The organism is Youngiibacter multivorans (genome assembly GCF_017873395.1).
In the GTDB taxonomy this organism is placed as follows: Bacteria; Bacillota; Clostridia; order Clostridiales; family Clostridiaceae; genus Youngiibacter; species Youngiibacter multivorans.
Genome location: NZ_JAGGKC010000008.1, coordinates 57,672 through 115,062, shown reverse-complemented (window position 1 = coordinate 115,062; position 57,391 = coordinate 57,672). Strand labels below are relative to the sequence as shown.

Below are 57,391 nucleotides of genomic sequence, written 5' to 3'. Positions count from 1 at the left end.
GGAGCTACCTGGACTACTACTGTCTTCTTCTTGTTTTCAAGAAGGTCCCATACCTTAGGCACATTGTCGACTTCGACAAGGGCTCCTGTAGGGCAGACTGCGACGCACTGTCCGCAGAATGTGCATACGGTCTTGTGCATAGGTGCGTTGAACGCAGGTCCTACCACAGTATCAAATCCTCTGCCTACTCCTGAAAGGGCATAGACAGTCTGGACATCATTGCACATGGTTTCGCATCTTCTGCAAAGAACGCATTTCGACAGGTCCCTGTATATAGCCTTTGAAGCTGCGTCTACAGGATATGTAGACATCTCTCCGCTGTACCTGATGTTCCTTACGCCGAGGTCTGCTGCCAACTTCTGAAGCTCGCAATCCTGGTTCTTGAGGCAGACGAGACAATCCTTCGGATGGTCAGATATGAGGAGCTCGACCATTGTCCTTCTGGACTTTATTGCTCTCATGCTGTCCGTCTTGATCACCATACCCTCGAATACAGGGGTTGAGCAGGCGGGTGCAAGGTTTCTTCTTCCTTCCACCTCGACTACGCAGACTCTGCAGGATGCACCCTTGTTTACCATCTTAATGTTGTGAAGGTCAAGGTGGCAGAGGGTCGGTATGTTGATATTCAGTTCCTTTGCGGCCTGGAGTATCGTTGCACCCTTGGGTACCATGACCTCCTTGTTATTGATTTTTACATGAACCATATCCATCTCATTACCCTCCTATACCTTCATAACGGCTTTGACAGGTTTGACCGGGCACGCTGTGTAGCAGGATCCGCACTTGATGCACTTCTCCTGATCTATTACATGCTTTTCCCTGACCTTGCCGGAGATGCAGCTAACCGGACAAGCCCTTGCGCACTTTGTGCAGCCTATGCATAGCTCTGAAATCTCGTATCTTACGAGATCCTTGCATACGCCTGCCGGACATCTCTTGTCGTAGACATGAGCATTGTACTCAGCCTCGAAATACTTGAGAGTGGAAAGTATGGGGTTAGGGGCAGTCTGGCCCAATGCGCAGAGCGATGTGTCCTTTATTGTCTCGGACAGCTCCCTCAGCTTAACCAGGTCGCTTGGCTCACCCTTACCCTGGGTTATCTTCTCAAGGATCTCTAGAAGTCTCTTGTTTCCTATTCTGCATGCCGTGCATTTTCCGCAGGATTCGTCGACTGTGAAATCAAGGTAGAACTTGGCAATGTCTACCATGCAGTTGTGCTCATCCATGACTATCATTCCGCCGGATCCCATCATGGACCCTATTGCGCTGAGTGACTCGTAGTCGATAGGTGTGTCAAGGTCATGTTCGGTGATGCAGCCTCCGGATGGTCCGCCAGTCTGCACAGCCTTGAACTTATAGCCTCCCTTGATGCCTCCGCCTATCTCGTAGATTATCTCCCTCAGGGTTGTTCCCATCGGAACCTCGACGAGACCGACATTGTTGACCTTTCCTGCGAGTGCGAAAACCTTGGTTCCCTTGCTCAGCTTGGTTCCAAAGTCAGCAAACCACTTCGCTCCATTGTTCATGATAGCAGGGACATTCGCCAGGGTTTCAACGTTGTTCACGCAAGTAGGCTTGCCCCAAAGTCCTGATTCAGCAGGGAAGGGGGGTTTAGTAGTAGGTTCGCCACGCTTGCCCTCTATGCTGTGTATGAGCGCAGTTTCCTCGCCGCATACGAATGCTCCGGCTCCCAGCTTGATTTCGATGTCGAAATTGAAGCCTGTCCCGAATATGTCCTTTCCGAGAAGTCCATAGTCTTCAGCCTGCTTAATGGCGATCCTGAGTCTTGAAATCGCAAGGGGATACTCAGCCCTGATATATATATATCCTTTGTTGGCACCAATTGCATATCCGCCGATCATAAGGGCTTCAAGCACACTGTGCGGGTCTCCTTCGAGTATCGACCTGTCCATGAATGCTCCCGGGTCTCCCTCGTCGGCATTGCAGACCATATATTTTTCAGCGCCTGGGCTTCTTAGGGTTATTCCCCATTTCGAGCCTGTCGGGAATCCTGCACCGCCTCTTCCACGAAGTCCTGAATCCTTGATTACATCGACTACCTGCTGAGGTGTCATCTCTGTCAGAGCCTTCCCGAGTGCCACATATCCGTCATATGCTATATATTCATCTATCTTTTCAGGATTGATAAGTCCGCAGTTCCTTAGTGCAACTCTTTCCTGCTTCTTATAGAAGTTCATTCCATGCTGTGTCCTGATGATTTCCTTTGTGTCAGGGTCCTTGTAAAGGAGTCTTTCGACTACTTTTCCGCCTAAGATGTGTTCCTTGATGATTTCTTCAACATCAGATGGCTTAACCTCTACATAGAATACGTCATCAGGGAAAACCTTGACTATAGGTCCCTTTTCGCAGAATCCAAAGCATCCTGTAATGTGTGCGCTTACCTTGTCGCTTATCTTCTGCTTGTTGAATTCAGAATTGAACAGGCTTACTATTTCCTTGGATTTGGCTGACTGGCATCCGGTTCCTCCGCATACCAGGATCTCTTTCTTCGTATAATCCTGGCCTGTCATGTTCCGTAGAGTCACGAGTTCCAGGGAAGCATCCTTTATGGCTTTAAGGTCGTTTAATGTCCTAAGCATTTCCATACCCTCCTATACCTCGCACTCGCTGATGATCCTTGCGACATCTTCGGTGGTCACTCTTCCATACACCTTGTCATTGACCATGACAACAGGTGCAAGTCCGCAAGCACCTACACACCTTAGCGAATCCAGAGTGAAGAGTCCATCTATCGATGTCTCACCGTTCTTGATCCTAAGCTGTGACTCGAGTTCCCTGAGAATGGCTTCAGACCCTCTGACGAAGCACGCTGTGCCCATACAGACATTGACTACATTCTTTCCTCTCGGTGTAGTCGTGAAATAGGAATAGAAGCTGAGAACTCCGAATATCTTTGCTTTCGGAACATTGATCTTTTCACTGATGTGGCTGATGACTTCTTCAGGCAGGTAACCGAAGAGATTCTGTGCTCTGTGAAGAACCAGTATCAGGTCGCTTTCCTTGGCGTCGATTTCTTCTATGAAATCATCCAGCTCTCTGGTCTTAGGATTGTCCTTTAAACTACACATATTCCACCTCATTGTTAAATTTTGGACAAATACACCATAAGTATACACTGCACTGCATATGTTTACAATCTTTTGCGTTAAATTTTTAACTTTTTCTTGAAATATTGTCGTATTCTTATCAATTCCGTTTCTTAAAGACCTGCAGTACAGAACCTCTGTCCTTAAGTCTTCCTTTTCCCACCTCTATCGGGATGGCACCCGAGCTTATTATGAATTCCCTCAGCTCCCTGCCCATGACATATTCATTCAAATTCCCGCTGACAAGAACCAACCTGTCTGAACCTGTCACTACCAATGACAGGCAACCTCCTAAAAATCCGTAATCGAATCCCTCAAGTTCAACATCGCCATAGGGGGAGATGAATACCCTGAATCCATTCTCAGATAATGCAGCTGCCACGCCTGAATCATTCGTTGCAAAACATCCATTGCCAATAAAAGAGGTAGAGCACCGACCGTATCCCTGTCTTACGTCTATTAGTCTAAGGCCTTGTCTTATCGCCTCCTCAAGCAGAGCTCCATCGGTTATGTCAGTCCGGTGTATTAGTGCACCGCCTCCGATGGAAGCATTCAAAATAACGTGTCCGGGGTAGGGGAGTGCGAGTGCTGCAAAAGAAGTAATGCACTCTATTCCATGCCCCTGAAGTTCCTTAAGTTTCTCTAATGATATGCCTCTATGGCAAATCAGAGTTTCTCCAACAGGCGCGAACTGAAGATCCGGATGACCCTTGACTCCCTCATAGAGAAAGTCGAGGCATTCTGCTGCCACGACCTTGAATCCCAGGGCTTCAATCTCGCTGACCTCGTTATCAGGCGTCCTTGGATCAACAATCAGTAAACTGTCATTATTTCCTGCCATACCAGAACTCACCCGGAACCTGCCTGACAACAAATGTGAGCTTGTCACCCTCGATGCCGGAGAACTTGACCGCCTCGTCCCTGAAGATTGAGGCCATCTCGTCCCTTACTTCCTTCGGCATTTCAATCCTAGTCATTGCCTCTCCAAGAATGAAGTCGCAGCTTTCCGATGCTGTGTCGGTCCTGAACTCAGATTCGTATATTATCACATGCAAAGCATTGTCAGGCACCTTCAGAAGCGATGACAGCCTGTATGTTAGTGAACTGATGAGCTGATTCTTTCTTGCGTGTCCCGAACACCTCGGGATATGGATTATGATGTGTACCATACCTAACCTCCTAGATTCTATGGGTACATTATACAATAATCGAACACTATATTTAAGAAACAATAATTGAATTTTCTAAACCTTTACTAATTATGCTGGAATGTGTCTGAATTATGACAAATGACTCAATATATGAAGAATTATTCACCATATTAATGTGAACAATCGATAGCAATTGTAAATATCAGGCCATTTGAAACTATTCGAACTATACCAATACTATAATGGTCGAATCTTGACTACAGGACGTTTATTAACTATAATATTTGTAATGAAAGACCTTGAACAGGAAAATAGTGGATGGCAGTACAAAGAGAGCGGGTCCTTAGGCTGAAAGACCTGAAGCGTAAATCCATGAAAAACCACCTGGGAGTCTCCTGCGAAGACTTAATGTATAAGCATGGACGTTTGCCGCGTTAAGGCGTTTTGAGTGGAAGGCAGAGATGCCTTCAATCAGGGTGGAACCGCGACGACTCGTCCCTTTTACAGGGACGGGTCTTCTTTATTTTAAGGAGGGTTATGATGTTGAAACTTGAACTCTATGACGGAAAGATACTTGAAGTCGAAAAGGGTACTACTGTAATCGAGGCTGCTGCAAAGATATCTGAGGGGCTTGCAAGAAATGCGATGGCTGGTAAGCTGAATGGAAAGGTAGCTGACCTGAGGGATGAAATCACTGAGGATTCAAAGTTCGAGGTGAAGACCTTTGAAAGCGAGGAAGGCAGGCACGCCTTCAGGCATACTGCATCACATGTCATGGCACTGGCAGTCAAAAGGCTTTTTCCTGGCATAAAGCTTGCAATTGGGCCTGCAATCGAGGACGGCTTCTACTATGACTTCGATAAGGATGGCAGCTTCACCTATGAGGACCTTGCGAAAATCGAGGAAGAGATTAAGAGCATTGTCAAGGAGGACCTGAAGCTCGAGAGGTTTACGCTTCCGAGGTTTGAGGCCCTAAAGCTCATGGAGGAGCTTGATGAGCCTTACAAGGTCGAGCTCATCAATGACCTGCCTGAGGACGCAGTAATCTCATTTTACAGGATGGGAGAATTCACTGACCTCTGCGCAGGACCACATCTCATGTCAACCAGGAACATAAAGGCTGTGAAGCTTACTCAGATTGCAGGTGCATACTGGAGAGGTTCAGAAAAGAACAAGATGCTTTCCAGGATCTACGGAACTGCATTCCCTAAGAAATCGGAGCTAGATGCACACCTCACAATGCTTGAAGAGGCAAAGAAAAGAGACCACAACAAGCTTGGAAGGGAGCTTAACCTGTTCACGACCGCTGAAGAGGTTGGCCAGGGCCTTCCGCTGATCAAGCCTAAGGGAGCCAAGATACTTCAGATACTCAAGAGATGGATAGAGGACCTTGAGGAATCCAGAGGATATGTATACACACAGACTCCGTATCTGGCTAAATCAGACCTGTACAAGATATCCGGACACTGGGACCACTACAAGGACGGAATGTTCCTTATGGGCGACGAGGAGAAGGATGATGAGATCCTGTCACTGAGGCCTATGACATGTCCGTTCCAGTTCACCATCTACAACAGCGAGCAGCACAGCTACAGAGAGCTTCCTATAAGGTATGCTGAGACATCGACACTGTTCAGGAACGAGTCGTCAGGTGAAATGCACGGACTCATAAGAGTGAGGCAGTTCACCATATCGGAAGGCCACCTTGTGGTAAGGCCTGACCAGATAGAGGATGAATTCAAGGGCGTGCTCCATCTCATCGACCATGTCATGGAAATACTTGGTATGAAGGATGGCATTTCCTACAGGTTCTCGAAGTGGGATCCGAACAACAGGGCAAAGTACATAGACAACCCGGTGGCTTGGGAGGATACCCAGAACAAGATGAGGACCATCCTGGACCATGTCGGACTCGACTACGAGGAGGCTGAAGGAGAAGCTGCGTTCTACGGACCGAAGCTTGACCTGCAGTACAAGAACGTACATGGAAAAGAGGACACAATAATAACAATTCAGATCGACTTCGCACTTCCGGAAAGATTCCAGATGTACTATGTCGACTCAGACGGATCCAAGAAGAGGCCTTATGTCATACACAGGACATCCATCGGATGCTATGAGAGAACACTGGCAATGCTCATCGAGAAGTACGCTGGTGCATTCCCGCTTTGGCTTTCACCAGTACAGGTAAAGCTTCTTCCGATATCAGAAAGGTTCCATGACTATGTGGACAAGGTTGCAGCTGAAATGAAGGCTGCTGGCATAAGGGTCGAGGCTGACTACAGGTCTGAAAAGATCGGCTACAAGATAAGGGAAGCAAGGCTTGAAAGGGATCCGTACATTGTAATCATCGGAGAGCAGGAAGAGGCAAACGGCACACTTTCAGTCAGGTCCAGGGAAAAGGGCGACGAAGGAGCACAGGACAAGGCAGCCTTCATAGAAAGAGTGGTAAGTGAGAACAGGGAAAAGTACAACTACCACAAGAACATAAAAGCCGAACAGGAGGCTTAGATGGCAGAAAACGCCTGCAGGGTCTGTGGAAGACCAGGCGACAAGCACCATATAGTCCACCGGGAGGAGGGAGGCATCGACTTCCCTCTGAATGTCATATATCTTTGCAGGGAGCATCACAGCGGAAGACACGGTCCCCATAGGGACCCTGAAACTGACCTCCTATACAAGAAGGAGATGCATGACAGCCTGGTAAGAATGTTCGACCGGAATTACTACACCAAACAGGAGATACAGGAACTGACCAAGGTTACCAACTCCACACTTCTCAGCCTGTCAAAGGCACTCAGAAAGCATAAGGAGGGTTACCTTAACATCGACATAATCTTCTACCTGATGAGCGGATTCGTGATCAAGGATGAGGAATATACCGATATTTGAGCCAGGCTGGCATATGCACTTAAAGTAATTCAAACAAGGTAAACCGCAAAATAGCAGAAGAGGAGAGGTACATAAAGTGCCTTCCTCTTCTCTTTTTTCGTCAAATATTAATCCAATTATTAATATCTTCTTGGCTTCAATTCATAAACCAGGAGAGTCATTTCTTTCAGGATATGAGGCTCCAGCACCTTTGCAGTCCTTGTTCAAAAGGCACACTGAAAAAACAAGCATTGAAAAAACCGGCAAAGAGTGCTATAATGTAAATATAATAATTAGAAAATTTCGAATATTTATTCGGAGTTCTTGATAGTTAGCAGCGCATACGTGTAACCTAATAATAAAGGAAAGGTGATTATCATGCTATGGACGATTGCGATCATACTCGTAGTATTATGGGCACTGGGTCTTGTCACATCTACAACGATGGGCGGCTTCATACATGTTCTGCTTGTAATTGCAGTAATTGTAGTTTTGCTCAATGTGATCCAAGGCAGAAAGAGGCTGTAAATTCACGGTGAAGTCCGGATAAATGATAAGTATCCATTATATGATAATTTATATATATCAGCGTATCAGTCAGGTTTGGATATCATGAGAATGAATTAGGTCGGGTTATTAATATGAAAAAGCGGCAGATAATGCCGCTTTTTCATATTTGCTTTATCTTTATGGTTTGTGTTAATTTCTTAATTAATCTTTAATATTTCTGCAAACGTGCCGTAGAGATAATCCGAGTAATTTGGAGCAAATCGGAGCTTCAGGCATCTAAATTGTCAAATTCACGAAATTGTAAGTTCTTGGTGCAGAATATATATTTTGATAGTCAAATATTTTAAGAATCAAACATATGTGAGGTGCGTTGTGTCCAAGATAATAGGAACAGGAAGCTATCTTCCTAAAAATATAGTGACCAACAAGGATCTGGAAAAGGTCGTTGATACAACCGATGAGTGGATATTGTCCAGAACCGGAATAAGGGAGAGGGCTTTCGCTACTGATGAGAATACGGGAGACCTTGCCTATATGGCTTCTCTGAAGGCCATTGAGGATGCCGGCATAGCTCCGGAGGACATTGGGTATATAATCCTTGGAACGATAACCCCTCAGTCACTCCTAGGATCAACGGCATGCTATGTGCAGGCGAAGCTTGGTGCTGTAAATGCCACATGCTTCGACATCAACGCAGCCTGTACAGGATTCGTTTACGGACTCGAAATAGCTGAAGGGCTTCTTACCATATCGGACAGGAAGTATGCACTCGTAATAGGAGCTGAGGTACTGTCCAAGATAGTTGACTTTACCGACAGAACTACCTGCGTGCTCTTCGGAGACGGCGCAGGCGCCGCTATCCTTGAAAAGGGTGACGGAATCAGGTCTGTAGTCACAGGAGCTGATGGAACCAAAATTACCGCTCTGCATTCAGGGGAGTTCAAGGTCAGGAATTTCCTGACCGGAAACCAGGTTTCCGACCACTACATTATCATGGAGGGCAGGGAAGTCTTCAAGTTCGCAGTCAGGGTCCTGCCAAAAGCACTGTCTGAGGCAGTTCAGAAGGCTGGCATGAAGATGACTGACCTTGACCATGTGATTCCGCATCAGGCAAACCTTAGGATCATAGATGCAGCTGCAGCAAAGATGGAGCTGCCAAGGGAAAAATTCTACGTTAACCTGGACAGAGTCGGGAACACTTCAGCCGCCAGCATTCCTATAGCGCTGGATGAGATGAACAGGAAAGGCCTCCTGAAAAAGGGAGACAAGATTGGACTTGTAGGATTCGGTGGCGGACTTACATATGGAGCCGCTGTAATCGAGTGGAGCAAATAAGCTGTATGATGGCTAAAGCCATATTACATAAATAATTAATTAAAACGGAGGAATCATAAATGATTTTTGAAAAAGTAAGGGAAATACTGGCTAAGGAACTGAACATACCTGCAGATGAGATAACAATGGAGTCCAACTTCTCAGACGACCTGGGAATAGATTCACTTGATCTTGTTCAGCTTGTAATGGAGCTTGAGGAAGCGTTCGACATAACCATAGATGACGCTGAAGCAATCAAGACAGTCAAGGATGCAGTAAACTACGTGGAAGCAAAAACTGCTTAAGGAGCAAATGATGGGCAACAGAGTATGCGACTTATTGGGTATCAGATATCCCGTGTTCCAGGGAGCCATGGCATGGCTTGCTGACGGGAAGCTTGCAGCAGCGGTTTCCAACGCTGGAGGCTTTGGCATAATAGCAGGCGGCAACGCACCCGGCGAGATAGTCAGGCAGGAGATAAGGGTTGCAAAGAACCTTACCGACAAGCCTTTCGGAGTAAACATAATGCTGCTGTCTCCATTTAGGGATGAGGTAATAAACGTTGTCCTTGAGGAGAAGGTGGCTGCGGTTACAACCGGTGCAGGCAATCCTGCAAAGTTTGTTCCTGCATTCAAGGCAGCAGGGATAAAGGTCATTCCTGTTGTCCCATCCATTGCTCTCGCAAAGAGAATGGAGAAGATAGGAGCCGATGCCGTAATAGCTGAAGGCAACGAGGCAGGAGGACATATCGGTAAACTGACGACCATGGTCCTGGTACCTCAGATTGTGGATTCAGTCTCCATTCCTGTTATCGCAGCAGGCGGAGTCGCTGACCACAGGGGAGTGGACGCATGCTTCACCCTTGGTGCCGAAGGCATACAGGTTGGAACAGTGTTCATTGTGGCTGATGAGTGCAAGGCTCATGAGAACTACAAGAAGATGGTCCTTGAGGCAAGCGACATTGACACTACAGTTACCGGAAGGTCAACAGGACATCCTGTTCAGGTACTTAGGAACAAGCTGTCAAAGAGGTTCGACGACCTCGAGAAGCACGGCGGTACACCTGAAGAGCTTGAAGCATTGGGAACCGGTGCGCTCAAGGCGGCGGTAATAGACGGAGACATAGAAAAAGGCTCCTTCATGTCAGGTCAGATTGCCGGCATGGTAAAGGACAGGGGAACTGCGAAGGTAATCCTTGAAAGGCTGATCACAGGCTCCAGATTCATAACTCTATAAGAAGGATTGGTATCATATGAGTATTTATGTTCTTTTCCCCGGCCAGGGTGCACAGGTACCCGGCATGGGTCTTGATTTCCTTGAAAACTACGGTGCATACAGGGAGGCAGTTGAGACTGCCTCGAGAATATCCGGGAAGGATCTTTCCTCTGTGTTCAGAGACAAGGAGCTTCTCGACAAGACCGAGAACTCCCAGATAGCGATATTCACCATGGGCTTCGGAATAATGTCCGTGCTCAGGGAAAAGGGCATTGTACCTGATGCCTTCATGGGTCTCTCACTTGGAGAATACGGCGCTCTTGCATCAGCCGGTGCATTTACCTTCGAGGATGGCGTAAGACTCCTTGTTAAAAGGTCTGAAGCCATGCAGAAGGCATGCGACAATACAGAAGGCTTCCTCGCAGCAGTTTCCTTCTTCCAGAGCGACCTCATTGAGAAGGCTCTTGAAGGAAGAGATGGACTGTGGGTCTCGAACTACAACGCTCCAAGCCAGACAGTATGCGGAGGACTAGCTTCAAAGAAGGAAGAGTTCGAGGCAGCGCTGAAGGAAGCAGGAGCGAAGAAGATAACCTTCCTCAATGTTTCAGGGGCGTTCCATACGAAGCTTATGGCTGATGCCGGAAAAGAGTTCAGAGGCTTCCTAGACGGAATAGAGTTTAAGACCCCTGCAGCAAAGGTCCTTTCAAACTACAAGGGAACCTTCTACGAGGATGGCGACGACTACAGGGATATACTTGAAAAGCACATCTATTGTCCTGTAAGGCTTGTACAATCATTCGAGGCACTTGCTGCAGATGATGGGGACATATTCATACAGGTAGGACCTGGAAAGGCTCTCGCATCACTTGCGAAGCAGAACAAGGTAAAGGGAAGCATTTATTCAGTTGACAGCATTTCAGACATGGAAGCTCTTCTAAAGGAGCTTGATAAGGCAGGAGGATCCCAGAATGGATAAGATGACAGCAATAATCACCGGAAGCGGAAGAGGTATTGGCGCAGAATGCGCAATCGCTTTTGCAAAGGAAGGCTACAACGTGGTGGTCAACTATACAAGCCGCGAACCGCTAGAGCTTATTGAAAAGCTTGATTCCATGGGTGCATCCTTCGTAGCAGTCAAGGGTGATGTGTCAGTTGAAGAGGATGCGAAGGCGATTGTGAAGAAGGCCATTGAGGCATTCGGCACTGTAAGCGTCCTTGTAAATAACGCAGGCATCGCAAAGGACGGACTTCTTCTGAGGATGAAGACCGAGGACTTCAGGAAGGTGCTTGATGTCAACCTGACAGGTACGTTCAACATGATCAGGGAAGTAAGCGGAACCATGGTCAAGAAGAGATATGGCAGGATAATCAACATATCCTCTGTAGTAGGTATCATGGGAAATGCAGGCCAGGCTAATTATGCATCTTCAAAGGCCGGCGTAATAGGACTTACAAAGTCCGTGGCCAGGGAGCTTGCAAGAAGGGGTATCACCTGCAATGCAGTAGCTCCAGGATATGTGTCGACAGACATGACCGGAGTGCTTACTGATGACCAGAAGGCAGCCATAAGCGAATCAATTCCACTGAAGGAGCTTGGAAAGACTGAGGACATTGCCAATGCGGTTCTGTTCCTGGCCAAGCCGGAGAGTTCATACATAACAGGACAGGTGCTTGCCGTAGACGGCGGCATGAGCATGTAGGAGGAAAACATGTACAGAGTAGTCGTAACGGGAATGGGCGCCGTAACACCCATAGGAAACAATGTAGAAGAATTCAATGCCGGACTCAAGGAAGGCAAAAACGGAATAGACAAGATCTCCACGTTTGATACATCAGACTTCAAGGCAGTTCTCGCCGGGGAGATAAAGGGACTTGATGTTCCTGAGGCAGTAGGAAAGAAGGAAGCAAGAAGAATGGACAGGTTCACTCAGCTTGCGATCCTTGCTTCAGAAGAGGCCTGGAAGGATTCAGGTATAGTTGACGGACAGTATGATCCTTTCGACGTTTCAGTATACGTGTCTTCAGGAATCGGCGGTCTTTCAACCATGGAGGAAAATGTCAAAAAGTTCATTGAGAAGGGACCTGGCAGAGTATCTCCGTTCTTCATTCCTATGAACATAATCAACATGGCTGCAGGAGAAGTCTCCATAAGGCTGAAAGCCATGGGATCATCCTTTTCTACGGTTTCGGCATGTGCGTCTGGTACGCATGCCATAGGAGAAGCCTTCAGGAGCATCAAGCATGGCTACTCCAAGGTTGCAGTAACCGGAGGTACCGAAGCTTCGATAACCCCGATGGCAATAGCCGGATTCGCAAACATGAAGGCATTGAACGAGACCGATGACAGGACAAAGGGATCGATACCCTTTGACAAGGACAGAAAGGGCTTCGTCATGGGCGAAGGCGCAGGAGTAATAGTTCTTGAGGAGCTTGAGAGCGCAGTAAAAAGAGGAGCAAGGATATATGCTGAGATCGTAGGCTACGGCTCAACATCAGATGCATACCACATAACCGCACCTCACCCTGAGGGACTCGGCGGGTACATGGCGATGAGGAAGGCTGTGGAGGAAGCAGGAATTACTCCGGACAAGGTCGACTACATCAACGCGCATGGAACAAGCACTCCGATGAACGACCAGCTTGAGTCGAAGGCGATCACAAGGCTGTTCGGAAACGAAGTCAAGGTCAGCTCGACAAAGTCCATGACAGGACACCTTCTTGGTGCCGCAGGTGGAGTTGAGGCAATTGCTTCGGTTCTATCGATAAGGGATTCCTTCATACCTCCGACAATCAACACTGAGAACATTGATGAGGTAATCTCTGTAAATGTGGTATACGGCAAGATGCAGGAAGCCAAGGTTTCCTACGCCCTTTCCAATTCTCTGGGCTTTGGCGGGCACAACGCTTCCATACTGTTCAAAGAATGGGAGGGGAAATAATGGAACTCGGAGATCTTCTTAAGCTCCTTGAAACCTTCGAAAAATCAGATTTCACAGAGCTTAAGGTAAAGCTTAAGGGTGACTCCCTCTCAGTGTCGAGACTTAAGGAAAAGCCTGAGAGAAAGCATAAGTCTGACAAGAAGGCTTCAGCAAGTGAGGATGGATCATCAGAGGCTGACGTGACGGTGCCAGCACTTTCAAGCGGTCCTGTATCCTATGCACCTGCAGACAAGGGTTCTGACGATGCTGTATATACAGAAGTCACAAGCCCGATAGTCGGCAGCTTCTATTCCAGGCCTGCAGAAGGCGAAAAGTCTTTTGTCAGCGTCGGAGACATGGTGAAAAAGGGTGACACCCTTTGCATAATTGAAGCGATGAAGATAATGAATGAGATAAAATCGCCATATTCCGGGATGATTATGGCGGTACTCCCTAAAGACGGAGAGATGGTTGATTTCGGAAAAGCCCTCTTTCAGATAAAGGAGGACTAGAAAATGATGGATATCAATGAAATCATGAAGACAATCCCCCACAGGCAGCCTTTCCTGCTGATTGACAGGGTAGATGAGGTCAGACCTGGTGAATACTGCAGGGCCATAAAGAACGTAACCATGAACGAGGACTTCTTCAGGGGACACTATCCGGAGCATCCGGTAATGCCCGGAGTCCTGATAGTTGAAGCCATGGCGCAGACCGGTGCTGTGGGAATACTCTCAATGGAATCGATGAAGGGTAAAATGCCGTTCTTTGCCGGACTTGACAAGGTCAAGTTCAGAAAGCAGGTAAGGCCTGGAGACACCCTGACCCTCGAGGTAAACATCACAAAGCTGAAAAGCACATTCGGAAAAGGTACAGGCAAGGCCTTCGTCAATGGCGAGGTTGTCTGTGAAGGAGAACTGCTTTTCGTACTAGGATAGGTGAGAAATACTATGAACAAACTACTTATCGCCAACAGGGGCGAAATAGCTCTCAGGATACTGAGGGCAGCCAGAGAAATGGGAATAGCCACGGTAGCCGTCCATTCGGAGGCTGACAGGGAGTCGCTCCATGTCAAGCTTGCTGATGAATCGTACTGTATTGGCAAAAACTACTCGAAGGACAGCTACCTCAATATGGAGAACATCCTTTCCGTTGCGGTATTGACCGGAGCGAACCTCATACATCCAGGATACGGGTTCCTCTCGGAGAATCCCCTGTTTGCAAGGCTCTGCAACGAATGCGGCATCACTTTCGTCGGACCGTCCGAAAGGACTATATCCCTTATGGGTGACAAGTCCATGGCGAAGGCAACAGCCAAAAATGCCGGAGTTCCGGTAGTACCGGGATCGGACGGAGATGTTGCAACCTATGAGGAGGCTGAAGCCATCGTTGAGGTTATGGGATATCCAGTTCTCGTCAAGGCATCCTCGGGCGGCGGCGGCAAGGGTATAAGGATAGTCACCAGACGTGAAGAGCTGAAGGATGCCATGATGTCCGCCAAGAAGGAAGCCATGGTCAATTTCGGTGAAGACGGTGTATACATAGAGAAGTTCATAAAAAGCCCGAGACATATCGAATTCCAGATACTCCGGGACAGCTTCGGGAATACAGTTCATCTCGGCGAGAGGGATTGCTCCCTTCAGAGAAGGAAACAGAAAGTGCTTGAGGAGACTCCATCGCCAGCTCTGACATCAGAGCTCAGGGACAGGATGGGGGCTGCCGCCATAGCATGCGCTGTTGCGTCTGACTATCTTGGAGCTGGAACAGTAGAGTTCCTTTTAGGTTCAGACGACGAGTTCTACTTCATGGAGATGAATACCAGGATCCAGGTCGAGCATCCGGTGACTGAAATGGTGACAGGAGTAGACCTGATCAAGGAGCAGATAAGGATAGCCCTTGGCGAAGCCCTTTCTGTTACAAAGGAATCAATCGAATTCAAGGGTCATTCCATAGAATGCAGGATCAATGCCGAAGACCCATGGAACAACTTTGCTCCATGTCCAGGCAAGCTTACATTCGTTCACTTTCCGTCAGGAAACGGAGTGCGGGTAGACAGTGGAGTCTATAGCGGCTTTACCATACCTCCATTCTATGACTCAATGGTAGCCAAGCTCATAGTCCACGGCAAGGACAGGGATGACGCTATCAGCAAGATGAAGAGCGCACTTGACGAGCTTACAATTGAAGGCATCAAGACCAATGTGGAATACCAGGAGAGGATACTGAGAAGCGACTTCTTCCTAACAGGTGAATACCACACTGCGACGCTTGACGAAATTAGGTGGGATGACTAATGGGAATCTTTAAGAAAAACAAGCAGTACTTCACGCTTCCTCCTCAGGAGGATATTGATAGAGGTGCCGAAGCAGCCGCTTCAGCACCTTCGATTCCTGAAGGTCTATGGACCAAATGCGTGAAGTGCGACAAATTCATAATAACGGATGACCTCGAGAAAAATCACGGAGTCTGTCCGAAGTGCGGAGCATACCACAGGCTTGGAGCTCATGCAAGGATCAACCTCGTAGTAGATAATGATACCTTCAGGGAAATCAATGAGAACATAGTCGGCAACGATCCACTCGGATTTCCGGGTTATGAAAACAAGCTGGAAAGCTCCAGGAAAAACTCAGGCCTCAAGGAAGCTGTCATAACAGGATATGGAAACATAGAAGGCATCAGGACTGCCATAGGAGTAATGGAGCCAGGCTTCATGATGGGCTCAATGGGAACAGCCGTAGGTGAGAAGCTGGCTTCTCTCATAGAGTTTGCGATATTCTACAAGCTTCCGCTAGTCATATTTTCCGCTTCCGGTGGAGCAAGGATGCAGGAGGGGATAATGTCCCTGATGCAGATGGCCAAGGTATCCGCAGTGCTCAAGAGGCATTCGGATGAAGGTCTTCTGTACGTATCAGTTCCGACAGACCCGACTACAGGTGGAGTCACCGCGTCATTCGCGATGCTCGGAGACATCATAATTGCGGAACCCGGAACGCTCATAGGCTTCGCAGGCAGGCGAGTAATTGAAGGAACCATAAGGCAGAAGCTGCCTGAGGATTTCCAAAGCGCAGAGTTTCTGCTGGAGCACGGCTTCCTTGATGCGATAGTAAAGCGTGAGGACCTGAAGGATTACCTTCACAGACTCCTCATGATACACAGGAGAAATTAGATGGGTGCATGGGAAAAGGTACAAAAGGCAAGAGACAAGCACAGGCCGCTTCCCCTTGACTTCATAAACGCCATGATAGATGGCTTCATGGAGTTCAAGGGAGACAGGCTGTTCAAGGAAGACGGTGCAGTAATAGGCGGCGTAGGCTTCTTCATGGGAACTCCTGTGACTGTGGTCGCAATCCAGAGAGGAAAGACACTTGAAGAGAATATAATCAGGAACTTCGGCAATCCTAATCCGGAAGGCTACAGAAAGGCTCTCAGGCTCATCAGGCAGGCTGAGAAGTTCAAAAGGCCTGTCATAATCCTCATAGACACCAAGGGTGCAGGCTGCGCTGTGGAGGCTGAGGAAAGGGGACAGGGAGAGGCAATCGCAAGGTGCCTTTTTGAAACGGCAACAGTGAAGACCCCTATCATAAGCTTCATCACCGGTGAGGGTGGAAGCGGTGGAGCTTTGGCTCTAGCAGTCGGAGACCAGGTATACATGCTTGAGAATTCGATATACTCCATACTGTCACCAGAAGGCTTCTCATCGATACTTTACAAGGATGCCTCAAAGGCGAAGGAAGCCAGTGAGATCATGAAGATAACCTCCGATGAGCTTCTGAAGCTGAGAGTGATCGAAGGTATAGTCCCGGAGTACGGCGGAATAGACAAGGACTTCAATCTGGTAGTCAGGGACATGTCCGGAATAATAAGAACCTTCATCGACAAGGCAAAGTCAGAAACAGACGATGCACTTGTGGAAGCAAGATACAACAGGTTCAGATCCTTCGGAATCGGAAAATGGGATGCCTAGGGCTCCAATGGGATGCACTGGCATCCCTTTTCCATTTTTGCATTTGTGCGGATATGTTCCGGTTGTATTGCCTGCCTAAAAGTAAAATAATATAAAACGTGCCTAGACCAAAATAATGTTGGAAATATGAAGGGTTTGGGATATAATATTTTGGTTGAATACAATCTGGTTTACCCTTTGGAGGAATGATTTTTGGAAAAATACAAGATAGGTCTCGTGAGCCTCGGCTGCGACAAGAACAGGATAGACTCTGAAATTATGCTGGGAATGCTTAGAGACAAGTATATCCTCACCGAGGATCCGTCTGAGGCTGAGATTATAATAGTCAACACATGCGGGTTCATCGAAAGCTCGAAGCAGGAATCGATAGATACCATCCTTGAGATGGCTGAATACAAGAAGTCCCATAGCTGCAAGCTGCTTATGGCGACAGGCTGCCTGACCCAGAGATATGGAGAGGAGCTCCTTACACTTATGCCTGAGCTTGACGTCATCCTTGGAGTCAACAACTACGGTTTTCTCGACACCTATGTTGAGAAGTTCATAAACACCAGGGAGAAGATCATGATGCTCGACTATTCGGATGCAGGCATCAACGAAGGTGAAAGGGTGATTACCACAGGCTTCGGCCAGACCGCTTATCTCAGGATCTCCGAAGGCTGCAGCAACTTCTGCACATACTGTATAATCCCAAAGATCAGGGGAAAGTACAGGAGCAGGGAAATGGACCATATCCTGAAGGAAGCTGCACTTCTCGCAGAAAGCGGCACCACTGAGCTTATACTTGTGGCTCAGGATACGACCAGATACGGCACCGACATATATGGAAAGAAAACCCTGCCTGAACTCCTTGGAAGGCTCAAGGAGATAGAAGGCATAAAGTGGATCCGGGTCCTTTACCTTTATCCCGAAGAGTTCGATGACGAGCTGATATATGAGCTTAGGGACAATGAAAAGGTAGTTAAGTACCTTGACCTTCCAATACAGCACATATCTGATTCAGTGCTCAAAAGGATGGCCAGAATGACAACCAGGAAGACTATCACTGATCTGATCACTAAGCTCAGGAAAGAAATCCCAGAAATTGTCCTGAGGACATCTCTCATCGTCGGATTCCCTCAGGAAACCGATGAGGAATTCCAGGAGCTTGTAGATTTCGTGGAGGATGTCAAATTCGACAAACTCGGAGTATTCACCTACTCCAAGGAGGAAGGAACTCCGGCTGCCCTTATGAAAGGTCAGGTAAAGAAGGCTGTCAAGGATCAGAGGAGGGACGTCATAATGTCTCTTCAACAGGGAATATCTAAAGCAGTCAACACCTTGAAGGTCGGCAGGGTGTATGATGTTCTTATAGAAGGTCTGGATGAAAACGGATGGTATGGAAGGACAGCTGAAATGGCTCCTGAAATCGACGGACTTGTCTATATCGAAACAGATGAAGAGCTGATCGCCGGCTCTTATGTCAGGACCAAGATTACTGATGCAACAGAATATGACCTTTATGGAGAGATTGAAGTCCAATAATATAATATGCGGGGGTGCTTTCCTTGAATTATGCGGTAATAATATTGATAGGCTATCTGCTCGGCAATCTACAATCAGCGTACATACTTGGCAGGGTTTTCAAGAAAGTCGACATACGGGAACTTGGCTTCGGAAATTCGGGGGCATCAAACGCAGCAGTCTCTTTCGGCTGGAGCTGGGGTGTGGCTGTTGCGCTTCTTGACATTGCCAAGGCTTTTCTTTCAGTCATGATTGTCAGAAGCCTCATGGCGACAGGGTTTGTTGAACAGGGATATTTCCCGATGTACCTTAACGGTGCAGCGGTGATCCTTGGGCATGACTTCCCATTCTTCATGAGGTTCAAGGGCGGGAAAGGCACCGCATCTTATGCTGGAATGCTTCTTGGCATAAATCCTTTGCTGGGCTTCGCAGGAATACTCCTGACTACAATAGTAACAGTTGTTACAGACCACATTGCTATCGGAACCCTGGTACTGATTACCTCGGGAGTGGTCAGCGCAATAGTCCTTGGTCATGGCTTACCGAGCGTTATGATATCCTTGCTCCTGTGGGCAGTAAGCGTCTGGAAGCACATTCCAAATTTCAAGAGGATCATGGCAGGTACTGAACATGGACTCAGGCATGCGGTAAACAAGCACAAGAAGAAATAATACGCGCAACTGGAAGAAGCACCCTCGATTGGGTGCTTCTTTTTTCAGTTCTATGATACTATTTTCCTGGCCCGAACCATACTTCAGCCTCGCGCCTGGCGCTTTCTAAACTGTCAGATGCATGCACTGTGTTTTCTGACATGCTTAATCCATAAAGAGCACGGACAGTTCCTTCTGCAGCCTGCCTGGGATCTGTCTTCCCGTTTATCTCCCTTACCCTTGAAATGGCATCTTCCCCTTCAAGGACCAATGCAACAAGAGGGGACCTTGTGATATAACTGATAAGATTATCATAGTAGGGTCTGCCAAAGTGCTCCTTATAGTGCTCCTCAGCCTCTGGTCTCCCTGCATGTACAAGCTTGAGTGCCATGACCTTCAGTCCGTTCTTCTCATAGAGGGAAATGATATTGCCTATAAGGCTGCGCTCAACCGCATCCGGCTTTATGAGCACCAGTGTCTTCTCCATACGCGTCAACTCCATATCCTAGGTTTCTACTTCAGCCTTCGCTGAAAGCGTTTAAACCGATTGTACCACAAGAGTAGACAGAGTCAAAGCGCTGCAGTATGCCGCGGCTCGGCTTATGACCAAAAAAGTATAATATCCTTCAGTGTGCGTACTTTCCTAATTTTACCTGATGATGTGTTATATTGCACTGAACTGCAAAATCACCTTCTTATATTTGCATTAAAGAATAGTCCAGGTAGTGCAAATTCGCCCAGAATATGTGATAATTTATTGACTGTGGTTAATTTTTTTCCAATAATTTCATACATAGTTAATTTATATCAGAAATATTGTTATCATATTGGCAATATTATAAGTATCAGATTAATCATCTGTAACTTATATCGAAATTCGCACGAATAATGCTGCCAATTGTCGGATTACCAGCTTCAAATGATTCTAAAAAACACGGAGTGATATTATGTACGATGATAACCTGATTAATATAAGGACAGATGACTCCTGGGCTTATATCGAAGTTGACGGGCAAGGAAGAATAACTGACTTCAACGACAAGTCTGTAAGCTATTTCAAATACATAAAGAATGGAGATATTCTTACTGATGTGCTGCCCTGGTTCAGCGCAAGCTGGCTAAGAGACAATATAGATAAGAGGATTGCCAAGACATCGTTCGAGGACAGGTTCCTGCTTCAATTCATCAAGAAGGAAAAGGATAACGTCAAGGTTCTTCTGAATGACATTTTTGAGTTTAAGGATGTAATGCAGGCTTGGTGCGAGATTGGTGAAAGCCTTATAAAGCTTCAGTCATTCATAGACTGCTATGATGATTCAGTCATGATAACTAACGGCAAGGGTATCATCAGGGCATTCAACCAGAATTTCAAGAGGGTATCAGGCCTGGAGAATGTTGAAATCATGAACAGGTCGATATATGAACTTGAGGCTGAAGGCCTCTTCCCTTACTGCTCCATAATGGAAGTAATCAAGAGCGGGGAGGAACGGGATTCTGTCGTAAGGTTCTCCAACGGGACTGAAGTGATAATGACATCCAAGCCGCTGTTCCATGATGGCAGGATGATCAGGATAACCTCGAACATTAGGAACGTTAACGAGCTCAACAGGCGTTACGAGGAGCTGTCCGAGAACAGGGTCAGGAACAAGAAGAAGTATATTACAAAGCTAAAGCTTAACGAAGCTGTTGAAAAGCTGAACATAGGCCTCTACTCAAGCGAAAAGATGGAATCTGTGATGGAGGTCATTGAGACAGTCGCAGACTATGACCTTCCGCTTCTGCTTACAGGCGAATCCGGGACAGGAAAATCGATGATTGCAAAATGCATATTCTTAAGTAAGTCCAGCTGCAGGGGCAGCTTTGTCCACATCAACTGCAGCGCCATTCCTGAGAACCTCATAGAATCCGAGCTGTTCGGATTTGAAAAGGGATCCTTCACAGGAGCTGACAAGCCAAAGAAGGGATTGTTCGAAGAAGCGAAGGATGGTGTCATCTTCCTTGATGAGATCGGTGACATGCCTGTTCAGCTTCAGGCTAAGCTGCTTAACGTCCTTCAGGAAAAGAAGTTTTACAGGGTAGGCGGGACGAAGCCCATCGAAACCAATGCCCAGGTCATAGCGGCAACGAACCGGAACCTTAAGGACCTTGTGTCAAAGGGGCTCTTCAGAGAAGACCTTTACTTCAGGCTGAATGTCATACCTATCGAAATACCTGCCTTGCGGGAGAGGAAGGAGGATATCCCGATACTCGCCAAGAACATGGTAGATGAACTGAATGCAACCTACGGCTGCAAGAAGATCATTGATGGTGAAGCTATGAACCTCCTTAAGGAATATGAGTGGCCTGGCAATATCAGGGAGCTTAGGAACCTTATCGAGAGACTCATACTTCTTTCAAAACACAGTCTTATAACTGTAAAGGACCTGCCAGAGGAACTTACATCTGCTGCAAGCAAGAAACCACTCCTGGGGAATAATACCAGCAACAAAGGTGATATCTTTGATTCTGGCAGGAGCCTAAAGGATATCATGTCTGAGGTAGAGGCAGAGATAATTGAGCATGCCATTGAAAAGTACGGTTCAATCAGAAAGGCCGCCGCAGAGTTATCTGTAAATGAATCAACCATAACAAGAAAAAAGAAGAGATCAAAAGTCAATTAGCCTAATGGTTTAATCTAAAATGCCGTGTGCAAAAATGCATGATATTGCAATTTTGCACACGGCATTTATTATTCTAGTCTGTTTTATTCTTGACAAGCTTGTTAAAAAAACTGCTCAGGATGCTGATATTTCCTTGTCAAAGCCATGTTTTTTAACTCTCCCAATATTTTGGCACGACTTTTGCTTAATAAGATATCGTTAATAATAAAACAAAAAAAGGAGAGTTAAAAATGACAGCAAAAAACACTATCATACCTGAATTCGGGCCGCTTTCAGGAGTTCGTGTACTATCACTCGGGTCAATAGTTGCAGGTCCAAACACAGCAAACCTTCTAGCCGATTTTGGTGCTGAGGTTGTCCATATAGAGAGGCCTGGAGTAGGAGACACTTTGAGAGTGCTCGCACCTTTTGCAAAGCACGAAGACAGGAAGGTATCCACAACCTGGGCACAGGATGCAAGAAACAGGCTGAGCCTTACAATGGAGTTTTCACTCGATGTACCTGAATGCAAGGAAATGTTCATGGACCTTGTCAAATCGTCTGATATCCTTGTAGAAAACATGGTCTGGCTTGAAAAGCTGGGTATATATAACGAAGAGCTGCTCGCTGCTAATCCGAAGCTTGTAATATGTCATATAAGCGGATTCGGAAGGCCACAGTTTGGCGGAGACCCTGAAATATGTGACAGGGCTTCTTATGACATGATAGGTCAGGCATATGGCGGATATGCGTTCATAAACGGCAATCCCGAGCCGGCTCCACCGGCAATAGTCAAGCCATGGTTCAACGACTACCTGTCATCCTATGTAGCTGCGTTCGGAATTCTTTCAGCATACATCAACGCTGAGAAGACTGGTAAAGGACAGGAGGTCGACCTTGCCCAATTCGAGGCTTGTGCAAAGCTTCTTGCTGATACTGTCGTAACCTACTCCGAGACAGGAAATGTCAAGAGAAGGAGCGGTCCGGATTCACCTGCATTCCAGCCTTACGGACTATTCCAGGACAAGACCGGAGCTTACATGGTTATAGGTGCATATGGACCAGGCGTTTACAAGAGAGCCATCCAGGCATTCGGACTGGATATAAATACCTATTCGTTCGCAGAGGCTGGCGGATCTCCTCAGGCCATGAATTCTGAGAGAGGAAAAGAGCTAAGGGCATACATTGTTAAATGGTGCGGAGAAAGGACCTGTGAGGAAATTGTCAAACATATGGCAAAATTCAAGGTTCCTGCAAGCAAAATCAACTCTGTTGAAGATATAATTAACGATCCTCACTGGATTGACAGGGGAGACATAATCACATACAGAGATGAGACTCTTGAAAAAGACATAAAGGCTGTCGGCATAATTCCAAAGCTCTCAGGAACTCCGGGAAAGGTATGGAGAGGTGCGCCTACTTTAGGACAGGATACTGACGACATCCTCAGGAAGGTTCTTGGTTACTCGGCTGAAAAGATAGAAGTCCTTAAGGATAAGAAGCTTATTTAGATAAAGCAAATAGGAGGTACTGACTTTAATGAATATAAAACAGAATGAAATGGTTAGGAAGATGGCAAGGGAGCTCGTGAAGAACGAGGTTATGCCATTTGACAAGGAAATGGACCAAAAGGCGGAATTTCCCTGGCATGTTATGAAGGAAATAGCAAAGTACGGAGCGTTCGGTCTTACGGAAGATCCTGCCTATGGCGGCGCAGGCCTTGATTCATATGCCGAAACTATTTTTACTGAAGAGATGGCTTATGGAAGCTCCAGCATAGCGATAACTCTTGATGCCCACTATCTTGCAGCACACATATTCGCCAAGTATGCCAGCAAGGAACTCAAGGACAGACTTATGCCTGATATGAACTCGGGGAACTGCATAGGCTGCTTTGCACTTACGGAGCCATCTGCAGGTTCAGATGCAGCTGGAATCAAGTCTACAGCTCATCTCGAAGGCGATGAATGGGTAATCAACGGCCAGAAGGCATGGATAACTAACTACAGCGTAAGCGGATTCTATCTTCTTGCCGTGCTGACAGACAAGACCAAGGGTACCAGAGGTATCAGCGTTATCATGGTTGAGAAGGGCAACCCCGGATTGAAGTTCGGCCACAAGGAAGACAAGATGGGCATAAGGGGATCTGACACAGGAGAGCTGTTCATGAGCAACTGCAGGGTACCCAAGGAGAACCTGATAGGCGAGCTCGGGAAGGGCTTCAAGTATTGCATGGAGGTCCTCGATATCGGCAGACATCTCATAGGAGCCATGAGCGTTGGTGTCATGAGAAGATGCATGGATGAATCTGTGAAGTATGCCAATGAAAGAAAGGCATTCGGACAGTCAATCGGAAAATTCGAGGCAGTTTCCTTCAAGATAGCAGACATGAAGATTGCAATAGAAACAGCAGAAGCGCTTACAGAAAAGATATGCTACCTGAGAGAAAATAAACAGCCATTCTCAGTACCAGCAGCATGTCTTAAGGCTTATGGCGGCCAAAGGGCTGTCTGGTCCGCGGATGCAGCCATCCAGATCCACGGCGGCAACGGATACAGCAAGGAATTCGTTCCTGAAAGACTGCTGAGGGATGCCAAGATACTCGAAATCGGGGAAGGCACCACTGAAATACAGAAGATGATTATTGGAAACTCAATGCTTAGCATTAAATAACTGGAGGTATGATACTTTGAAAATCGTAGTTTGCATCAAGGAAGTATTCAATTCTGATGATGTCAAGATAGACAAGAAGACCAAGAACATAGACAGAAGAGGAGCAGAGCTCTTCATAAATCCCTATGACCTCAATGCAGTCGAGCTTGCTCTCGAACTGAAGGATAAGTTCGGAGCCGAGACTTATGCAATTACAATGGGCATCCCTTCTGCTGAGAACTCACTGAGAGAGTGCCTTGCAATGGGAATAGACAAGGGTATCCTCTTAACCGACAGAGCCCTTGCAGGATCCGATACCATCGCCACTTCTCTTGCTCTTACGGAGACCATCAAGAAGTATGTTCCGGGCTGCGACCTGATAATCTGCGGAAAGCATGCAATAGATGCTGAGACAAGCATAGTAGGGCCTGCAATCGCTGAAAGGCTTGGAATCGCCCAGCTGACATACGTAGATGAGCTGGTGTCCATTGAGGCAGGCAGGGTGATCGTCAAAAAGGCCTCAGAAAACGGTGACCTTGAGGTCGAAGCAAAGCTTCCGGCAATGCTCTCCGTAACTGGAGAGGTCAATAAGCCAAGATACATGGACCTTAAGAACATCAGGTTTGCAGTAAGCTCTCCAATCGAAGTCGTTAATACCGCAAATCTCGGACTTGCAGCTGAAGCTGTAGGGGTACCCGGCTCGCCAACGGTCGTAGGTGAAATGCACATGGTCGAGAGGGCAGCAGGAGCATGCAGGATGCTTTCCGGCAGCACAGTTGATATAGCCAGGAAGATTGCAGAACTTGCCAAGGCCGCAAAGTAAGCATTATGAGTGAAGTAAGGATAGGTGAAGACATGTCTACAGATACAGGAATTTGGGTTGTTGCCCACAGCAACAAGGATAAGGTACCTCAGGTCACATTCGAGCTGATTGGCAAGGCGAAGGCCCTTGGTACAAAGTTTGATGAAAAGGTGACTGCAGTAATAATCGGCCACGGCATGAAGAAGTCCCTTCTTCAGCCATACGCCTATGGAGCTGATGAGGTAATATATGTCGATGAGGAGAACCTTAAGGATTATGATGCCAATAGCTATGCGAATGTCCTAGAAGTCCTGATAGGGAAATACAAGCCTGCGTCGGTTCTATTCGGAGCTGACAGCGTTGGAAGAGACCTTGCGCCAAGGATAGGTGTCAGACTGGAGACTGGTATATCTGCCGACTGCATAGACCTGGACATGGATATTATAGAAGGAGCAAAGCTCCTGATGCAGAAGAAGCCATATCTCAACGGTGAAGTGATAGTCGACATACTTTGTAAGGAAAGAAGACCTCAGATAGCTACAGTCAAGCCTGGAATGCTTGAGCTTGTGAAACCTGATGAGTCAAAGACAGGCATACCAGTTAAAGAGGAAGTAAAGGTAACTGATGCTGACATCCTGACCAGGATAATCAAGTCGATACCAAGGGTCGAATGTGAAAATGACATTTGCAAGGCTGATGTCATAGTTGCAGGCGGCAGAGGCTTCAAGACCAAGGGAGACTTTGACAGGCTCCAGGAGCTTGCAGACCTGATCGGTGGAATGGTTGGTGCAACCAGGCCTATCGTCCAGGAAGGATGGATATCCGAGGAATACCAGATAGGACAGAGCGGAAAGATTGTAAAGCCGAAACTCTACATAGCCTTCGGAATAAGCGGTGCTGTCATGCACACCGGCGGTGTAATCAAGCCAGGAACATTTATAGCTGTGAATGAGAATCCTGAAGCGCCCATATTCAATGTAGCTCACTATGGCGTGGTAGGCGACTGCAAGGACGTCCTCGCAAGCCTTATTGAGACTTTGAAGAAATAGCAGCATAAGGATGCATTCCAAGATACCGGGACAAGCATCGGCTTGCACGAAAGTCAAATAAGAATGTATAATTGAGCCATCCGGGTGATGGCTCATTCTTTTCCTGAATTCTGCTCCAGGAGGCTGATATGGTTCTCGTAAGACTTTCAGGCAAATCGGGTCCTGATGAGATCATTCCACTGATATCCCTTATCGAGGATGACGATAGTAAGAAACGCAGCAGCAGAAAGCCTCCTGAAGGCGGAAATGGCTGCCTTCCGATAATTATTGTCGTAGTCTTATACTTTCTGCTAAGGCTTGCAGGCTTAAGGTGACTTTCAGGCCTCATTTTCCTCATTTTCCCAGCATAATTTTGCGATTTTTTTGTTGACATGCTTCGATGGTTCCGATATACTAGTTTAGTAAAGAAGAAACGGCCGTTTCTCACCCTACGGTTATGCTGTATGGTCAAGGATTCATGGATTTATCAATGAGTTTTGAGGACGGTTTGTACCGTCCTTTTTTATTATCATTGTTTCAGCATTCCAAATTCGGAGGTGAAAACTATAAATAAAAACGTACCAATCAACAACGAGATCAGGGAGAAGGAAGTAAGGCTCATTTCCAGTACAGGCGAACAGCTCGGTATCGTGTCAGCTAAGGATGCACTTAGGATGGCAGAAGAGAAGGAACTTGACCTAGTAATGATAGCGCCAACGGCTAAGCCGCCGGTATGCAAAATCATGGACTATCACAAGTTCAACTATGAGCAGGCAAAGAAGGAAAAGGAAGCCAGGAAGAACCAGAAGGTCATAACCCTAAAGGAAATACGCTTCAGTCCGTCCACTGAGGAACACGACATCGACATCAAAGCCAACAATGCAAGGAAGTTCCTGCAGGACGGCGACAAGCTGAAGGTTACCGTGAGGTTCAGGGGAAGAGAAGCTGCTTATTCACAGAACGGTTTGAAGATACTGGAATCCTTCGCCGGCAAGTTGGAAGATGTTGGCATCATTGAAAAACCTGCAAAAATGGAAGGCAGGAACATGATTATGATTATGACACCTAAAAAATCTTAACTCAAGGGGAGGAAACCACTATGCCAAAAATGAAGACACATAGAGCCACTGCAAAGAGGATAAAGAAGACAGGAAGCGGAAAGTTCAAGAGAGCTAAGGCGTTCAAGAGCCACATCCTCACGAAGAAGTCTTCCAAGAGGAAGAGAAACCTCAGGAAGAGCGGATATGTATCAGCTTCCCAGGTAAAGACAATCAAGAAGCTGCTGCCTTACATTTAGTAGGAATACGGGAGGATAGAAAATGGCAAGAGTAAAAAGGGCGGTAAACGCTCATAAGAACCATAAGAAAGTATTAAAGCTCGCCAAGGGTTACTACGGCGGAAAGAGCAAGCTCTTCAGAACTGCTAATGAAACAGTAATAAGGGCACTCAGGAACGCATATGTTGGAAGGAAGCTTAAGAAGAGAGACTTCAGAAGCCTCTGGATAGCAAGAATAAACGCTGCTGCAAGGATGAACGGACTCACCTATTCAAGGCTGATGAACGGACTCAAGCTCGCAGGAATTGAAATCAACAGGAAAATGCTCTCTGAGATCGCTATAAACGATCCAAAGGCATTCACTGAGATTGTCAACACAGCAAAGACAAAACTTGCTTAATTAAATAAACCATGTTGAGCCAATAAACCTGACTTTTCGTCAGGTTTTATTGATTTGAAGAAAAAACATCACAGGCCACTGAATGCTCATTGGACGTGATTGCTTGAAGTAAAGTCATATTAGATATATTATTATAGAATAACAGAAGCTTCGAGGTGCGTTATGAGAATACCCGTAACCAAGAAAAGATCCCTCAATCCGGTCCAGATATTATCTATCGGCTTTGCAGCTGTGATTCTGACCGGAGGTCTTGTATTGTCGCTGCCTGTTTCATCGCAATCCGGAGAATTCACGAATTTTCTTGACTCGATATTCACAGCAACATCTGCAGTCTGCGTCACAGGACTGGTAACCCTGGACACAGGTACCCATTGGAATTATTTCGGCAAGACTGTCATTGCCATATTGATAGAGCTCGGCGGACTTGGATTCATGTCAGTGACTACTATGGTAGCCCTGGTAATCGGGAAAAAGATCACACTTAGAGAACGGCTTGTAATGCAGGAAGCTTACAATGCACAGAATCTGCAGGGAATCATAAAGCTTGTGAGGTACCTGCTGTTCTTCACTTTCGGAGTCCAGTTTACCGCTGCCTTGATTTTCATGACTCAGTTCATACCTGAGCATGGGGTTTCCAAAGGTGTATACTTAGGCTTCTGGCACTCAATCTCGGCTTTCTGCAATGCCGGTTTTGATCTTTTCGGAAATGAAATAACAGGTAAATTCCAATCGCTCACACTGCTGAATACAAACAAAGTACTGATACTCACCACAGGTGCACTTATAGTCATCGGTGGCTTAGGCTTTTCCGTCTGGCTTGAGCTTTGGAATAACAGGAAGAGTCCAAAACTGATGAGGAGACTCTCGCTTCATGCAAAGGTAGTGCTGCTGATTACAGGCATACTCCTTTTCGGCGGCATGTTTGTCTTTCTCATCCTTGAATGGAATTATACGCTTTCCGGAATGACTTTCGGCAACAAGCTAGTGAACGCCTGGTTCGCATCAGTGACCCCAAGGACTGCAGGATTCAATTCAGTAAACCTGACTGACATGGCTCCAGCCAGCAGGTTCATAACTATGCTCCTGATGTTCATCGGAGGATCTCCTGGATCAACAGCTGGCGGTATAAAGACGACCACCTTCGGTATTGTAATATTTACTATCTTCTCGGTGCTCAAGGGCAGAGAGGATACAGAGCTGTTCGGCAAGCGACTGTCCAAGGGTACTGTCTACAAAGCAATTTCAGTCTTTGCAATAGGTATTGCCCTTGTGCTCTTCGATATCATACTCCTTGCAATGACTGAAGCCGGAAAACCTATGGAAATGATCATGTATGAAGTTTTCTCGGCGTTTGGTACTGTAGGACTTTCACTTGGCATAACTCCTGACCTGTCATCAATGGGAAAGGTCATTATCGGTGTCACTATGTATCTTGGAAGAGTAGGGCCGCTGACTGTAATGCTGGCGCTTGCCAACATCAAGCATCCGGCTGCAATAAAATACCCTGAAGACAAGCTATTAATCGGATAAAGGCGGGAGAATTCAAATGGCAAGCAAGCAATACGTGGTAATAGGACTTGGCAGATTCGGAAGGTCTGTCGCAGAGACACTTTTTTCAATGGGGCATGACATTCTGGCTATTGATTCAGACGAAGATGTCATACAAAATATTTCTGACAAGGTTACCCATGCGGTCCAGATGGATGCAACTGATGAATATGCGCTAAGGACCCTTGGAATCAGGAATTTCGATGTAGCTGTAGTCACCATAGGCTCAAATGTACAGGCATCAATTATGACAACCCTTATTCTAAGGGAATCAGGGGTAAAGTATATTGTAGCCAAGGCACAAAGTGAAATGCATGCGAAGGTCCTGACCAAAATCGGCGCAGACAAGGTCATACTTCCTGAAAGAGATATGGGAGTCAGGGTCGCGCACAATCTTGTTTCATCAAACCTCCTCGATTTCATAGAGCTTTCACCTGATTACAGTGTGATAGAGATCCAGGCACCTACAGACTGGTATGGCAAGGAAATACTTGATCTTGATGTCAGGTCAAAATACGGAATTAACATAATGGCTATTAAATCTGTCGATGACATCAATATATCTCCTAATGCTAAGGATAAAATCAAGGAAGGAGACGTGCTCCTCTGCATCGGTAACACAGAAGATCTCGCAAGGCTTGAGCACATGATATCAGGTGACTAGAGTTATTACCATAGAAAGCAAAAGCAACCCAAAGATCAAAGAGTTCAGGAAGCTTATGGACAGGAAGGAAAGGCGCCTCAGGGGGCTTTTCCTGGTCGAGGGCTTCAGAATGGTCCAGGAGGCCTTCAAGGCAGGAATGGACGTGCGGGCAGTCGTTTACGACTCCAGTGAGGGAGACCAGCTCCAGAGGTATCTGGGAAGCTACCTTGATTCTGAAGTTCACGAACTCATAGCCTCGAATCCTGATGTTATCAGGCAGCTTTCATCTACCGAGACACCTCAGGGTGTAGTAGCTGTAATTGCCGATTCGAGAAAGGTTCCAGAGTCCAAAGGCCTCATCATATATCTTGACAGGCTTCAGGATCCCGGGAACGTCGGGACCATCATACGGTCTGCTCATGCAGGAGGGGCAAGCCGGGTCATCCTAGGCAAGGGCTCTGCTGATCCATACTCTGAGAAAGCAATGAGAAGCTCAATGGGATCCATATTCCACCTGCCGGTAACGCTTGATGGGGACGATGAACTGGAGAGACTTGCAGCTGAAGGGATTCCCCTTGCAGTGACTTCTCTGGAGGCAAAGAGAAGCATATATTCCGCAGACCTGACCGGAGACATGATTCTTGTGATAGGTAATGAAGGAAACGGTGTAAGGCAGGAGCTTATGGACAGGGCATCCATTCTCCTGAGGATACCAATGCCTGGAAACGCTGAAAGCCTCAATGCTTCTATCGCTGCCTCAGTAATCATATTCGAAAGGGTTCGTCAGCTTGAGGAATCTATGAAAACATGATTAAAGGCCCGCTTGAATTTAGTTTTGCAATGATTTATAATTAGTGGGCATATTCAAAACAGGCACTGATTAAGAGAGTAGTCCGGAATGCTGCCACAAAGGGATGCTGCGTCATAGACTGAAAACGCACTTGGAAAGCACCAGATGAAGTTCACTTATGAGCTCCGGAGATGAAAAGAGTAGTCTTCGGCGGTTAGAACCGTTATATTCCTAAAGTGGGCTGATTTTCAGCCAACTTAGGGTGGTACCGCGGAAATATCCGTCCCTAACCAGGGGCGGTTTTTTATTACATAAATTTTGTCTGATAATGCATGGAAATGGAGGATAATATGAAAAACCAGATTGAATCGATCAAGCAGGAGTTCCTGTCTAAAATTGCTGAAGTCTCAAATATGGAAGAGATAGAGAAGCTCAGGGTGGAATTCCTCGGAAAGAAGGGTGCATTCACTCAGGTCCTCAGGAGCATGGGAGCTCTGACTCCCGAAGAGAGACCTCTCATGGGCAAGCTCGTGAATGATGCCAAGGAGGAGCTTGAGTCGAGAATTGAAATTCTCAAGGAAGAGCTAAAGAACAAGGAAAGGGATAGGAAGCTTTCCTCAGAGGTCGTCGATATTACGCTTCCAGGCAAGAGACCGGTGATAGGCGGAAACCATCCGCTCAGCCTTACGCTGAACGAAATCGAGAAGATATTCCTCGAGCTGGGCTTCACAATAGAGGAAGGGCCTGAGGTTGAGCTAGACTATTACAACTTCGAGACTCTGAACATCCCGAAGGATCATCCTGCAAGAGGCGAACAGGATACCTTCTACATAAACGACAACGTTGTTCTTAGGACCCAGACCTCGCCAGTCCAGATACGCACAATGGAGAACCAGAAACCTCCGATAAAGATGATATCCCCTGGGAAAGTGTACAGGTCCGATGACCTGGATGCTACTCATTCTCCTATCTTCTACCAGATTGAAGGTCTTGTCATCGACAAGGGAATCACCTTCGCAGACCTGAAGGGCACACTGGAGCAGTTTATAAAGAAGCTGTACGGCGAGGGAATAAAAACAAAGTTCAGACCGCATCACTTCCCGTTCACAGAGCCTTCGGCAGAAATGGATGCCACCTGTTTCGTTTGCGGTGGTGAAGGCTGCAGGGTATGCAAGGGTGAAGGCTGGATTGAGCTAGTCGGCTGCGGTATGGTCCATCCGGATGTCCTTAGGAACGGCGGAATAGACCCTGAAGAATATTCAGGCTTCGCGTTCGGATTCGGTCTGGACAGGCTTGTAATGCTGAAATATGGAATAGACGATATCAGGCTCCTGTACGAAAGCGACATGAGATTCCTGAAGCAGTTCAGATAGGAGGACTAATTTATGAAATTACCAGTGAATTGGCTGAAAGACTATGTTGACGTAGACATCGACATCAAGGCTCTCGGAGACAGGCTTACTATGTCAGGCTCCAAGGTTGAAGGTGTCGAGGAGACCTTCAAGATAATAGAGAATGTTGTGACTGGAAAGATAGTAGAGCTCGGGAAGCACCCGGAGGCTGACAAGCTGTTGATCTGTCAGGTGGATATCGGAAACGGATCTATAATCCAGATAGTGACTGCTGCCACAAACATGAAGGAAGGAGATACCATACCGGTTGCGCTTCATGGCTCCACCCTCTGGGGAGGTCTTAAGATCAAGAAGGGCAAGCTGAGAGGTGTTGAATCCAACGGCATGTTCTGTTCAATGGAGGAGCTGGGACTCGCCGAGGAGGGGACCTGCGATGGCCTTATGATCCTTAAGGATGGAACTCCTCTGGGAAAAGACATCAAGGATGTGCTAGGTCTCAACGGTGGTGTGCTTGACCTCGAGATAACCTCCAACAGGCCTGACTGCCTGAGCATACTCGGTATGGCAAGAGAAACTGCCGCAACCCTTGGTTTAAGCTACAGACAGCCAAACTATGCATATACTTCCACAGCATCCTCTGATGCGCCGGTTTCTGTATCCATTGATACTGACAAATGCAGAAGGTATATGGCAAAAGAGATCGTAAATGTAAAGATAGAGGAAAGCCCTGAGTGGATTCAGTCAAGACTTCTTGAAGCCGGTGTTAGACCGATAAACAACATCGTCGACCTTACAAATTTTGTCATGCTTGAGATCGGACAGCCTCTGCACGCCTTCGACAGAAGGGAGATAACCTCAGGAGTCATAAGGATAAAAGAGTCGGTTGAAGGAACTAAATTCACTACACTGGACTCAGTCGAAAGAACCCTTAATTCCGGCACGATCCTCATCCAGGATGATTCCAAGGTCATAGGTCTTGGAGGAATAATGGGTGGTCTTGATTCGGAGATAAAGGAGGACACAACCAGGATAATCCTTGAGGCTGCGAACTTTGACGGAGTGTCGATAAGAAGGTCCGAGGGCTTCCTTGGCCTCAAGACCGAAGCATCCTTAAGATTCAACAAGGACATAGACCCCAACCTCTGCGAGCTGGCAGTGAAAAGGTTCTGCAGCCTTGTCGAAGAGCTTAAGGCAGGCGAGATCGTATCTGAAACAGTCGATGTATACAACATAAGAAGAGTCCCTAACACAATCACACTTGGAGTCAGCTACGTGAATTCATTCATAGGCACTGACATCAGCGGCGAAGAGATGGCAAGGATCCTTAATAGCCTTGACATGAACGCGGAACTGAATGAAGGGGTACTTACAGTAACTACCCCGACCTTCAGAGGTGACCTCAACATCAAGGAGGACATCGCCGAGGAGATTGCCAGGATCTACGGATATGACAGGATTCCTGCTACAGTTCCATCGATAAGAACTGTAAGAAGCGGAAAGTATCCCATCCAGAGGATGAGGGATACCCTGAAGCAGGTGCTTGTTGCATCGGGACTTTATGAGTCCATAGCCTACTCGTTCATATCAAGGAAAGCCCTTGACAAGGTGCTTATCCCGGAGAACTCCGAACTGAGGAAGGTAGTTGAAATAAGGAACCCCCTCGGAGAGGACTATTCGATCATGAGGACAACCTCAGTGCCTTCAATGATGGAGAACCTTTCAAGGAATTTGACAAGGAGCAATCCTGAAGCTGCATTGTTTGAAATCGGCAGGATTTACCTTGACAGGAACGAAGTCCTTCCTCTTGAAAAGGAAGTCCTTACAGTTGGAATGTATGGCGGAGACCTTCTTTTCGAGATTAAGGGTCTTCTTGAGACGATACTTGAGGAATTCGGAATCGAAAAGGTTTCATATGAGAGGTCGAAGAAGGTAGCCTACCACCCTGGAAAATCCGCAGATGTTTCAGCTGCAGGCGAAGCCATAGGTACTTTTGGTGAAATCCACCCGTCTGTTCTGGACAACTATGGAATCGGTGTTCCTTGCTACATATTGGAGCTTGACCTGGATACCCTGTACAGGAAAGCTTCGCTCACAAGAAAATACAGCCAGCTTCCAAAGTACCCTGCAATTTCCAGGGACCTTGCGGTGCTTGTTGACGATGAGGTACTGTCAGGACAGATAGAGGCAGTGATAATAAAGCAGGGCGGAGCGCTCCTTGAAAGCGTGAAGCTGTTCGATGTCTACAAGGGATCACAGGTTCCTGAGGGCAAGAAGTCAATCGCATACAGCCTTATCTACAGGAATCCTGACAGGACACTTACTGACGGTGAAGTCCAGAAGGTCCATGATAAGATACTAAGAAGCCTTGAGTACCAGCTTGGGGCAGTGCTGAGATAACAGCATTGGCCGCGAAAGCGGCCAATTTGCTGTCTGTCATTACTTCTATCAGAAGGAGGACCCTTTATGAAGGAACACAGCAAAAGAAGGCTCCAGGCCATTGAGACCCGGGACAGGATATATAAGTCAGCCATAGCCCTCATGAAGACCAAAGGATACGAGAACTTCACAGTAAGCGAGGTATGCAGGGATGCAGGCGTAGCAGTCGGTTCCTTCTATTCCTACTTTGTCTCCAAGAATGACATTCTTGTTGAGATATTCAAGAAAGCCGATGAGTATTTCAGGGACATTGTCGAGGAGAACCTGATGAAAGGGAATGGGCTTGATGAAATCGTCCTTTACTTCAGGTATTATGGCATATATGTCAGCCTTACAGGTACAGACCTGCAGAAGCAGCTGTTCAGCCCGAAGTCGAAGATGTATGCGACCAAAGGCCGCTATATGATCGAGCTGCTGCGGAGGGTTGTATCCCGCGGTCAGGAAATGGGTGATGTTACCAGAGGGATGACTACAGACGAGATAGTGGATTTCCTGCTGGTCACCGCAAGGGGAGTATCATTCGACTGGTGCATTCGGGATGGCGAATATGATGTCATAGCACGCATGGAAAACTATATACGTAAGCTTACAGTGATCATTAAGCCGTGATGGAGAGTGAAAAAAATATGTAAGGGGAGGTACTATGAATCCAATTGTGCACTTTGATAAAAAGGACAATCTGGCGACAACCCTCAGATTTCTCACAAAAGGTGAGACTATTTTTGCAGATGACCAGGAGATAGTCATTGAAGAGGATATCCCCCAATACCATAAGGTAGCACTGGTCTTCATCCAAAAGGGAGAATTCGTCATTAAATATGGTGAGGTCATAGGCAAGGCTACAATGGATATCAGGAAAGGAACCCTTGCCCATGTCCACAACATTGAAAGCCTGAGAGGCAGGGGGGACAAATGAGGATTAAAGGATATGCAAGAGAAGACGGAAGCTTCGGCATAAGGAACCATATTCTTGTCATACCTGCATCAGTGTGCGCTTCAGAGACCGCTTCAAGGATAGCCGCAAGGGTAGACGGAGCTGTAGCCATCCCTCACCAGCATGGCTGCTGCCAGGTCGGTGCGGACCTGGTCCAGACAATTAGGACACTCATAGGCTTCGGCAGGAATCCAAACGTTGGAGGAGTCCTTGTAGTCGGATTGGGATGCGAAGGTATTCAGGCGAATGTAATATCAGATGGAATAAGGGATACAGGCAAACCGATTGGAACAGTCATTATCCAGGATGAAGGTGGCACTCCCAATACAATTGAAAAGGGTGTGAGGCTGCTCCAGGAGATCGCTGGAGAGGTCAAGAAAGCAAAGATAAGCGAATTCGACATAAGCGAGCTCATACTTGGACTCGAGTGCGGCGGTTCAGACCCTACCTCAGGTATCACAGCCAATCCTGTTATAGGGGCAGCTTCAGATATCCTCATTGGTCAAGGCGGAAGCTGCATACTGAGTGAAACAACAGAAGTAATAGGCGCTGAGCACCTTCTTGAAAAGAGGTTCCATGATGAGAATGCAAGAGCGAGATTCCTTGAGATGGTCGATGACGTTGAGAAGAAGGCAATTGCCATGGGTTCAGACCTGAGGGGAACACAGCCTACTCCTGGAAACATCGCAGGCGGTCTCACAACCATTGAGGAAAAGTCACTTGGGTGCATGTTCAAGGCAGGAGACAGCGATTTTGAAGGTGTACTTGAATATGGTGAATTGCTTCCGCCATCGAAGAAGGGCCTCTACTTCATGGATACTCCAGGGGAGGATATCGACTCGATAACCGGCATGATAGCCGGCGGAGCACAGATAATAGTATTTTCGACCGGCAGAGGCACTCCGACAGGAAGCCCCATAGCTCCTGTAATCAAGCTAACCGGCAATCCTGAAACCTACAGCAGGATGAAGGTCAACATCGACCTTAACGCCGGAAGTGTAATTTCTGAAGGCAAGACAATAAGAGAAGTCAGCAAAGAGCTGTTTGACATGATCGTTGAAGTGTCCAACGGAAAGCTGGTCAAAGCTGAAGAGCTTGGACACAGGGAATTCGGAATATACAGGATTGGAGCAACCTTCTAATTTGGATTTTCAATACAAATGGAATAAACGTGTTTAGAAATTAAAGAAGCGCAGATTTTGCGCTTCTTTGCTTTTTATTCAAGTGTGATAGTGAAGGATGCTTTGAATTCACCATCTTTCTCAAGCTTTACATTGTCTTCCTTATGGCTGAAATCACCGGAGAAATCCTCATAATCAGCATGGCCGAACCATGGCTCAAGGCATATGAATGGTGCTCCTCCTGTCTTTGTCCATATTCCGAGGAGCGGGAATCCCGGAAAATCGAACCTGAGTGATTTGTTGTTTTTGGAAGACTTGAGCCAGACGGTATTTTTGCTTAAGTTCCCGAATACCAGGGCATCATCGTCGAAAAGGCCTGTGGTAAGTTTAAGCTTATCTGCTGTGCCGTGACTTACAAGATTCCTTGCCATAAAGCCTGATGGGAGTATCCTTTTTGACATCAGGTTCTCCCTGGCTCCAAATTCGATGTAGTAGTCACTAAATTCCTCGCCTTCATTCCTTGGCGCCAGAAATGCAGGATGTCCTCCCACAGAGAACCAGATGGGTCCGTCATCCCTATTTTTTACCCTGTATTCAACCTCAAGGCTATTACCTTTGATTCTGTAAGTCACGAAGAACTCGAACCTGAATGGATATGACTTCAGAGTATCGTCGCCTGAAGCAAGCCTGAATGACACTGTATCAGATGAGGAAGCTGCAACCTCGAATTCAGATACCCTTGCAAATCCATGCCTCACCAGATTGAAGTGCCGTCCTTCATAATGAAGTGTATCATCTATAAGCCTTCCCACAACCGGAAAGAGGTGCGGGGCATGGTAAGCCCAGTATTTCTTGTCTCCCTGCCAGACGAATTCCTCACCTTCAGCATCCCTCAGGCTCAGGAGCTCCGCACCGCGGTCCTCGAATGTAGCTTCAATCATCCCATTTGATATCGTATGCTTCATAAAATCACTCCTTTATTTCATAATAGCACTTCGGTAAGCTTTCAGACAGGGATGTTAAAAAGAAATGGCCGCTTCGGTATCATGTTAAATTTTCCTGAAGGTTGCAGAGGTCCGGTCAAATGTGTATCATATAACTTAAAGCGGGTCAATTAAAAGGGGGGTCTTTCTTTGAACAGGGTCACCATGAGAATCAATGGAACTGAATACAGCATCAAGGGCAACGAGACCGAGGAGCATCTGCGCAAGGTGGGAACCACAGTAAATAAGATGATCGAGTCTATACTCGAGAAGAATTACATGATCAGCACACAATCTGCAGCCGTACTGGCAGCTATGAATGCAGTTGATGAGAAGCTGAAGGCTGAGGACAAGCTGTTGTCGGTCAAGTCCCAGGCTGGAAGCGTTGAGAGCGGAGCGGCGTCTTTAAGCAAAGAGATAGATGACCTCAAGCTGGAGATTGAAAGGCTTCGCAGTGAGAACCAAAGTCTGAACAATGCGATTGAAGAGAAAAAGAACAGTGCAGGCGATGACTTGCTCGCAAAGGACAAGGAGATCAAGAGGCTTGAGACAGAGCTCCACCTGACCTCCGAAAGCGCCCGTGAATACAGGGACGACAACGAACATATCTCGAAGATGAACAAAGAGCTTAAATTCGAGCTCCAATCATACAAATACAAGGTCCTTGACCTGCAGAAAAAGCTTTTTGACACGCAAATCAATCAGGTAAAGGACAAGAAGGAAAGGAATCCAGTCATCAGGGAAAAAGCAAGAAGCACTAATCCATAAATAAGATCCCGGACCAAAAAAATTGGTACCGGGATCTGTGTTTTTATTATTGTCGTTACCAGTCAAGCCATGAACAGGTATGCGATAAGTGGTACTGTCGCGACGGATGCAAGTGTAGTGATAAATACTCCAATTGAAGCCATCCTGGTGTTTCCATTGTACTGGTTGCTGATCATTACAGTCATTGTGCCAGCTGGCAGTCCTACATTTATCGTAATCATGTTGATAAGGAACTGGTCCTTCATCACCAGACTGAGCAGCAGGTAACAGACAGAAGGCATTATAAGGAGTTTTATCGCCGATAATATATACAGCCTGGGTTCCCTGAACAGGTCCTTCACAGGAATGAGAGCCAAAGAAGACCCTATCGTAAGCATTGACAGCGGTACTGTGGTGTCTCCGACGATGCCCATGATCCTGATGATGCTGTCTGGAAGGGTTATTCCTGTAAAGTATATGAGGAGTGCAACCAGGGAAGCAACAACTCCAGGATTCAGTATCTCGCGTGCCCCGAACTTGAATGTGTCCTTTGAATTCCTTGAAATCAGATAGACTCCGTATGTGAACACAAGGAAATTGAATGGCATGTTAAGGATCGAGCTGTAGAAGACCGCCCAGTCGCCAAACAGGGACTTCATGATCGGATATCCTATGAAGCTGGTGTTCGCGAATATCAGCATCATCTCATATGTGCCTGAGTCATTAGGACTTATACGCATAAGCTTTACTGCAATCCTAGCGAAAACAGGAAGTATCGCATACATCCCTATCCCGAGCAGAAAAATTATGATTATCTCTGATTTGTCACCAGTCAGCGATTCGCTGAATACAGCATTGATTATCATAAGTGGCGTTGTAACGTTCAGAACCAGCCTTGAAATCCTTCCATTTGAAATCTCGTCGAGGATTCCAGCCTTATTGGCTCCATAGCCAAGGCCCGTTATTCCGAACAGCACCAGCATTGTATCTAAAATCACAGAAATATCCATTTATACTACCTCACAACAGCTTGAAATTATACAGACATAGACAAGAGTACACCTTAATCTGGTGCTTTTGCAACTTATAGCACAATCTTTCAGCCAATTTTCAGAATCCGAAAAAATGCCTCAAGTCATCACTTGTCTTTAAAGTATAAGATCAACAATAATATCACATACCTGGAATTCAAATGATTCTCAACTTTTATTGCAGTATTGGCAAAAGGAAGGCATCCTTTCGAATTATTGTCCAAAACTATGTATTCAGTGCCTCAGGATTCATAATTGTTACTTATGCCTATTGCATTATTCCTTATTGTTACATATAATTACATTATATTCAAGTAAAAGGAGTTTTAAGAAATGACTGAGAAATACTACACCGTTGAACAGATTTCAGAGATGCTGAATATGCATTCCAAGACCATACAGAGGTACATAAGGGAAGGCAAGCTTAAGGCATCCAAGGTCGGAAAGAGCTGGAGGGTGACTGGACATGACCTGTCGGTATTCACAGGAGGAGCAGAGAAGGAGCCAGTCAGGAAATCAGGCTTCGATGGAGACGAGAGGAAGATAACAGTATCTTCTGTAGTTGACATAGAGGTCTTGGACCACAGCGAAGCCTTAAGGATTGTGAACACTGCAACAGCACTCATGAATTCCAAGCCGTCGGAGTACGGAAGGTCGAAGATGACTACACAGTATATCGAAACTGAGGGTACTGTGAGAATCATGATAACCGCAAGCCTTAAGGTAATGGAAATCATGCTGGCATCGATTGCTGCGCTTACAAGTGAGGACTAAATCCTAAGACGTGAAAAATGACACCAATCATAAGGGACAGGCACAAGCGATTTGTGCCTGTCCCTTGTTCATGTGGTATAATTTACTGGGAAATAATTTTTGGAGTTGAATGGATTGGATAAGATAGAACTCCTTGCTCCTTCGGGGAGCAGCGAAGCTATGGTTGCGGCGGTTCAGAACGGTGCCGATGCGGTGTACCTCGGAGGCACCAGGTTCTCTGCAAGGGCATATGCCTCGAACTTCGATGATGAAGAGCTTGAAAAGGCAGTGGACTACTGCCATGGCTATGGGGTCAAGGTATACATAACTATAAACACACTCATCAAGGACAGCGAAATGGATGAGGCTCTTTCCTATGCGGATTTTCTTTACAGGATAGGTGTGGATGCACTGATTGTGCAGGATCTGGGTCTCGTTTCGAATTTGAGGTCGGCTCTTCCGGAGTTTGAACTGCATGCGTCGACTCAGCTCTCAGTGCATAATGGAGAGGGTGCCCTCTGGTTCATTGAGAAAGGGATCAAAAGGATTGTCCTTGCCAGGGAGCTGTCACTTGAGGAAATTCGGCATATCAGCATCGACCTCGGAGTCGAGACCGAGATATTCATACATGGTGCACTTTGCATAAGCTATTCAGGACAGTGCCTCATGTCTTCAATACTTGGAGGCAGGTCAGGCAACAGAGGACGATGTGCACAGCCATGCAGGCTTCCCTATGACCTCATGGATTCTGACGGGAAAAAGGTTGCATCTGCGTATCTCATGAGCCCTAAGGACATTACAGCAATAGACATGATAAAGGACATAAAGTCTACTGGAACATCCTCACTTAAGATTGAGGGGAGGATGAAGAAGCCGGAATATGTTGCTGAAACTGTTCGTGCATTCAGGGAAGAGCTCGATGGAAAGTCTGACCCGAAACACCGTGAGCAGCTGCTCCAGGTATTCAACAGGGAGGGCTTTTCGGATGGCTGGTTCAAGGGAAAGCATGGCAAGGACATGATGGCGTTTCATAATCCGAAGAATGCAGGGCTTGAGATAGGCACTGTCCTTCCTGACGGAACAATAAAACTCAGCAAGCCTTTGTCAAAGGGCGACGGGGTGAGGGTCGGCGACGAGGGGCAGACAGTCTCCAGGATGTATTCAGGCAGGGAGACCATCGAGTCTGCTTCAAAAGGCGATACTATTAAGCTTGACAGCACAAGGAGACTTCCTTCGGGTACATTGTACAAGACCCTTGACAAGGGACTTATGGAGGAACTTTCAAAAAGCTATGAGAACAGGTATGGAAGGAAGCTTCCAATTTCAGCAAGGCTTGTCTTTGCACCAGGCAGAGAGGCCGAAATAACTGCAGAATTCGACGGAAGGGTTTTCAAGGCTTCTTCAAGGATTGTCGAGAAGGCCATGAAGGCTCCTCTCAGCCTTGACAGAATCACTGAAGCCATGAAGAAGACTGAGGGACCATATTTTATATCCGACCTTACTCCTGATGTCTTTGAGGACGGATTCCTTCCTGTTTCCGAGCTGAATGCCATGAGGCGTGACTTACTTGAACAGCTTCTGGCTTACAGGATTTCATCCGCGAAGAGAATTGTCCCTGAAAGAAAAGTATCTGATTCTAATGTTAAAGTATCAGCTCCGGTCCTTCCATCAAAGCTTGTGGTGGCTGCGACGCTTGAACAGATTAAGGCTGCAGTTGAAGCTGGTGCTTTGGATATAGCTGCATACCCCTGGTACAGGGGTAAACAGTATGTTGACCTTAAGTCGCTTGAAACTCTGGCAATTGAGAATCCTGATGTCAGGTTCTACCTCAGGGCTTCATCCATACTGAAGGGTGAATTTGACATGGTCCTTGCATCTATCAGGAGGCTTGTCGAAGGTGGCCACATAAGAGGTGTACTTACTTCTAACATGGGTCTTATTCGGGCTCTCAAGGGCATATGCCCGGTAATCGGGGACTATAAGCTGAACCTCTTCAACAGTTCAAGCCTTGCAATTTTTGGCGAGGATATTTCAGGAGGCACAGTGAGCGAAGAACTCAACAGGTCTGAGCTCAAGGAACTGAAAGGAAAGGAAAGGCTCATGTGCATCCTTTATGGAAAGCAGGAGCTCATGCACAGCGAATATTGCCCGGTTGGGGCTGCCGTTGGAGGAATGACAAGTGAGAAAGCCTGCAACCAGGCCTGCATGAGGGAGAACTACTCCCTGAAGGACAGGATGGGTGAGGAATTCAGGGTTATGACGGATTGGTTCTGCAGGAGCTTCATAATGAATTCCAAACCCAAGAACATCCTCGACACTGCAAATGATTTAAAGTGGATGGGCTTCTCATCCTTCAGGATGGACCTTACCACTGAAAGTCATGACGAATCGTTTGAGCTTGTCAGCGCTTTCCAGGGTGAAAGGGCCTTCAGCACATCTGACTTCAACAGGGGACACTACAAGAGAGGTGTTGAATAGTGAACAGAAAGAGCATGGAAAAGCTCGAATACTTCATGATAATTGAAAAGGTGAAGGCTTATGCTGTCTGCTCCGCAGGAGCGGACATAATATCAGGAATGGAGCCTTATGAGCACAGGGAGGACATTGAAAGGTCGCTATCGGAAACTGAGGAGGCTGCGGCTCTCCTTTATTCCAAAGGATCAGCCCCCTTCGAGGGCATCTACGATGTCAGGGACAACCTGAAGTTCATAGGAAAGGGTGGTTCCACGGGAGCCTCAGGACTCCTCAGGATCGCGAACATACTAAGGAGCAGCAGGGAATTCAAGGAGTATGTGGGTCCTTCGGACAGCCACAGGCACCTGAAGGAAATCCTATATGGTGTTACACCTTACAAAGCTCTGGAGAATGAGATATTCATCGCGATAATTGGCGAGAATGAGGTCTCGGACAAAGCCAGTCCTGAGCTTTTCGGAATCAGGAGAGCGCTTAAGGACAAGACTGCAAGCGTCAAGGAAAAGATCCAGTCGCTTGTCAGGTCCAACGAAAAGTTCCTGCAGGACAATCTTTATACTGTCAGGGGAGACAGGTACGTGCTCCCGGTCAAGTCAGAACACAAGGGCAGCGTCCCTGGTCTGGTCCACGACCAGAGTGCCACCGGACAGACTCTGTTCATAGAGCCAATGAGCCTGGTGAATCTGAACAATGACATCAAGGAGCTAATGCTGAAGGAAAAGGCCGAGGTCGAGAGGATCCTGAGGATGCTTTCAGGCAAGGTCCAGGCAAATATTGCAGGAGTAACAAGGAATGCCGATGCCATTTATGAGCTTGACATGATATTCGCAAGAGCGAAATACTCCATGTCAGTTGACGGCACAAGGCCAGAGGTGAAAGACGACCTTTCCTTCGAGCTTCTGCAGGCAAGGCATCCTCTGATACCAAAGGATGTGGTTGTTCCATCGACCATATACATGAAGAGCGACCATACTGTCATTGTGATCACAGGCCCGAATACCGGAGGCAAGACAGTCACCCTCAAGACCGTGGGTCTTTTGCACCTTATGGCAAAGGCAGGTATTCTCATACCTGTAAACGAAGGCTCCTCGATAGGAAATTTCCATGAAATTTACGCTGACATAGGCGATGAACAGAGCATCGAGCAGAGCCTTTCAACCTTTTCGTCCCATATGACAAATATAGTATCGATAATCGACAAGGCCGATGACAGGTCCCTTGTGCTGTTTGATGAGCTTGGAGCAGGTACGGACCCTACTGAAGGTGCCGCCCTTGCTGCTGCTATTCTTGACACCCTGAAGGAACGCGGAGTGAGGATCATTGCTACCACCCATTACAGCGAACTGAAGGTCTATGCGCTTAAGAGCACGAGAACAGTAAACGCTTCAGTTGAATTCGACGTGGAGACGCTGAGGCCAACATACAGGCTTCTTATAGGAGTCCCGGGAAAATCCAACGCTTTTCTAATCTCAAAGAGGCTTGGACTTCCTGACTACATTGTTGAAAGGTCTAAGGGCTTCATAGACAGCGAAACTCTAAAATTCGAGGACCTTCTTGAAAACCTTCAGACTGACAGCATGAAGGCTACACGTGAAGCGGAAGAGGCAAAAGCGCTTCGGGTAGCCCTCGAAAGGAAGAAGGAGGAGCTGGACAGAAAGCTGTCAAGGATCGATGAGATTAGGGATAACGCCCTTCAGGATGCCAAGAGGGAAGGCAGAAGATACCTCAAGGAGGCTAAGGAAAAATCAGATGAAATCCTCAAGAACCTTCGTGAGCTTGAAAATTCCGGCTACGGTACCGAGGGCAGGCGAAAGCTTCAGGATATCAGGGAAAAGATCCAGACTGGCCTCGACAGCCAGGAAGCAGATGAAAGGGAGCAGGAGCGAGTCAAGGGAACTGCAGCAAAGGACCTTACTCCAGGCAAGGAGGTGCTGCTTGCGACTCTCAACCAGAGAGTAACAGTCCTTACAAGACCGGACAGGGACGGAAACGTCCAGGTCCAGGCGGGAATCATGAAGATGAACGTCAACAGCAGCGACCTGCTTGAATCCAAGGAAACGAAGGAACAGAAACAAATCAGGAAAAGGGAAGTAAGGCTGAACCTGAAGGCTGTCTCAACATCATGCGATGTGAGAGGGTTAGACTCCGGTGAGGCTACCTACAGGGTGGATATGTATCTGGATGAAGCCAGCCTTGGAGGACTCAATGAGGTTACCATAATTCATGGCATGGGTACTGGTGTCCTGAAGGAAGAAATAGGCAAGATGCTGAGAAACCATCCCCATGTAAGGAAATCAAGACCAGGAGAATATGGCGAAGGCGGTCAGGGAGTCACAATAGTGACCCTTAGATAGGAGCGGCAACAAATGGAAAAGATAGTAGTAAGCGCCTGCCTTCTCGGTGAGAAGGTCAGGTATGATGGAACGGGTAAGTCAGTTGAAGAAATAATCGCTCTTTCCGGGAAGTATGAGCTTATTCCCGTCTGTCCGGAGGTTCTTGGCGGACTTCCGATACCAAGGCCTAAGTCGGAGATAAGGGATGGCAGGGTATTTTCAATCGACGGAAGGGACGTGACACTTGAGTTCAAATCCGGCGCCGAGAAAGTACTGAGGCTTTGCCTGGAGTCAGGTGCCACAAAGGCAATCCTCAAGGCTAAGAGCCCTTCCTGCGGCAAGGGAAGGATATACGACGGAACATTTGGCGGAATCCTTATCGAAGGCAACGGAATCGCCTGTGACCTTCTGCTTGAGAACGGAATAGAAGTCTATGATGAAAATGATTATTGGAGGATTAATATATGAATTTGAAAGAAGTATCGCAAAAAGCCAAGGAACTTATGATGCCGCAGTGCAGGATGTGCCAGGAGTGCAACGGAGTCGCCTGCAGGGGTGAAGTCCCAGGCATGGGAGGAAAGGGTACAGGATCCTCCTTCATGAACAACTATAACGAATTGAAAAAAGTATCACTCAACATGAAATCTATACACGAAGTTAAAGAACCTGATACATCAGCTGAGTTTTTCGGGGTAAGGATGCCATTCCCTGTATTCCCAGCTCCAGTTACCGGAGTAGCAATAAACATGGGAAACAAGATGACTGAAAGGGAATATATAACCGGGCTTATCGAGGGCTCAAGGGACAGCGGAATAATTCCGATGGTAGGAGATTCAGCCTTCAAATCCTTCATAGAGGAGAACATATCCGTCCTTAAGGAAAAGAAGGTCAGAGGCATCGTGTTCATAAAGCCATGGGACAACGAGGAGCTGCTGTCAAGGATAGAGCTTGCCATGGAATCTGACCCTATTGCGATAGGAGTTGACATTGACTCGTGCGGGCTTGACACTCTGAAGATGCATGGCCACAGGGTGGACCCCAAGACCCTTGAAGACCTCAAGGAGATTAAGGCAGCCCTCAGGGTTCCTTTCATAATCAAGGGCATCATGACGCCCTGTGAGGCTCTTCTGGCGGTCCAGGCCGGCGCGGATGCCATAGTGGTGTCAAACCATGGTGGCAGGGTTCTCGACAGCACTCCGGCTACCTGCAGCGTGCTCAGCACAATTGCAGAGGTTGCCAAGGGCAAGACCACCATATTCGTTGATGGCGGTGTGAGGTCCGGGGTTGATGTATTCAAGATGCTCGCCCTTGGTGCTGACGGTGTTCTCATCGGCAGGCCATTCGCACAGTATGCAATCGGCGGAGGTGCGGAAGGCGTTTCCCTCTACGCGGAGAAGATACGTGCAGAGCTCAGGGGCGCGATGCTGCTTACAGGATCTAAGGACATCTCATCAATCGAGGAGTCATCGATTAACTACTAAAACATATATGCTTTAATTTCATTTTAACAATACTTATGTATAATCTGGATGTAAGTAAACGAAACTTCGGAGGGCTAACAATGAGAACCATGACCGAAATCATAAAATTTACTAAAGGTCAGAGCATAAGGACTGCAGTCGCCTGCGCAGGCGACAAGGAAGTGCTTGAAGCTATACTAAGTGCTGCATCTGAAGAATTAGTCGAGCCAATCCTATATGGTGATGAGAAGAAAATCAGAACCATCCTGGATGAGCTCGAAACTGATGCCGAAAGTTTCACCATTGTCAGCTGTACCTCCGATGAGGAAGCCTGTAAGGCTGCCTGCAGGGATGTCAGCGAAGGCCGTGCCTCTATACTTATGAAGGGCTTCGTTGATACCAAAGTAATCCTGAAGGCGGTCCTTAATGAAGGATTGGTCGAAGATGGGGGGCTTCTTTCTCATGTAATGACCTTCGAGTTCAGGGACAGGAGCAAGCTCCTCATGGTCTCCGATGGAGGAGTCGTGATGTACCCCGGGCTATTTGAAAAGAGCGTAATGATCCGTAATGCAAAGGTCCTTGCAGACGCTTTAGGCATAAGCCCCTTCAAGGTGGCCTGCCTGTCAGCAGTTGAAAAGGTGAATCCTAAGCTTCAGAGCACGCTTGATGGAAAGGCCCTGAAGGAAATGTCAGGGAAAGCCGGCTTTGAGGGCATAATCATCGAAGGCCCAATCTCCTTCGACCTTGCAGTATCAAGGGATGCTGCAGAAATCAAGGGATATGAGAGCCCGGTGGCCGGTGATGCAGACATGCTTCTGGTTCCGGACATGGAGGCAGGTAACATTCTGGCTAAGTCACTGACCTATATGGCAGGAGGAGACAGCGCAGGACTTGTTCTTGGAGCTAAGGTTCCGATAGTTCTTGTTTCAAGGGCTGACTCAAGCAGAGTCAAGCTCAATTCCATCGCACTCGCAGTTCTTGTGGCAAAAAAGGGGGAAAGTATAGAATGACCTGGGACAGAAAAGAAATGAAGATGAGGGCGAAGGCGTCACTTAAGGGAATATTCCTAATGGCTGGCATAGCTGCCCTCATATACATGGTACTCGCCGGTAAAAACTTCATTGACGTTGCTTCTACCTACAGCAGCGACTCAATCAACAGATCCATTGAAATAGGCAATTTCAAATGGGACTTCAATGTTGGCGAAGGTATGCCCGGAGTAGTGGACAAGGATTTCAACTGGCTCTTAAGCCTCCCGTACCTATGGCTGGGATCACTGGCAGGGCTGGCAGGACTTCTGATTTCCATTTTCGTCGGCGGACCCATTGTTGTTGGACTTTCCAGATACTTCCTGACTGTTGCGAGAAACAAGGACAGGGCTGACCTTGGAGTATTGTTCTCCGTCTTCAGCGATGGAAGCTACATGAACATAGTGTCGGCAGTATTCATCACGAACCTCAAGATATTCCTGTGGACCCTGCTTTTAATCATACCCGGAATCATAAAGTCCTATGAATACTACTACGTGCCATGGATACTTGCGGAGAATCCCGCCATGAAGCAGAAGGAAGCACAGGAGCTGTCATCCAGGATGACCTTTGGTAGCAAGAGTGCAATGTTCGTTACTGACTTGTCTTTCATAGGCTGGTATATGGTAAGTGCTTTTGCACTCGGGTTCCTTGATCCATGGGTCAAGGCATATGCAACTGCAACCTTCACTGAAATATACGAGGTGGTTTCTGCCCCTCAGACTGGAACTCAGTACTAGAATACATGAACTCAACCTGGCCGTCTGTGAAGACGGCCTTTCTTATCACCAAAGTTCAATATCATCGTCCATCACTTATTCGACATTTTAACTCAGTATACATATTCGTGATATAATAATATAAAGCAATGTATGTTTAAGATGGATGGCCATAAGAGAAAGCGTCGGATGCTTTCTTTAAAGATGATTCCAACTGCATGCGTCAAAAATGCTGTTCCAGCGAATTCTGAAAAACAGGAGCAACTGCAATTGAAGAGGCTACTTCGGAGCAAGAAGTGTTCAATCTGAAGAAAACTTCAGAAAACATTTTGCAGTTGCCAGCTTTTAAAAATCCAGAGAAAGGGGAGTGCCCGGTGAAAAAGATCCTTGTAATGTTTCTATCCCTGCTTATGGCACTAGCTTCATGCTCTTGCGTCGTTAATGATGAAGAGAAAGCGGCAATCACGTTCATCAGTTCATATTATGCACAATACGAAAACAAGGCTGAGGTTAAAGACCTCATAAATTCGGCGAATCCTCAATCCGAAATTGAAGCCTTCATCACAAATAACTTCGACGGTCTGCTAACCGAAAAATGCAGGAACACTTTGGTCTCCAACAGGATCATACCGAAGTTCGATGTACTGGAATCCGATATTGTAAAGGCTGTAGCGGATGATTATGTGTTAAGCAAGGCAGACAATGAGATTGATGGAACTATGAAGTTTAATGCGGTAGTCTCATATGAACATGAGGATGGGACCCTATCAACGGAGGAAGTCGCCGGTCTGATTCGAATTATCAAAGAGAATGGCAGGCATATGGTTGATTGGTTCAGGTTTATTCAGAATTGACAACCGTATTTCAGGCTGCTGAAAATTTGATTATCCCATTTCAAAGATACCGGCATTCGGGATTGATTCCAGGATACCGGTATTTTAATTTGTTGACTTTGTTCATAATTGCTTTTATACTATGTGCAACATGACTATATTCACTATGCATATAGTAAGATTTATGGAGGTAGCCGATGAGTGATGAGCATGGTCTGATTTTCAACAGCAAAAGCCACAAAATGGAAAGGTTCCTGGAGGTATGTCTGTTATTGCTTCTTTATGATGATGTCGGTTATGGTTATGGACTTGTCGAGGAGCTTTCATTTTTCGGTTTCTCTGAAGAAGAACTGAATGTAAGTACACTTTATAGGACCTTAAGGAACATGGAGAAGGAAAAGCTAGTAGAATCGTTCTGGGAAGAAGGCGGACAGGGTCCCAAGAGAAGGGTATACAGGATATCTGAGAATGGAACAATCGAACTTGATAAGAGGATCAAGATCATGAAAATGAGAAAAGCGCGCATAGAAAGGCTTATTGGAAGATATGATGAGCTTGGAATTAAAAAAACGGAGGATGGAGAATGAACACAAAAAAGCTTCAGATCAATTTGATAAGGATTGGTTTCCTGGTATTATTCATTTTCATAATGTCTAAGGGTACGCCAGTTCTGTGGTTAGGCATTTTCGGCGTAAGCCTAATCGCAGCATTGTTCTTTGGCAGGATATTCTGCGGATGGATATGTCCGATGAATACACTTATGATCGTTACTGAATGGATCGACAAGAAGCTCGGCATTAAACTCAAAGATACTCCCAAAGTTCTTGAAAGCGGCTGGCTGGGATGGGTTGTGCTTTTTGCCAGCGTTGCTTCAATGGCTGCCGTGAAAAAACTTACCGGAGTAAATGTTCCCGTCCTTTTATACCTTCTTGTGCTTTCAGTATTGGTGACCTTAAGATATAAACCGGAGGTCTTTCATAATAAAATTTGTCCTTTTGGAATTTTGCAGGGCTTTGCAGGGAAGTTCGCATTCTTTTCCAGAAGAGTTGACCAAGACAAATGCATTGGCTGCAAACTGTGTGAGAAGGCATGCCCTTCACAGGCAATACTGGTATTGCCTCAGAACAAGAAAGCTGACATCAATTCCAAGCTTTGCCATCAGTGCTATAACTGCGAACTCGTATGTCCTAAGGATGCAATCGACTTTGGTAAAAAATACAGATATGAGGTTGGTTAAGTAAATGAAGATATTTGACCTGATGAGTCTGGAAGCTCAGGGTTATGAAAACAGGCAGGTTAATGTATTCTTCCAGAATGACCTGTTCAAGACAAGAGTAATAGTACTGGAGGCCGGCGGTAGTATCCCTCCTTGCCATATGGAGACCTACGTCATGTTTTATGTGGTCAAAGGTGAAGTATTGCTTAGGAAAAATGATGAGACATCAGTCTTGAAGGAAAACCAGGTTTTCATCACAGAGCCTGCCATATTGTCTATGGAGTCAAAAGAGGGAGCCAGGCTGATGGGAGTCCAAATTAAAACTCAGAGTGATCAAGAAAAATGATTCCCTATTTTGGCTTATTGTTAATGCCAGGTGTATTCGAAGGCGACAACGCTGATTAGACTGGTACTGTTGCTAGCAGAGCCCGAAAGGCCTATACTTGACTTATAGGATATCCCTGAGGGATTGGTGAATGCGACCCCGCATTTCAATGTTGCTGAATAATCATACGCTCGCAAGCCGGCCCTTTGGCCGGCTTTTGTATTTGTCCAAATTATAAGGAGGGATTTACATGCATCCTTTCTACGGTCCCAGCAGCCAATTGTTTCAGGAAGGGGAGTCCTGGTGGCTTGGCCTGGCCTCCATGGCAATGTACCTTCTTTTCTGGGCGGTCGTAATAGTCATTGCAGTAAAAATGTTCAAGAAATATATTGTAAGGACGGATTATCCAAAAAATCGAAACGATAATGCAATGTCAATTCTTCGTGAGAGGTATGCAAAGGGTGAGATCGATGCTGAGGAGTTCAAACGAATAAAGGCTGACCTTGAAGAAACGTCAGGCAAGTGACATGCCAGGGAGGTATGACATGAAACCAAGAACATTCCTTGAACTGGCTTACTTCGGCATCAAAACAGTTATTTTGAGGAGACAGGAGCCTCTAATGGGGTCCATCATCCTTACTGACAGGTGCAATCTCTCCTGCAGGCATTGTGCTGTTGGAAACATTACCTCTGTGATTTATCCTTATATCCAGATAAAGGCTGACATGGAAAAAATGTACTCTGATGGAATCCGTATACTCTTCCTTTACGGCGGAGAACCATTCCTGTGGCAAGTCCATGGAATCACACTCAGGGACCTTGTCATCGAAGCGAAGAGAATGGGTTTCCTGCTGGTGAACATAGTCACCAACGGAACATTCAGGCTGGATGTGCCTGAAGCAGACCTTATAATGGTGAGCCTGGATGGAGGAAGGGAGAATCATAACTACATACGGGGAGATACATACGACACGATTCTGGAAAACATTACAGATTCAATCTCAGACAATATATGCCTTTATATGGCTATAAACAATATAAACAAAAGGGATATCGAGACAGTATGTCAAACTGCTAAGAGCTTACCGAATGTAAAGGCAATTTCCTTCAACTTCCACACCCCTTATCCTGGAACAGAGGGTCTTATGCTTACAAGAGAAGAGAGAAAGGACTGCTGTGACCAGATTGAAGGATTGATTGGTGAAGGATATCCAATCTTCAATCTCAGGAGCGCATTCCCCTATATCATTGACAACAGCTTCAGGACTCCCTGCCATCAATGCATTGTGATGGAAAACGGAAAGATGTGGACCTGCGGACGCTGCATCGAAATCCCAAACCTCTGCTCCCAATGCGGCTTCTTCTTCGCAGCTGAGTTCTCGCTGGTATTTTCAGGACATGTCAGTGTCATTTTCGACATGCTGCGAACATACTTAAGATACCTCTAGGAGGGATGGAGATGCTTCTCACATCACTTTTAAGAATAATCCTTACAAGATCGCTAAAGCCTTTTGTATTTGAAGGCAATTATAAGAACAGGCTGGAGTTTGAAAAACTTGATGACCTTGGGCTTTATGTTCATATTCCATTCTGCAGGTCCATCTGCAGCTTCTGTCCATATTGCAAGGAGATATATGATGTCAAGAGGGCAGCGGCCTACAAGGCAGCACTTCTGAAGGAAATCGACCTGGTGACAAGGGACCTGAAGTTTCCCAAGCGGGTTACAAGCCTCTATTTCGGCGGAGGGACGCCTGCACTTATGATTGATGACCTGAAGGATATCATCGGAAGCCTTAAAAAGCATTTCATCATTACTGGTGGAACCGGGGTAGAGCTTCATCCGACAGACATCACTGAGGCGAACCTCAACAAGCTTTCTGAAGCAGGGGTAACCATGGTAAGCCTTGGAATACAGTCTTTCAACAAAGGCTGCCTGGAGAAGCTTGGGAGGAAGTGGGAGCCATTTGAAGATAAGGTGCGTTTGGTCAAGAATCATGGCTTTGAAGTTACCGATGTCGACCTTATCTTCGCGATACCAGGTCAAACTGATGAAACACTTGCAGATGACATAGGCAAAGCCTTTGATAATGGTGCAACCCAGGTATCGACCTATCCGTTCATAGACTTCACCTTCGCTGACAATGCGTACAGGCCCATGCCTGAAAAGGTGAAGAAGAGGATGCTGAAGCAGCTTGCTTCTAGCTGCCGAAACATGGGCCTTGAGAGGACTTCAGTCTGGACCTTCGCAAAGGGAGGGACCGAAAAATACTCCTCAGTAACAAGGGATACATTCTTGGGATTCGGAGTGTCAGCTACAAGTCTTCTTAAGGATATCTTCAAAATCAACACTTTTTCAATCGATGGCTATATCAATAGGGTAAATGAAGAATCTCTTCCGACTTCATTGACACTCCAATTTACTAAGCGGCAGCGTGCAGCCTATTTCCTATTCTGGAGTGCCTATGCATTGAGGATTGATCCGGTCAAATTCGAGAAAATTGTTGGAGTTCCATTGAACCGAATGTATGGATTGGAAATGCTTATTGCTGAAAAGCTTGGTTTCATTATCAGAAAGGACAACATTTATGAGCTGACCGACAAAGCAGCCGGGATTTATCATCACATAGAACAGGTATATACAACAGCCTATATCGACAGGATGTGGAACGTCTCGAGAAAACAGGCTTTCCCGGACAAGATTGTTTTGAAATAGGGGTATTCTGAGGCAACATATCTATTGTAAATACACGACTAAATCGCGTTGACTATTATTGTTATTCTTTGGCTGAATCACAAACATGTATTTTCCATGGATACTCCAGTATATTTAGTGTTTTGGTTTACTCAATTTACTATAAACTGCAGGGAATCCATTGGAGAAAAGCAAAAAAAGTGAGCTGGAAGCACTGTTTGCTTCCAGCTCATTCGACATGGAACTGTCAATACAGTGAGGATTGTTGCAAGGAGCTGTCCTCCAGGCTACAGGGGCCACGCTGTATCTTTATTTATGATATCCAACAAATAAGAAACTGGTATTATGCATATCTGAACAAACTATTAATTTTGTCGAAAAATAGCTGTCAGTCGTTCAATTCCATATTTTCGAGGTGTTTGAGGAACTGCTCATTTTCCATGATCAGCCTGAACCAGTGTGTCAAGCTTTCAGGTTCTCTCTTGATCATTTCCCTGAGTTCAGGAATGGATATCCATTTTGCTTCATGTACCTCACTGCTGTCCAAGGCATATTTCCCATCATACCTGCCGACAAAAACATGGTCGTATTCATTCTCCCATATTCCACTCTCGAACCTGACCTCATAGCTCAGCTCGAAAGCATGCTCAAGTTCAGTATCAAAGCCCATCTCTTCAATCAGCCTGCGATGAGCTCCCCCAATTGAGGTTTCACCAGGTCTTGGATGACTGCAGCATGTGTTTGTCCAAAGGCCTCCAGAATGGTACTTGTCAAGTGCTCTCCTGTGGAGGAGGAGCCTGCCTTCCGAGTTGAATACGAACACTGAAAAGGCTCTGTGCTTTACTCCCTTGACATGTGCTTCCATCTTTTCCATTGATCCTATCTCATTGTCTTTTTCATCGACAAGAATAACCATTTCCATTCAAATCACTCCTAGTGCCATATCATGAGATTCTACACCATGCAGGCTCCTGTGTCCATGGAGATGAGTCAATTAATGAAATCTTAAAGTCGCTGGTCATCTTTTTTTGGTATACTTTTCCTTATACGGAGGAAATGATGGAATATAGGATTATAGAGCATGGAGATTCAAGATACATCACAGTCCCGCAGCTTGAGGCGATGGGGCTGAAGGTCATATTCACGACCAATTCAATGGACATGGGAAGGAAGACTGCAAAGTCACTGGAGAACCTGGAAGAAAGCTTCAGGAATGTGTTTTCGGCAATGGATCTGGATAAGGCTCCACATTTCTTCATGGAACAGATACATTCCGATGTTGTCATAGATGTAAGGTCAAATGGCCAGGGTGAGCCACACAGGCTTGGCAGGCTCTTGGGAGAAGGGGATGCCATGGTTACAGGTCTTAAGGGTGCTGCCCTTTCAACTACCTTCGCCGACTGTGTCCCTGTAGTTCTTTTTGATACCAGGAATAAGGTCCACGCTAACATCCATTCAGGATGGAAGGGGACTCTGGCAAGGATTTCTGAAAAGGCTCTTGAGAAGATGGCCGAGTCGTACGGAAGCGACCCTTCAGATATCGTGGCAATTATAGGACCTCATATAGGCTTCATGGATTTTGAGATAGGCGAGGATGTCTTTGGTCTGTTCGAAGAAGCATTCAGAAAAGATAATATACAGTATGAGTCACTCGGGAACGGGAAATATCATCTGGACCTGGGGGACCTGGTAAAGACGATGCTGATTGGACGTGGAGTACCTGCTGAAGCAATATTCCTGATGGATCTGTCAACCTATTCCGAACCTGGACTTCTTCACTCCTACAGGCGTGACAGAGGAAATTTCGGATTGATGTGCTTGGTAACTTGCTGTACTTCGTGCGGCAGTGATGCGGAGGGGGATAACGAATGAGGGATTTTGAAAAATCCATAAAGATAGACTACAGGGATGTGGACAGGTTTTCTGACATAAGGTTCGATTCTCTGCTGCAGATGCTTGGCACTGTATCCATGTATCATACAGTTGGCATAGGCTTCGAGCCTGACTATATGGATGGGCTTGGCCTCATGTGGGTGCTCAGGCAGTGGAAGGTCAGGCTGGAGGAAACAAGATACTATGCAAGGGATTTGAGGTTCAAGACCTTTGCGGTATTTGACAAGGGTGTATGCTCCTACAGGTACTACAGCATTTTAGATGATACAGATAAAATCATAGGCACCGCTGTTGCACAGTGGCTGGTGATTGACCTGGAAAAGAGGAGGATGGCCAGAATCCCTGAATCAATCGCTGAGGTGTATATCGGTAAGGACAAAAGCCTTACCAAAGACCAGAGTGCCATAGTAGAGAGCATAGACACAGAATCCCTCAGGAGGCGCAGGGATGTCTCCTGGACCTCAGAGAAGGTCATCGAGGTCCGTTTCGGTGAAATTGATCCCAACGGTCATGTCAACAACGTCAAGTATGTTGAGTGGGCAATGGAGACACTTAAGACTCCTCTTGATGAATCCTTCCTTGTCGAGAACCATCCTCTCGAGCTTACTATAGTCTACAAGAAGGAAAAGATGCCTCTTGGCCACGTTGTCTCAAAGGCTTGCCTTACGGGTCAGGATTCTTATCACGAGATATTCGATGAGGACGGAACTCTTTTGTCAATAATCGAAATGACCTGGCGCCAAAGGGAGCTGCAATAGGAGGGGAAATGGACGATACCGCAAAAACAATAAAGAAGATTCTGGTTTACGTATCACTTACCATCATATTTCTTGTTACAATCAGCGCAGTTAACCAGGCTGCATCGATATATGAGCGGGCTTCAAGGATACATCCGTATTTCGGATATGCGGTCCTCGCATTGATTATCGCTGGCTTCCTGGCAATTATATTTGTCCCTGTCGCTGCATTCCTCGGGCTCAAGAAAAGGCCTGAGATACCAAAGTCCAAGGAAAGCCCAGAGTATCCTGCATACCTGGAAGATCTGAAGCAAAGTCTCTCCTCCAACAGGATACTTAAGGAGAAAGGATTTTCATTCACCGGGAATGAGCCTCTTGCAGCTCAAATCGACAAGGCTCTGGCAATTCTTGGAGTTGAAGCCGACAAGGTAGTTAAGTCCAGCGCTTCAGCTGTATTCGTGACAACAGCCATATCACAAAATGGCTCACTTGATGGAGTCTTCGTGCTTGCCAGCATCACCCGGACTGTCTGGGATATCGCAAAGATCTACAGGCAAAGGCCAGGAATCAGGGACCTCATGTACCTATACGGCAACATCGGGGCTACAGTGCTTGCAGCACGAGGAATTGAAGACCTTGACCTGCTTGACGAACAGCTTGAACCGATCCTTGCCTCAGTGCTTGGAGGTGGGCTTGGAAGCTTGCTCCCGGGAGCAGTACACATAACAAACCTGATTGCGAACTCCATAACAGAGGGGTCCGTCAATGCAATGCTGTCACTTCGTGTAGGCGCAATGACGAAGAGATACTGCGCCAGCACAGTAGAAGTCAACAGGAAGGTCCTGAGACGTTCTGCCACACTTGATGCAGTGTCTATGCTCGGTGGAATCATAAAGGAAAATTCAGCGATCATAGTATCATCATTCGGAAAGGCAGCAAAATCCGCAACCAGGAAGCTTTTCAGGCTTTAGAAAGGATATGACATGACAAGGAAACTGCTCATTGCTATCCTGATTATCCTGGCCGCAGCGTTCATCGCAGTAGAGGCAATGATAATCATATACGGAAGAAAGCCATACAATGATGAGGCTGACATCGTCATAATACTCGGTGCAAGGGTTTACGGAAGCACACCTTCACCTGCACTGTCCCTCAGGCTTGAAAAGGCTCTGGAATACCTTAAGGTCAATCAGAAGGCTGTAATCGTAGTATCAGGCGCCCAGGGGAGTGGAGAGCATGTAACGGAAGCCTCTGCAATGAAGAGATATCTGGTGGAAAGAGGAATCTCAGAAGGAAAAATCATCCTTGAGGAGGAATCGACCAATACATTTGAAAACATCAGGAA

General features: G+C 46.6%; 61 protein-coding genes and 2 other annotated features (2 of these 63 only partly in view). Of the genes, 52 read left to right on the top strand and 9 right to left on the bottom strand.

Going from position 1 to position 57,391, the window contains the following annotated elements; translation table 11 throughout:
- The 5 genes from J2Z34_RS06470 to J2Z34_RS06450 all read right to left on the bottom strand — a co-directional run.
- Positions 1 to 710 carry the beginning of an NADH-dependent [FeFe] hydrogenase, group A6 gene (locus J2Z34_RS06470; protein WP_209459052.1) on the bottom strand. Its footprint begins 1,030 nt before the window's first position, so 710 of the gene's 1,740 nt are visible here — the first part of the coding sequence; the start codon lies at positions 708 to 710; the stop codon falls past the left edge of the window.
- A 12-nt stretch (positions 711 to 722) separates the two neighbouring features.
- The gene (gene nuoF / locus J2Z34_RS06465; protein ID WP_209459051.1) at positions 723 to 2,606 is read right to left on the bottom strand and encodes an NADH-quinone oxidoreductase subunit NuoF; all 1,884 of its coding nucleotides are present in this window, start codon (positions 2,604 to 2,606) and stop codon (positions 723 to 725) included.
- 6 nt (positions 2,607 to 2,612) lie between these two features.
- Positions 2,613 to 3,089, bottom strand: a complete 477-nt coding sequence (locus J2Z34_RS06460; RefSeq protein ID WP_209459050.1) for an NADH-quinone oxidoreductase subunit NuoE family protein — start codon at positions 3,087 to 3,089, stop codon at positions 2,613 to 2,615.
- Positions 3,090 to 3,207: 118 nt separating this feature from the next.
- Positions 3,208 to 3,948: a DUF6873 family GME fold protein gene (locus J2Z34_RS06455; RefSeq protein WP_209459049.1), complete on the bottom strand. Its 741-nt coding sequence runs from the start codon at positions 3,946 to 3,948 to the stop codon at positions 3,208 to 3,210.
- A complete protein-coding gene (locus J2Z34_RS06450) occupies positions 3,935 to 4,276 on the bottom strand; it encodes a hypothetical protein (RefSeq protein WP_209459048.1) in 342 nt (113 codons plus the stop codon). Before J2Z34_RS06450 ends, J2Z34_RS06455 begins: the two co-directional genes overlap by 14 nt.
- A 272-nt stretch (positions 4,277 to 4,548) precedes the next feature.
- Positions 4,549 to 4,761: a binding site (T-box leader), on the top strand.
- A gap of 37 nt (positions 4,762 to 4,798) precedes the next feature.
- Here J2Z34_RS06450 and thrS point away from each other — a divergent pair.
- The 16 genes from thrS to J2Z34_RS06370 all read left to right on the top strand — a co-directional run bounded on the left by thrS (position 4,799) and on the right by J2Z34_RS06370 (position 19,224).
- Complete coding sequence (gene thrS / locus J2Z34_RS06445) at positions 4,799 to 6,769, top strand: threonine--tRNA ligase (protein WP_209459047.1); 1,971 nt, start codon at positions 4,799 to 4,801, stop codon at positions 6,767 to 6,769.
- A complete protein-coding gene (locus J2Z34_RS06440) occupies positions 6,770 to 7,150 on the top strand; it encodes an HNH endonuclease (protein WP_209459046.1) in 381 nt (126 codons plus the stop codon).
- 357 nt (positions 7,151 to 7,507) lie between these two features.
- Positions 7,508 to 7,657, top strand: coding sequence for a lmo0937 family membrane protein (locus J2Z34_RS06435; protein WP_209459045.1), 150 nt, complete (start codon positions 7,508 to 7,510; stop codon positions 7,655 to 7,657).
- A 354-nt stretch (positions 7,658 to 8,011) separates the two neighbouring features.
- Positions 8,012 to 8,974, top strand: coding sequence for a beta-ketoacyl-ACP synthase III (locus tag J2Z34_RS06430; protein WP_209459044.1), 963 nt, complete (start codon positions 8,012 to 8,014; stop codon positions 8,972 to 8,974).
- Between the two features lie 59 nt (positions 8,975 to 9,033).
- Positions 9,034 to 9,258, top strand: a complete 225-nt coding sequence (gene acpP / locus J2Z34_RS06425) for an acyl carrier protein (RefSeq protein ID WP_209459043.1) — start codon at positions 9,034 to 9,036, stop codon at positions 9,256 to 9,258.
- 7 nt (positions 9,259 to 9,265) lie between these two features.
- The gene (fabK, locus tag J2Z34_RS06420; RefSeq protein ID WP_209459042.1) at positions 9,266 to 10,189 is read left to right on the top strand and encodes an enoyl-[acyl-carrier-protein] reductase FabK; all 924 of its coding nucleotides are present in this window, start codon (positions 9,266 to 9,268) and stop codon (positions 10,187 to 10,189) included.
- A 16-nt stretch (positions 10,190 to 10,205) separates the two neighbouring features.
- Positions 10,206 to 11,144, top strand: a complete 939-nt coding sequence (locus J2Z34_RS06415; RefSeq protein WP_209459041.1) for an ACP S-malonyltransferase — start codon at positions 10,206 to 10,208, stop codon at positions 11,142 to 11,144.
- The gene (gene fabG / locus J2Z34_RS06410) at positions 11,137 to 11,868 is read left to right on the top strand and encodes a 3-oxoacyl-[acyl-carrier-protein] reductase (RefSeq protein WP_209459040.1); all 732 of its coding nucleotides are present in this window, start codon (positions 11,137 to 11,139) and stop codon (positions 11,866 to 11,868) included. Before J2Z34_RS06415 ends, fabG begins: the two co-directional genes overlap by 8 nt.
- A gap of 9 nt (positions 11,869 to 11,877) precedes the next feature.
- On the top strand, positions 11,878 to 13,107 hold the full coding sequence (fabF, locus tag J2Z34_RS06405; protein WP_209459039.1) for a beta-ketoacyl-ACP synthase II: 1,230 nt from the start codon (positions 11,878 to 11,880) through the stop codon (positions 13,105 to 13,107).
- Positions 13,107 to 13,598 (top strand): acetyl-CoA carboxylase biotin carboxyl carrier protein, encoded by a 492-nt coding sequence (gene accB / locus J2Z34_RS06400; RefSeq protein ID WP_209459038.1) that lies wholly within the window; start codon positions 13,107 to 13,109, stop codon positions 13,596 to 13,598. The genes fabF and accB overlap by 1 nt, the downstream gene beginning before the upstream one ends.
- 3 nt (positions 13,599 to 13,601) lie before the next feature.
- The gene (gene fabZ / locus J2Z34_RS06395; protein ID WP_023388256.1) at positions 13,602 to 14,024 is read left to right on the top strand and encodes a 3-hydroxyacyl-ACP dehydratase FabZ; all 423 of its coding nucleotides are present in this window, start codon (positions 13,602 to 13,604) and stop codon (positions 14,022 to 14,024) included.
- Positions 14,025 to 14,036: 12 nt separating this feature from the next.
- The gene (gene accC, locus J2Z34_RS06390; RefSeq protein ID WP_209459037.1) at positions 14,037 to 15,380 is read left to right on the top strand and encodes an acetyl-CoA carboxylase biotin carboxylase subunit; all 1,344 of its coding nucleotides are present in this window, start codon (positions 14,037 to 14,039) and stop codon (positions 15,378 to 15,380) included.
- Entirely contained in the window at positions 15,380 to 16,252 is an 873-nt protein-coding gene (gene accD, locus J2Z34_RS06385; protein ID WP_209459036.1) for an acetyl-CoA carboxylase, carboxyltransferase subunit beta, read from the top strand. The genes accC and accD overlap by 1 nt, the downstream gene beginning before the upstream one ends.
- Positions 16,253 to 17,050: a carboxyltransferase subunit alpha gene (accA, locus tag J2Z34_RS06380; protein WP_209459035.1), complete on the top strand. Its 798-nt coding sequence runs from the start codon at positions 16,253 to 16,255 to the stop codon at positions 17,048 to 17,050.
- Between the two features lie 192 nt (positions 17,051 to 17,242).
- Entirely contained in the window at positions 17,243 to 18,574 is a 1,332-nt protein-coding gene (rimO, locus tag J2Z34_RS06375; protein ID WP_209459034.1) for a 30S ribosomal protein S12 methylthiotransferase RimO, read from the top strand.
- A 23-nt stretch (positions 18,575 to 18,597) separates the two neighbouring features.
- On the top strand, positions 18,598 to 19,224 hold the full coding sequence (locus J2Z34_RS06370) for a glycerol-3-phosphate acyltransferase (RefSeq protein WP_209459033.1): 627 nt from the start codon (positions 18,598 to 18,600) through the stop codon (positions 19,222 to 19,224).
- Between the two features lie 58 nt (positions 19,225 to 19,282).
- Here J2Z34_RS06370 and ndk read toward each other — a convergent pair whose 3' ends face one another.
- On the bottom strand, positions 19,283 to 19,690 hold the full coding sequence (gene ndk, locus J2Z34_RS06365; RefSeq protein ID WP_209459032.1) for a nucleoside-diphosphate kinase: 408 nt from the start codon (positions 19,688 to 19,690) through the stop codon (positions 19,283 to 19,285).
- Positions 19,691 to 20,150: 460 nt separating this feature from the next.
- Between ndk and J2Z34_RS06360 the strand changes: the two genes are divergently transcribed.
- The 17 genes from J2Z34_RS06360 to J2Z34_RS06280 all read left to right on the top strand — a co-directional run bounded on the left by J2Z34_RS06360 (position 20,151) and on the right by J2Z34_RS06280 (position 36,845).
- Positions 20,151 to 21,863, top strand: coding sequence for a sigma-54 interaction domain-containing protein (locus J2Z34_RS06360; RefSeq protein ID WP_209459031.1), 1,713 nt, complete (start codon positions 20,151 to 20,153; stop codon positions 21,861 to 21,863).
- Between the two features lie 230 nt (positions 21,864 to 22,093).
- On the top strand, positions 22,094 to 23,353 hold the full coding sequence (locus J2Z34_RS06355) for a CaiB/BaiF CoA transferase family protein (RefSeq protein WP_209459030.1): 1,260 nt from the start codon (positions 22,094 to 22,096) through the stop codon (positions 23,351 to 23,353).
- A gap of 28 nt (positions 23,354 to 23,381) precedes the next feature.
- On the top strand, positions 23,382 to 24,515 hold the full coding sequence (locus J2Z34_RS06350; RefSeq protein ID WP_209459029.1) for an acyl-CoA dehydrogenase family protein: 1,134 nt from the start codon (positions 23,382 to 23,384) through the stop codon (positions 24,513 to 24,515).
- Positions 24,516 to 24,531: 16 nt separating this feature from the next.
- Positions 24,532 to 25,317, top strand: coding sequence for an electron transfer flavoprotein subunit beta/FixA family protein (locus J2Z34_RS06345; protein ID WP_209459028.1), 786 nt, complete (start codon positions 24,532 to 24,534; stop codon positions 25,315 to 25,317).
- Between the two features lie 5 nt (positions 25,318 to 25,322).
- Positions 25,323 to 26,345: an electron transfer flavoprotein subunit alpha/FixB family protein gene (locus tag J2Z34_RS06340; RefSeq protein ID WP_209459027.1), complete on the top strand. Its 1,023-nt coding sequence runs from the start codon at positions 25,323 to 25,325 to the stop codon at positions 26,343 to 26,345.
- A gap of 128 nt (positions 26,346 to 26,473) precedes the next feature.
- A complete protein-coding gene (locus tag J2Z34_RS06335; protein WP_209459026.1) occupies positions 26,474 to 26,659 on the top strand; it encodes a hypothetical protein in 186 nt (61 codons plus the stop codon).
- A gap of 222 nt (positions 26,660 to 26,881) precedes the next feature.
- Positions 26,882 to 27,403 carry a translation initiation factor IF-3 gene (infC, locus tag J2Z34_RS06330; RefSeq protein WP_209459025.1) on the top strand — a complete coding sequence of 174 codons (522 nt, stop codon included), beginning with the start codon at positions 26,882 to 26,884 and terminating at the stop codon, positions 27,401 to 27,403.
- A 20-nt stretch (positions 27,404 to 27,423) separates the two neighbouring features.
- Positions 27,424 to 27,621, top strand: a complete 198-nt coding sequence (gene rpmI, locus J2Z34_RS06325; protein ID WP_023388244.1) for a 50S ribosomal protein L35 — start codon at positions 27,424 to 27,426, stop codon at positions 27,619 to 27,621.
- A 22-nt stretch (positions 27,622 to 27,643) separates the two neighbouring features.
- Positions 27,644 to 28,000, top strand: coding sequence for a 50S ribosomal protein L20 (rplT, locus tag J2Z34_RS06320; RefSeq protein WP_209459024.1), 357 nt, complete (start codon positions 27,644 to 27,646; stop codon positions 27,998 to 28,000).
- Between the two features lie 162 nt (positions 28,001 to 28,162).
- Positions 28,163 to 29,530 (top strand): TrkH family potassium uptake protein, encoded by a 1,368-nt coding sequence (locus J2Z34_RS06315; protein WP_209459023.1) that lies wholly within the window; start codon positions 28,163 to 28,165, stop codon positions 29,528 to 29,530.
- A gap of 16 nt (positions 29,531 to 29,546) precedes the next feature.
- Entirely contained in the window at positions 29,547 to 30,212 is a 666-nt protein-coding gene (locus tag J2Z34_RS06310; RefSeq protein ID WP_209459022.1) for a potassium channel family protein, read from the top strand.
- Positions 30,205 to 31,002 (top strand): TrmH family RNA methyltransferase, encoded by a 798-nt coding sequence (locus tag J2Z34_RS06305; RefSeq protein ID WP_209459021.1) that lies wholly within the window; start codon positions 30,205 to 30,207, stop codon positions 31,000 to 31,002. The genes J2Z34_RS06310 and J2Z34_RS06305 overlap by 8 nt, the downstream gene beginning before the upstream one ends.
- Positions 31,003 to 31,058: 56 nt before the next feature.
- Positions 31,059 to 31,272, top strand: a binding site (T-box leader).
- 59 nt (positions 31,273 to 31,331) lie between these two features.
- Entirely contained in the window at positions 31,332 to 32,354 is a 1,023-nt protein-coding gene (gene pheS / locus J2Z34_RS06300; protein ID WP_209459020.1) for a phenylalanine--tRNA ligase subunit alpha, read from the top strand.
- 12 nt (positions 32,355 to 32,366) lie between these two features.
- Positions 32,367 to 34,730: a phenylalanine--tRNA ligase subunit beta gene (pheT, locus tag J2Z34_RS06295; protein WP_209459019.1), complete on the top strand. Its 2,364-nt coding sequence runs from the start codon at positions 32,367 to 32,369 to the stop codon at positions 34,728 to 34,730.
- Between the two features lie 66 nt (positions 34,731 to 34,796).
- Positions 34,797 to 35,378 (top strand): TetR/AcrR family transcriptional regulator, encoded by a 582-nt coding sequence (locus tag J2Z34_RS06290; protein ID WP_209459018.1) that lies wholly within the window; start codon positions 34,797 to 34,799, stop codon positions 35,376 to 35,378.
- 34 nt (positions 35,379 to 35,412) lie between these two features.
- On the top strand, positions 35,413 to 35,685 hold the full coding sequence (locus J2Z34_RS06285) for a UxaA family hydrolase (RefSeq protein ID WP_209459017.1): 273 nt from the start codon (positions 35,413 to 35,415) through the stop codon (positions 35,683 to 35,685).
- Complete coding sequence (locus J2Z34_RS06280) at positions 35,682 to 36,845, top strand: UxaA family hydrolase (protein WP_209459016.1); 1,164 nt, start codon at positions 35,682 to 35,684, stop codon at positions 36,843 to 36,845. Before J2Z34_RS06285 ends, J2Z34_RS06280 begins: the two co-directional genes overlap by 4 nt.
- 74 nt (positions 36,846 to 36,919) lie before the next feature.
- On the opposite strand, the gene J2Z34_RS06275 is transcribed toward J2Z34_RS06280, so the two are convergent.
- Positions 36,920 to 37,789 (bottom strand): aldose 1-epimerase family protein, encoded by an 870-nt coding sequence (locus J2Z34_RS06275; RefSeq protein ID WP_209459015.1) that lies wholly within the window; start codon positions 37,787 to 37,789, stop codon positions 36,920 to 36,922.
- Between the two features lie 168 nt (positions 37,790 to 37,957).
- Between J2Z34_RS06275 and J2Z34_RS06270 the strand changes: the two genes are divergently transcribed.
- The gene (locus J2Z34_RS06270) at positions 37,958 to 38,575 is read left to right on the top strand and encodes a cell division protein ZapA (RefSeq protein WP_209459014.1); all 618 of its coding nucleotides are present in this window, start codon (positions 37,958 to 37,960) and stop codon (positions 38,573 to 38,575) included.
- A 62-nt stretch (positions 38,576 to 38,637) separates the two neighbouring features.
- On the opposite strand, the gene J2Z34_RS06265 is transcribed toward J2Z34_RS06270, so the two are convergent.
- Positions 38,638 to 39,564 (bottom strand): AEC family transporter, encoded by a 927-nt coding sequence (locus J2Z34_RS06265; RefSeq protein WP_209459013.1) that lies wholly within the window; start codon positions 39,562 to 39,564, stop codon positions 38,638 to 38,640.
- A gap of 354 nt (positions 39,565 to 39,918) precedes the next feature.
- Here J2Z34_RS06265 and J2Z34_RS06260 point away from each other — a divergent pair, with 354 nt between their 5' ends.
- The 14 genes from J2Z34_RS06260 (at position 39,919) to J2Z34_RS06195 (ending at position 53,437) form a co-directional block, all read left to right on the top strand.
- Positions 39,919 to 40,359 (top strand): helix-turn-helix domain-containing protein, encoded by a 441-nt coding sequence (locus J2Z34_RS06260; protein WP_209459012.1) that lies wholly within the window; start codon positions 39,919 to 39,921, stop codon positions 40,357 to 40,359.
- Positions 40,360 to 40,473: 114 nt separating this feature from the next.
- Positions 40,474 to 42,816 carry a U32 family peptidase gene (locus J2Z34_RS06255; protein WP_209459011.1) on the top strand — a complete coding sequence of 781 codons (2,343 nt, stop codon included), beginning with the start codon at positions 40,474 to 40,476 and terminating at the stop codon, positions 42,814 to 42,816.
- Entirely contained in the window at positions 42,816 to 45,164 is a 2,349-nt protein-coding gene (locus J2Z34_RS06250; RefSeq protein ID WP_209459010.1) for an endonuclease MutS2, read from the top strand. Before J2Z34_RS06255 ends, J2Z34_RS06250 begins: the two co-directional genes overlap by 1 nt.
- A 12-nt stretch (positions 45,165 to 45,176) precedes the next feature.
- Positions 45,177 to 45,611: a 2-thiouracil desulfurase family protein gene (locus J2Z34_RS06245; RefSeq protein WP_209459009.1), complete on the top strand. Its 435-nt coding sequence runs from the start codon at positions 45,177 to 45,179 to the stop codon at positions 45,609 to 45,611.
- Positions 45,608 to 46,624 carry an alpha-hydroxy-acid oxidizing protein gene (locus J2Z34_RS06240; protein WP_209459008.1) on the top strand — a complete coding sequence of 339 codons (1,017 nt, stop codon included), beginning with the start codon at positions 45,608 to 45,610 and terminating at the stop codon, positions 46,622 to 46,624. The genes J2Z34_RS06245 and J2Z34_RS06240 overlap by 4 nt, the downstream gene beginning before the upstream one ends.
- Positions 46,625 to 46,704: 80 nt before the next feature.
- Complete coding sequence (locus J2Z34_RS06235) at positions 46,705 to 47,613, top strand: bifunctional enoyl-CoA hydratase/phosphate acetyltransferase (protein WP_209459007.1); 909 nt, start codon at positions 46,705 to 46,707, stop codon at positions 47,611 to 47,613.
- Positions 47,610 to 48,371, top strand: coding sequence for a DUF975 family protein (locus J2Z34_RS06230; protein WP_209459006.1), 762 nt, complete (start codon positions 47,610 to 47,612; stop codon positions 48,369 to 48,371). The genes J2Z34_RS06235 and J2Z34_RS06230 overlap by 4 nt, the downstream gene beginning before the upstream one ends.
- Before the next feature lie 275 nt (positions 48,372 to 48,646).
- A complete protein-coding gene (locus tag J2Z34_RS06225; protein WP_209459005.1) occupies positions 48,647 to 49,204 on the top strand; it encodes a hypothetical protein in 558 nt (185 codons plus the stop codon).
- A gap of 176 nt (positions 49,205 to 49,380) precedes the next feature.
- Positions 49,381 to 49,770 carry a PadR family transcriptional regulator gene (locus tag J2Z34_RS06220; protein ID WP_209459004.1) on the top strand — a complete coding sequence of 130 codons (390 nt, stop codon included), beginning with the start codon at positions 49,381 to 49,383 and terminating at the stop codon, positions 49,768 to 49,770.
- A complete protein-coding gene (locus J2Z34_RS06215) occupies positions 49,767 to 50,420 on the top strand; it encodes a 4Fe-4S binding protein (RefSeq protein WP_209459003.1) in 654 nt (217 codons plus the stop codon). Before J2Z34_RS06220 ends, J2Z34_RS06215 begins: the two co-directional genes overlap by 4 nt.
- 4 nt (positions 50,421 to 50,424) lie before the next feature.
- A complete protein-coding gene (locus J2Z34_RS06210) occupies positions 50,425 to 50,745 on the top strand; it encodes a cupin domain-containing protein (protein ID WP_209459002.1) in 321 nt (106 codons plus the stop codon).
- A 229-nt stretch (positions 50,746 to 50,974) separates the two neighbouring features.
- Positions 50,975 to 51,250 (top strand): SHOCT domain-containing protein, encoded by a 276-nt coding sequence (locus J2Z34_RS06205; RefSeq protein ID WP_209459001.1) that lies wholly within the window; start codon positions 50,975 to 50,977, stop codon positions 51,248 to 51,250.
- Positions 51,251 to 51,269: 19 nt separating this feature from the next.
- A complete protein-coding gene (locus J2Z34_RS06200) occupies positions 51,270 to 52,172 on the top strand; it encodes a radical SAM protein (protein ID WP_209459000.1) in 903 nt (300 codons plus the stop codon).
- Between the two features lie 11 nt (positions 52,173 to 52,183).
- Positions 52,184 to 53,437 carry a radical SAM protein gene (locus tag J2Z34_RS06195; RefSeq protein ID WP_209458999.1) on the top strand — a complete coding sequence of 418 codons (1,254 nt, stop codon included), beginning with the start codon at positions 52,184 to 52,186 and terminating at the stop codon, positions 53,435 to 53,437.
- A 367-nt stretch (positions 53,438 to 53,804) separates the two neighbouring features.
- On the opposite strand, the gene idi is transcribed toward J2Z34_RS06195, so the two are convergent.
- Positions 53,805 to 54,338, bottom strand: a complete 534-nt coding sequence (gene idi / locus J2Z34_RS06190) for an isopentenyl-diphosphate Delta-isomerase (protein ID WP_209458998.1) — start codon at positions 54,336 to 54,338, stop codon at positions 53,805 to 53,807.
- 137 nt (positions 54,339 to 54,475) lie between these two features.
- Here idi and J2Z34_RS06185 point away from each other — a divergent pair, with 137 nt between their 5' ends.
- The 4 genes in view from J2Z34_RS06185 to J2Z34_RS06170 are tightly spaced (at most 12 nt apart) and all read left to right on the top strand, a layout consistent with a single transcriptional unit that may run on beyond the window.
- Positions 54,476 to 55,288 carry a purine nucleoside phosphorylase YfiH/LACC1 family protein gene (locus J2Z34_RS06185; protein ID WP_209458997.1) on the top strand — a complete coding sequence of 271 codons (813 nt, stop codon included), beginning with the start codon at positions 54,476 to 54,478 and terminating at the stop codon, positions 55,286 to 55,288.
- Complete coding sequence (locus tag J2Z34_RS06180) at positions 55,285 to 56,067, top strand: acyl-[acyl-carrier-protein] thioesterase (RefSeq protein ID WP_209458996.1); 783 nt, start codon at positions 55,285 to 55,287, stop codon at positions 56,065 to 56,067. Before J2Z34_RS06185 ends, J2Z34_RS06180 begins: the two co-directional genes overlap by 4 nt.
- A gap of 8 nt (positions 56,068 to 56,075) precedes the next feature.
- On the top strand, positions 56,076 to 57,017 hold the full coding sequence (locus J2Z34_RS06175; protein WP_209458995.1) for a DUF697 domain-containing protein: 942 nt from the start codon (positions 56,076 to 56,078) through the stop codon (positions 57,015 to 57,017).
- A gap of 12 nt (positions 57,018 to 57,029) precedes the next feature.
- A protein-coding gene (locus J2Z34_RS06170) for a YdcF family protein (RefSeq protein WP_209458994.1) crosses the window boundary here: on the top strand, positions 57,030 to 57,391 show its 5' portion. 208 nt of this gene lie beyond the right edge of the window; only the first 362 of its 570 coding nucleotides appear in the window; its start codon is at positions 57,030 to 57,032; the stop codon falls past the right edge of the window.

Bases quoted from the DNA above. Each gene is read 5' to 3' on its own strand.
- J2Z34_RS06340 (WP_209459027.1), top strand. From the start codon at position 25,323: ATGAGTGAAGTAAGGATAGGTGAAGACATGTCTACAGATACAGGAATT.
- J2Z34_RS06215 (WP_209459003.1), top strand. From the start codon at position 49,767: ATGAACACAAAAAAGCTTCAGATCAATTTGATAAGGATTGGTTTCCTG.
- J2Z34_RS06205 (WP_209459001.1), top strand. From the start codon at position 50,975: ATGCATCCTTTCTACGGTCCCAGCAGCCAATTGTTTCAGGAAGGGGAG.
- ndk (WP_209459032.1), bottom strand. From the start codon at position 19,690: ATGGAGAAGACACTGGTGCTCATAAAGCCGGATGCGGTTGAGCGCAGC.
- accD (WP_209459036.1), top strand. From the start codon at position 15,380: ATGGGAATCTTTAAGAAAAACAAGCAGTACTTCACGCTTCCTCCTCAG.
- J2Z34_RS06455 (WP_209459049.1), bottom strand. From the start codon at position 3,948: ATGGCAGGAAATAATGACAGTTTACTGATTGTTGATCCAAGGACGCCT.
- accC (WP_209459037.1), top strand. From the start codon at position 14,037: ATGAACAAACTACTTATCGCCAACAGGGGCGAAATAGCTCTCAGGATA.
- J2Z34_RS06415 (WP_209459041.1), top strand. From the start codon at position 10,206: ATGAGTATTTATGTTCTTTTCCCCGGCCAGGGTGCACAGGTACCCGGC.
- fabF (WP_209459039.1), top strand. From the start codon at position 11,878: ATGTACAGAGTAGTCGTAACGGGAATGGGCGCCGTAACACCCATAGGA.
- J2Z34_RS06180 (WP_209458996.1), top strand. From the start codon at position 55,285: ATGAGGGATTTTGAAAAATCCATAAAGATAGACTACAGGGATGTGGAC.
- fabZ (WP_023388256.1), top strand. From the start codon at position 13,602: ATGATGGATATCAATGAAATCATGAAGACAATCCCCCACAGGCAGCCT.
- J2Z34_RS06235 (WP_209459007.1), top strand. From the start codon at position 46,705: ATGAGAACCATGACCGAAATCATAAAATTTACTAAAGGTCAGAGCATA.
- pheT (WP_209459019.1), top strand. From the start codon at position 32,367: ATGAAATTACCAGTGAATTGGCTGAAAGACTATGTTGACGTAGACATC.
- J2Z34_RS06265 (WP_209459013.1), bottom strand. From the start codon at position 39,564: ATGGATATTTCTGTGATTTTAGATACAATGCTGGTGCTGTTCGGAATA.
- J2Z34_RS06335 (WP_209459026.1), top strand. From the start codon at position 26,474: ATGGTTCTCGTAAGACTTTCAGGCAAATCGGGTCCTGATGAGATCATT.
- rpmI (WP_023388244.1), top strand. From the start codon at position 27,424: ATGCCAAAAATGAAGACACATAGAGCCACTGCAAAGAGGATAAAGAAG.
- rplT (WP_209459024.1), top strand. From the start codon at position 27,644: ATGGCAAGAGTAAAAAGGGCGGTAAACGCTCATAAGAACCATAAGAAA.
- J2Z34_RS06310 (WP_209459022.1), top strand. From the start codon at position 29,547: ATGGCAAGCAAGCAATACGTGGTAATAGGACTTGGCAGATTCGGAAGG.
- J2Z34_RS06245 (WP_209459009.1), top strand. From the start codon at position 45,177: ATGGAAAAGATAGTAGTAAGCGCCTGCCTTCTCGGTGAGAAGGTCAGG.
- J2Z34_RS06280 (WP_209459016.1), top strand. From the start codon at position 35,682: ATGAGGATTAAAGGATATGCAAGAGAAGACGGAAGCTTCGGCATAAGG.
- J2Z34_RS06360 (WP_209459031.1), top strand. From the start codon at position 20,151: ATGTACGATGATAACCTGATTAATATAAGGACAGATGACTCCTGGGCT.
- J2Z34_RS06175 (WP_209458995.1), top strand. From the start codon at position 56,076: ATGGACGATACCGCAAAAACAATAAAGAAGATTCTGGTTTACGTATCA.
- pheS (WP_209459020.1), top strand. From the start codon at position 31,332: ATGAAAAACCAGATTGAATCGATCAAGCAGGAGTTCCTGTCTAAAATT.
- acpP (WP_209459043.1), top strand. From the start codon at position 9,034: ATGATTTTTGAAAAAGTAAGGGAAATACTGGCTAAGGAACTGAACATA.
- J2Z34_RS06450 (WP_209459048.1), bottom strand. From the start codon at position 4,276: ATGGTACACATCATAATCCATATCCCGAGGTGTTCGGGACACGCAAGA.
- accA (WP_209459035.1), top strand. From the start codon at position 16,253: ATGGGTGCATGGGAAAAGGTACAAAAGGCAAGAGACAAGCACAGGCCG.
- J2Z34_RS06355 (WP_209459030.1), top strand. From the start codon at position 22,094: ATGACAGCAAAAAACACTATCATACCTGAATTCGGGCCGCTTTCAGGA.
- J2Z34_RS06285 (WP_209459017.1), top strand. From the start codon at position 35,413: ATGAATCCAATTGTGCACTTTGATAAAAAGGACAATCTGGCGACAACC.
- J2Z34_RS06210 (WP_209459002.1), top strand. From the start codon at position 50,425: ATGAAGATATTTGACCTGATGAGTCTGGAAGCTCAGGGTTATGAAAAC.
- nuoF (WP_209459051.1), bottom strand. From the start codon at position 2,606: ATGGAAATGCTTAGGACATTAAACGACCTTAAAGCCATAAAGGATGCT.
- J2Z34_RS06460 (WP_209459050.1), bottom strand. From the start codon at position 3,089: ATGTGTAGTTTAAAGGACAATCCTAAGACCAGAGAGCTGGATGATTTC.
- J2Z34_RS06435 (WP_209459045.1), top strand. From the start codon at position 7,508: ATGCTATGGACGATTGCGATCATACTCGTAGTATTATGGGCACTGGGT.
- J2Z34_RS06315 (WP_209459023.1), top strand. From the start codon at position 28,163: ATGAGAATACCCGTAACCAAGAAAAGATCCCTCAATCCGGTCCAGATA.
- J2Z34_RS06185 (WP_209458997.1), top strand. From the start codon at position 54,476: ATGGAATATAGGATTATAGAGCATGGAGATTCAAGATACATCACAGTC.
- J2Z34_RS06440 (WP_209459046.1), top strand. From the start codon at position 6,770: ATGGCAGAAAACGCCTGCAGGGTCTGTGGAAGACCAGGCGACAAGCAC.
- J2Z34_RS06200 (WP_209459000.1), top strand. From the start codon at position 51,270: ATGAAACCAAGAACATTCCTTGAACTGGCTTACTTCGGCATCAAAACA.
- J2Z34_RS06240 (WP_209459008.1), top strand. From the start codon at position 45,608: ATGAATTTGAAAGAAGTATCGCAAAAAGCCAAGGAACTTATGATGCCG.
- J2Z34_RS06290 (WP_209459018.1), top strand. From the start codon at position 34,797: ATGAAGGAACACAGCAAAAGAAGGCTCCAGGCCATTGAGACCCGGGAC.
- fabG (WP_209459040.1), top strand. From the start codon at position 11,137: ATGGATAAGATGACAGCAATAATCACCGGAAGCGGAAGAGGTATTGGC.
- idi (WP_209458998.1), bottom strand. From the start codon at position 54,338: ATGGAAATGGTTATTCTTGTCGATGAAAAAGACAATGAGATAGGATCA.
- thrS (WP_209459047.1), top strand. From the start codon at position 4,799: ATGTTGAAACTTGAACTCTATGACGGAAAGATACTTGAAGTCGAAAAG.
- J2Z34_RS06275 (WP_209459015.1), bottom strand. From the start codon at position 37,789: ATGAAGCATACGATATCAAATGGGATGATTGAAGCTACATTCGAGGAC.
- J2Z34_RS06260 (WP_209459012.1), top strand. From the start codon at position 39,919: ATGACTGAGAAATACTACACCGTTGAACAGATTTCAGAGATGCTGAAT.
- fabK (WP_209459042.1), top strand. From the start codon at position 9,266: ATGATGGGCAACAGAGTATGCGACTTATTGGGTATCAGATATCCCGTG.
- J2Z34_RS06230 (WP_209459006.1), top strand. From the start codon at position 47,610: ATGACCTGGGACAGAAAAGAAATGAAGATGAGGGCGAAGGCGTCACTT.
- J2Z34_RS06195 (WP_209458999.1), top strand. From the start codon at position 52,184: ATGCTTCTCACATCACTTTTAAGAATAATCCTTACAAGATCGCTAAAG.
- J2Z34_RS06220 (WP_209459004.1), top strand. From the start codon at position 49,381: ATGAGTGATGAGCATGGTCTGATTTTCAACAGCAAAAGCCACAAAATG.
- J2Z34_RS06350 (WP_209459029.1), top strand. From the start codon at position 23,382: ATGAATATAAAACAGAATGAAATGGTTAGGAAGATGGCAAGGGAGCTC.
- accB (WP_209459038.1), top strand. From the start codon at position 13,107: ATGGAACTCGGAGATCTTCTTAAGCTCCTTGAAACCTTCGAAAAATCA.